At 71.6% G+C, this 57,671-nt stretch carries 39 protein-coding genes (1 of these 39 cut by a window edge); 25 read left to right on the forward strand and 14 right to left on the reverse strand.

Annotated features, from left to right (window positions below; genetic code table 11):
• Window positions 1-154: 154 nt before the first annotated feature.
• A complete protein-coding gene (locus ACPXBU_RS16440; RefSeq protein WP_425758687.1) occupies window positions 155-1,021 on the reverse strand; it encodes an alpha/beta fold hydrolase in 867 nt (288 codons plus the stop codon).
• A gap of 473 nt (window positions 1,022-1,494) precedes the next feature.
• On the opposite strand from ACPXBU_RS16440, the gene ACPXBU_RS16445 reads away from it, so the two are divergent.
• Window positions 1,495-2,475: an AraC family transcriptional regulator gene (locus tag ACPXBU_RS16445; protein ID WP_425758688.1), complete on the forward strand. Its 981-nt coding sequence runs from the start codon at window positions 1,495-1,497 to the stop codon at window positions 2,473-2,475.
• A 119-nt stretch (window positions 2,476-2,594) separates the two neighbouring features.
• Here ACPXBU_RS16445 and ACPXBU_RS16450 read toward each other — a convergent pair whose 3' ends face one another.
• The 4 genes from ACPXBU_RS16450 to ACPXBU_RS16465 form a co-directional block, all read right to left on the reverse strand.
• Window positions 2,595-3,098: an LURP-one-related/scramblase family protein gene (locus tag ACPXBU_RS16450; RefSeq protein WP_425758689.1), complete on the reverse strand. Its 504-nt coding sequence runs from the start codon at window positions 3,096-3,098 to the stop codon at window positions 2,595-2,597.
• 97 nt (window positions 3,099-3,195) lie between these two features.
• Window positions 3,196-4,131 carry a fatty acid desaturase family protein gene (locus ACPXBU_RS16455; protein ID WP_425758690.1) on the reverse strand — a complete coding sequence of 312 codons (936 nt, stop codon included), beginning with the start codon at window positions 4,129-4,131 and terminating at the stop codon, window positions 3,196-3,198.
• A 31-nt stretch (window positions 4,132-4,162) separates the two neighbouring features.
• Entirely contained in the window at window positions 4,163-5,074 is a 912-nt protein-coding gene (locus ACPXBU_RS16460) for a pyridoxal-phosphate dependent enzyme (protein ID WP_393362030.1), read from the reverse strand.
• Between the two features lie 26 nt (window positions 5,075-5,100).
• Window positions 5,101-12,036, reverse strand: coding sequence for an amino acid adenylation domain-containing protein (locus tag ACPXBU_RS16465; RefSeq protein ID WP_425758691.1), 6,936 nt, complete (start codon window positions 12,034-12,036; stop codon window positions 5,101-5,103).
• A 409-nt stretch (window positions 12,037-12,445) separates the two neighbouring features.
• On the opposite strand from ACPXBU_RS16465, the gene ACPXBU_RS16470 reads away from it, so the two are divergent.
• From ACPXBU_RS16470 to ACPXBU_RS16480, 3 genes are all read left to right on the forward strand, one after another.
• A complete protein-coding gene (locus tag ACPXBU_RS16470; RefSeq protein WP_425758775.1) occupies window positions 12,446-16,354 on the forward strand; it encodes a Pls/PosA family non-ribosomal peptide synthetase in 3,909 nt (1,302 codons plus the stop codon).
• Window positions 16,351-17,694: a M1 family metallopeptidase gene (locus tag ACPXBU_RS16475; protein ID WP_425758692.1), complete on the forward strand. Its 1,344-nt coding sequence runs from the start codon at window positions 16,351-16,353 to the stop codon at window positions 17,692-17,694. The genes ACPXBU_RS16470 and ACPXBU_RS16475 overlap by 4 nt, the downstream gene beginning before the upstream one ends.
• A gap of 131 nt (window positions 17,695-17,825) precedes the next feature.
• The gene (locus ACPXBU_RS16480) at window positions 17,826-19,031 is read left to right on the forward strand and encodes an esterase-like activity of phytase family protein (protein WP_425758693.1); all 1,206 of its coding nucleotides are present in this window, start codon (window positions 17,826-17,828) and stop codon (window positions 19,029-19,031) included.
• A gap of 74 nt (window positions 19,032-19,105) precedes the next feature.
• Here ACPXBU_RS16480 and ACPXBU_RS16485 read toward each other — a convergent pair whose 3' ends face one another.
• On the reverse strand, window positions 19,106-19,828 hold the full coding sequence (locus ACPXBU_RS16485) for an alpha/beta fold hydrolase (protein ID WP_425758694.1): 723 nt from the start codon (window positions 19,826-19,828) through the stop codon (window positions 19,106-19,108).
• A gap of 248 nt (window positions 19,829-20,076) precedes the next feature.
• Here ACPXBU_RS16485 and ACPXBU_RS16490 point away from each other — a divergent pair, with 248 nt between their 5' ends.
• Window positions 20,077-23,289 carry an ATP-binding protein gene (locus tag ACPXBU_RS16490; protein WP_425758695.1) on the forward strand — a complete coding sequence of 1,071 codons (3,213 nt, stop codon included), beginning with the start codon at window positions 20,077-20,079 and terminating at the stop codon, window positions 23,287-23,289.
• A 204-nt stretch (window positions 23,290-23,493) separates the two neighbouring features.
• The gene (locus ACPXBU_RS16495; RefSeq protein ID WP_393362052.1) at window positions 23,494-24,822 is read left to right on the forward strand and encodes an amino acid permease; all 1,329 of its coding nucleotides are present in this window, start codon (window positions 23,494-23,496) and stop codon (window positions 24,820-24,822) included.
• A gap of 41 nt (window positions 24,823-24,863) precedes the next feature.
• On the opposite strand, the gene ACPXBU_RS16500 is transcribed toward ACPXBU_RS16495, so the two are convergent.
• Window positions 24,864-26,336, reverse strand: coding sequence for a DHA2 family efflux MFS transporter permease subunit (locus ACPXBU_RS16500; RefSeq protein WP_425758696.1), 1,473 nt, complete (start codon window positions 26,334-26,336; stop codon window positions 24,864-24,866).
• Between the two features lie 180 nt (window positions 26,337-26,516).
• On the opposite strand from ACPXBU_RS16500, the gene ACPXBU_RS16505 reads away from it, so the two are divergent.
• Entirely contained in the window at window positions 26,517-26,975 is a 459-nt protein-coding gene (locus tag ACPXBU_RS16505) for a MarR family winged helix-turn-helix transcriptional regulator (RefSeq protein WP_393362059.1), read from the forward strand.
• Between the two features lie 72 nt (window positions 26,976-27,047).
• Here the strand turns inward: ACPXBU_RS16505 and ACPXBU_RS16510 are convergent, their stop codons facing one another.
• The 3 genes from ACPXBU_RS16510 to ACPXBU_RS16520 all read right to left on the reverse strand — a co-directional run bounded on the left by ACPXBU_RS16510 (window position 27,048) and on the right by ACPXBU_RS16520 (window position 29,295).
• Entirely contained in the window at window positions 27,048-27,881 is an 834-nt protein-coding gene (locus tag ACPXBU_RS16510) for an alpha/beta fold hydrolase (protein ID WP_425758697.1), read from the reverse strand.
• Window positions 27,882-27,900: 19 nt separating this feature from the next.
• Complete coding sequence (locus tag ACPXBU_RS16515) at window positions 27,901-28,470, reverse strand: DJ-1/PfpI family protein (RefSeq protein ID WP_393362064.1); 570 nt, start codon at window positions 28,468-28,470, stop codon at window positions 27,901-27,903.
• 81 nt (window positions 28,471-28,551) lie between these two features.
• Complete coding sequence (locus tag ACPXBU_RS16520; RefSeq protein ID WP_393362067.1) at window positions 28,552-29,295, reverse strand: GntR family transcriptional regulator; 744 nt, start codon at window positions 29,293-29,295, stop codon at window positions 28,552-28,554.
• Between the two features lie 361 nt (window positions 29,296-29,656).
• Here ACPXBU_RS16520 and ACPXBU_RS16525 point away from each other — a divergent pair, with 361 nt between their 5' ends.
• The 9 genes from ACPXBU_RS16525 (at window position 29,657) to ACPXBU_RS16565 (ending at window position 38,861) form a co-directional block, all read left to right on the forward strand.
• Window positions 29,657-31,012 (forward strand): extracellular solute-binding protein, encoded by a 1,356-nt coding sequence (locus ACPXBU_RS16525; protein ID WP_393362070.1) that lies wholly within the window; start codon window positions 29,657-29,659, stop codon window positions 31,010-31,012.
• Window positions 31,013-31,113: 101 nt separating this feature from the next.
• Window positions 31,114-31,959, forward strand: a complete 846-nt coding sequence (locus ACPXBU_RS16530) for a carbohydrate ABC transporter permease (protein WP_425758698.1) — start codon at window positions 31,114-31,116, stop codon at window positions 31,957-31,959.
• Window positions 31,959-32,870 carry a carbohydrate ABC transporter permease gene (locus tag ACPXBU_RS16535; protein ID WP_393362076.1) on the forward strand — a complete coding sequence of 304 codons (912 nt, stop codon included), beginning with the start codon at window positions 31,959-31,961 and terminating at the stop codon, window positions 32,868-32,870. The genes ACPXBU_RS16530 and ACPXBU_RS16535 overlap by 1 nt, the downstream gene beginning before the upstream one ends.
• Entirely contained in the window at window positions 32,870-33,937 is a 1,068-nt protein-coding gene (locus ACPXBU_RS16540) for an ABC transporter ATP-binding protein (RefSeq protein ID WP_393362078.1), read from the forward strand. The genes ACPXBU_RS16535 and ACPXBU_RS16540 overlap by 1 nt, the downstream gene beginning before the upstream one ends.
• Window positions 33,937-35,013 carry an ABC transporter ATP-binding protein gene (locus ACPXBU_RS16545; protein ID WP_393362081.1) on the forward strand — a complete coding sequence of 359 codons (1,077 nt, stop codon included), beginning with the start codon at window positions 33,937-33,939 and terminating at the stop codon, window positions 35,011-35,013. Before ACPXBU_RS16540 ends, ACPXBU_RS16545 begins: the two co-directional genes overlap by 1 nt.
• A gap of 57 nt (window positions 35,014-35,070) precedes the next feature.
• The gene (locus ACPXBU_RS16550; protein WP_393362083.1) at window positions 35,071-36,531 is read left to right on the forward strand and encodes an NAD-dependent succinate-semialdehyde dehydrogenase; all 1,461 of its coding nucleotides are present in this window, start codon (window positions 35,071-35,073) and stop codon (window positions 36,529-36,531) included.
• Complete coding sequence (locus tag ACPXBU_RS16555) at window positions 36,528-36,680, forward strand: hypothetical protein (protein WP_393362085.1); 153 nt, start codon at window positions 36,528-36,530, stop codon at window positions 36,678-36,680. Before ACPXBU_RS16550 ends, ACPXBU_RS16555 begins: the two co-directional genes overlap by 4 nt.
• Window positions 36,673-37,908 (forward strand): iron-containing alcohol dehydrogenase, encoded by a 1,236-nt coding sequence (locus ACPXBU_RS16560; RefSeq protein WP_393362088.1) that lies wholly within the window; start codon window positions 36,673-36,675, stop codon window positions 37,906-37,908. The genes ACPXBU_RS16555 and ACPXBU_RS16560 overlap by 8 nt, the downstream gene beginning before the upstream one ends.
• 314 nt (window positions 37,909-38,222) lie before the next feature.
• The gene (locus ACPXBU_RS16565) at window positions 38,223-38,861 is read left to right on the forward strand and encodes a flavin reductase family protein (protein WP_393362094.1); all 639 of its coding nucleotides are present in this window, start codon (window positions 38,223-38,225) and stop codon (window positions 38,859-38,861) included.
• A gap of 305 nt (window positions 38,862-39,166) precedes the next feature.
• Here the strand turns inward: ACPXBU_RS16565 and ACPXBU_RS16570 are convergent, their stop codons facing one another.
• The 3 genes from ACPXBU_RS16570 to ACPXBU_RS16580 all read right to left on the reverse strand — a co-directional run bounded on the left by ACPXBU_RS16570 (window position 39,167) and on the right by ACPXBU_RS16580 (window position 42,346).
• Window positions 39,167-40,336 (reverse strand): acyltransferase family protein, encoded by a 1,170-nt coding sequence (locus ACPXBU_RS16570; protein WP_425758699.1) that lies wholly within the window; start codon window positions 40,334-40,336, stop codon window positions 39,167-39,169.
• A 162-nt stretch (window positions 40,337-40,498) separates the two neighbouring features.
• Window positions 40,499-41,200: an HAD family hydrolase gene (locus ACPXBU_RS16575; protein ID WP_425758700.1), complete on the reverse strand. Its 702-nt coding sequence runs from the start codon at window positions 41,198-41,200 to the stop codon at window positions 40,499-40,501.
• Between the two features lie 3 nt (window positions 41,201-41,203).
• A complete protein-coding gene (locus ACPXBU_RS16580; RefSeq protein ID WP_425758701.1) occupies window positions 41,204-42,346 on the reverse strand; it encodes a hypothetical protein in 1,143 nt (380 codons plus the stop codon).
• A gap of 258 nt (window positions 42,347-42,604) precedes the next feature.
• On the opposite strand from ACPXBU_RS16580, the gene ACPXBU_RS16585 reads away from it, so the two are divergent.
• The 6 genes from ACPXBU_RS16585 to ACPXBU_RS16610 are packed head-to-tail and all read left to right on the forward strand — an operon-like array spanning window position 42,605 to window position 51,625.
• Complete coding sequence (locus tag ACPXBU_RS16585) at window positions 42,605-44,209, forward strand: condensation domain-containing protein (protein WP_425758702.1); 1,605 nt, start codon at window positions 42,605-42,607, stop codon at window positions 44,207-44,209.
• On the forward strand, window positions 44,209-46,032 hold the full coding sequence (locus tag ACPXBU_RS16590; protein ID WP_425758703.1) for an amino acid adenylation domain-containing protein: 1,824 nt from the start codon (window positions 44,209-44,211) through the stop codon (window positions 46,030-46,032). The genes ACPXBU_RS16585 and ACPXBU_RS16590 overlap by 1 nt, the downstream gene beginning before the upstream one ends.
• On the forward strand, window positions 46,029-47,255 hold the full coding sequence (locus tag ACPXBU_RS16595; protein ID WP_393362116.1) for an MFS transporter: 1,227 nt from the start codon (window positions 46,029-46,031) through the stop codon (window positions 47,253-47,255). The genes ACPXBU_RS16590 and ACPXBU_RS16595 overlap by 4 nt, the downstream gene beginning before the upstream one ends.
• Window positions 47,252-49,561 (forward strand): non-ribosomal peptide synthetase, encoded by a 2,310-nt coding sequence (locus ACPXBU_RS16600; RefSeq protein ID WP_425758704.1) that lies wholly within the window; start codon window positions 47,252-47,254, stop codon window positions 49,559-49,561. The genes ACPXBU_RS16595 and ACPXBU_RS16600 overlap by 4 nt, the downstream gene beginning before the upstream one ends.
• Window positions 49,554-50,840: an ATP-grasp domain-containing protein gene (locus ACPXBU_RS16605; RefSeq protein WP_425758705.1), complete on the forward strand. Its 1,287-nt coding sequence runs from the start codon at window positions 49,554-49,556 to the stop codon at window positions 50,838-50,840. The genes ACPXBU_RS16600 and ACPXBU_RS16605 overlap by 8 nt, the downstream gene beginning before the upstream one ends.
• Entirely contained in the window at window positions 50,822-51,625 is an 804-nt protein-coding gene (locus ACPXBU_RS16610) for a thioesterase II family protein (RefSeq protein ID WP_425758706.1), read from the forward strand. Before ACPXBU_RS16605 ends, ACPXBU_RS16610 begins: the two co-directional genes overlap by 19 nt.
• A 10-nt stretch (window positions 51,626-51,635) precedes the next feature.
• Here ACPXBU_RS16610 and ACPXBU_RS16615 read toward each other — a convergent pair whose 3' ends face one another.
• Window positions 51,636-51,824 (reverse strand): MbtH family protein, encoded by a 189-nt coding sequence (locus tag ACPXBU_RS16615; protein ID WP_425758707.1) that lies wholly within the window; start codon window positions 51,822-51,824, stop codon window positions 51,636-51,638.
• 94 nt (window positions 51,825-51,918) lie between these two features.
• Between ACPXBU_RS16615 and ACPXBU_RS16620 the strand changes: the two genes are divergently transcribed.
• The 3 genes in view from ACPXBU_RS16620 to ACPXBU_RS16630 are tightly spaced (each overlapping or abutting the next) and all read left to right on the forward strand, a layout consistent with a single transcriptional unit that may run on beyond the window.
• The gene (locus ACPXBU_RS16620; RefSeq protein WP_425758708.1) at window positions 51,919-56,316 is read left to right on the forward strand and encodes an SDR family NAD(P)-dependent oxidoreductase; all 4,398 of its coding nucleotides are present in this window, start codon (window positions 51,919-51,921) and stop codon (window positions 56,314-56,316) included.
• Complete coding sequence (locus ACPXBU_RS16625; protein WP_393362133.1) at window positions 56,309-57,547, forward strand: MupA/Atu3671 family FMN-dependent luciferase-like monooxygenase; 1,239 nt, start codon at window positions 56,309-56,311, stop codon at window positions 57,545-57,547. Before ACPXBU_RS16620 ends, ACPXBU_RS16625 begins: the two co-directional genes overlap by 8 nt.
• A protein-coding gene (locus tag ACPXBU_RS16630) for an amino acid adenylation domain-containing protein (protein ID WP_425758709.1) crosses the window boundary here: on the forward strand, window positions 57,544-57,671 show its 5' end (the start). Its footprint extends 3,934 nt past the window's final position; 128 of the gene's 4,062 nt are visible here — the first part of the coding sequence; the start codon lies at window positions 57,544-57,546; its stop codon lies beyond the right edge, outside the window. The genes ACPXBU_RS16625 and ACPXBU_RS16630 overlap by 4 nt, the downstream gene beginning before the upstream one ends.

The raw sequence follows: 57,671 nt of genomic DNA on the forward strand, positions 1-57,671 counted from the left end.
CCCACCCAACCCGCCCCCCCCGCACCCCCCCCCGCTCCCCCAACCCCCCCCCCCCCCCCGGCGGGGCCCTCCCCCCCGGCCCCCCCACGGCCGGCCTTTTCGCAGGCGCGTCTCTGTCTTTCCGGCAATGTGCCGCCGATGTCCTCAGGTCCCGTCAGGCGGTCGTCCGGGCCGCCTCCAGGATGACCTCGGTAACCTCACCGGGATGCGAGATCAGGCCCAGGTGGCCGGCGTCGATCCGAGTGATGTCGGCCCCCGCCCGCTTCATCATCTCCTCCTGGCGGGCCGGCGGGATGACCCGGTCCTCGGTCCCGACAACCGCCCACACCGGGATCGTCTTCCACGCCGGCTCGGTGGCCGGCTCGGCCAGGGCGTTCGTGGCCAGGGCTGTCTGGCTCACGGCGAGCACCTCCGCCTGCCGCCGAGGCAGACCGTTGGCGAAGCCGGGAACGAACACCTTCGGCAGGACGTACGCGTCGACGGCCCCTTCCGGGGCACCGGGGAACGGCACGAGCTTGAACACGCTCGTGGGGTCGGTCAGGGCCGGCTCCAGCACCGAGCCGGAGCCGGCGGTGAGTTCCTCCACGGTCTCCCCCTTGTCCGGGGCGAACGCGTCGACGAACACGAGGGCCTTGACGTTGTTGTTGCCGGTCGCGGCGTCGCTCGCCACGAAACCGCCGTACGAGTGGGCCGCGAGCACGATGGGACCCTCGATAGTGGACAGGAAGTCCTTCAGGTAGCCGCTGTCGATCGACGGCCCCCGGCTGGGTTGCGGCGCGACCTGGACCTCGAAACCGCGGGCCTGGAGTCTGCGGACCTCCCCACTCCAGCTCGATCCGTCGGCCCAGGCGCCGTGCACCAGGACGACTGTCGGTCTGTCGCCGTGCCCCGGGTCCGGGGTGGGATGCACACCGCCGTCCGCGTACACGTGTGGGGCGGCTGAGCCGAGCACCGTCACAAGCGTCGCGGCGGCGAGCGTCGCGGCGATGGTCTTCGGCCGACGTAGCGAGATACCGAGCATCTCTTCCCCCTCGTTGGTAAGTGGTTTCCGAACGCGGGCAGAGGTGCGTGGCACCAACGCGACCCCGCCGAAGCCGCAGGCGGTTGCGAGCGCAGCCGAGCGGCGCGCAGCGTTGGCGGCTGGGCGCCGGTGCCGCGATGACCTGCTCGATGGCCCGACACTCACCGTACTGACGGTCAGCGGAGATCCCGCGCAGAAGGGGAAAATGGCTCAGGTTTCACCTTGTTGGAGGACACACCCCCAAACGGGCCAGCGTCACCCGATCGGTAGGACACGGGTGCCCCTGCCCGACTGCTTGACCAAGGGCACCCGCGGAATCGCCTCGGCAAGAGCCGGAGAGACGATCCACCTGCTGCATATCCGCACAGGAGCGGTACCGCCAGACATCGCGCGGCGACCTACGCCTGCCGCGAAGGTGATGCGTATCGTGGCTGGGAACGGTCGCCCAGAGCACGAGCGGGAGAGGCGTGGACATGACAGACGGCACGGTCTACTCCGGCTCACACTGGCAGCGCTACGCCACCAACGACACCGACCAGGCCCACAACTTCGTTCGGCAGGCATTCCTCGACATCAAGGTCCGCTCCTACGCCAAGGGCCGCGACGGAGTCGGCCTGCGCACCGCCACCACCGCCCTCGCCGACATCGGCGTGACCCGCCTGCACTACTCGGCCCGCACCCAGGCCCAGACCGCGCCCGACGGCGACCTGAACATCACCCACCTGATGGGCGGCCGCTTCACCATCGCCGAGAACAAGGACGAATACCGATTACGGCCCGGCGACGTGATGCTGATCCTGCCGGACCAGTCCGCCGACCTCGCCTACGACAACGTCGACACGTTCGTCGCCCGCCTCCCCCGTGCCCTGCTCGAAGAGGTCGCCCACACCCAAACCGGCATCAGCGGCGCGGACCTGCGCTTCGACGGCCCCCGGCCGATCTCGCCGACACTCGGCCGACACTGGCCCCAGACGCTCTCCCACCTCACCCGCGGCGTGCTGTCCGACCCCGCTCTGCTGACCAACCCTCTGGTCGCCGGGAACACCCGCCACCTGCTCGCGGCGACGGCGCTTGCCGTGTTTCCCAACACCGCCCACGCCGCAACCCCACGGGCCGCCGGCGAGGTCACTCCGAAGGCGTTACGCCGAGCCGTGACCTACATCGACGAGCACGCGGACCAGCCGATCACCGTCGACCAGGTCGCCGCCGCGGCCGGTGTGGGTCCTCGGGCTCTGCAACTCGCGTTCCGCCGCCACCACGACACGACGCCGATGCGGTACGTCCGCCAGGTCCGCCTCCAACGCGCCCACCGCGACCTGCAGGCCGCCGACCCGACCACCGGTGCCACCGTCACCGTGATCGCCAAGCGTTGGGGCTTCACCAACCTCGGACGCTTCAGCACCGACTACCGCGCCGCCTACGCATCCAGCCCCAGCCACACCCTGCGCACCTGACGCCCACCTCGTCCCGAGGGAGTGCGTATCCACGGGCGCGTGGCCCCGAACCGGGACCGCCCCAGCGCAGGACGGGACTGCTGATCATGCGCGTACTGCGGCGCACCGCGAGGTGACGGTCAGTCCTCGTCCTCCTTCTTCTTCTTCTCGTCGCGGTCCAGGGCCAGGTCGAGCGCGAGGACGCTGCCGATGATGAGCAGCGGGTCGATGCCGGCCGTGACCCGCACGGCGTAGGTGTCCCGGATCGTCAGCCACCGCTTGGAGACCGCGGCCACCTCGGTGCCGTCGCGTTCGATGACGTACTCGTGGTCGAGCAGGTCACCCTTCATCTCCAGGTCGTTGGGCCCCGGCACGTCGATGGTGAACTTGTCGCGGAACGGCGTGAGCAGCTTCTTGCGGACCTCTGCTGCCTTCTCGCCGCCGATGCGGATCTCGTACGTCGGACGCAGCGCCACCAGGTGCCGGTGCAGCGTGGCGACCTCCTGGCCGGACGCGTCCTCGATGACGACCTTGTTGCGGACGCTGAGCACCTTGCCGTCGACGTGGAAGACCTTGGCGCCGTGCTCGTCGAGCACGTCGAAGTCGTCGCCGATCGAGAAGAACCGCTCCCTGATGACAAACATGACTCGATTCTCCCCCACCAGCGGCCGGATCGCCGGGGGCGCAGGGGCTGCGGATCCCGGACCTGTCGAGTGCGCTCTCAGCGGTGCGAGCCGGGTGCTACCTCGGGGGGCGCAGCGCCTGCCACAGCTTGCGGTAGAAGTCGGCGTACGTCCGCTCGACGTGCCTGGCGAACCGCCTCGTCTCGTCGTGCCGGGCGGGGAGCTGGTTGATGGGTACGCTCATCGCGGCATGGTGCTCGATGTGCAGGTTGTTGCCGTTTGTGTACCAGGTACTCAACCAGCTACCCCGGATCGAACGGGTGTTGTGGAGCACGTCGGGGGTCTCGGTGTCGCAGAGGATGTGCTCGGGCAGCTCGACGAGAAAGTGCATCGGCACGGCGGCGACGACCGGCAGAACCCAGAGCAGCACCACATATTCCCCGAGACCGGCGAGGGCCAGACCGGTGGCGGTGAGAACCGCGGCGCCCTGGACCAGGTGCTCCTGCACGACGTGCCGCCGCATCTTCGGGCTGATGTCACCGAACTCGTAGGTCCACCGGCCGGCCGCGCTGCGGACGACGTCCCGCAACACGACCAGGACGCGGTGGTAGTCGAACGCACCGCGCAGCAGCGTGGCGAGCGTCAGCGATTGGCGCGTGTCGAACCCGAAGAACTCGGTGTCGTGCGGGGTGCCCAGAAAGCGGTGGTGCTGCAGGTGCCGTACCCGGTAGTGGCTGTAGACCACGAATAGTGGGAGGCCGAGTGGCACCCCGACCAGGCGGTGGGGCCAGGCCCTGCGGAACGCGGAGTGGTGCAGCGCCTGGTGTTGGAGCTCGACCGCGTGGGTGTACATGGCGGCCAGCAACAGGACGCCCGCGACGACCGCACCCGGCTCCGGACGCAGAGCGAGGGTGGCCCCGGCCGCGGTGAGCAGGGCGAGGACACCGAGCTTGCCGAGGAAGACGCGCTCGTCGGCGCCTGTGGTGCGGGCGCGGGCGAACAACAGGGTCGGTGCGGGGGTGGGGGTGGACGCGGGCGCGGCGGTGAGCGTCATGGTTCTTCCTCGGAGGCGGGTGTGGGCGGGATCAGCGGCCGCTGAGCAGGACGACGTGGGTTCCGGTCACCGCGGTGCCGCGGGCGTGCGCGAGCAGCCCGGCCAGGGCGACCGAGCCGGCGGCGGTGGGCTGGGCGCCGTACTCGGCGAGCAGGTGCCGCGCGGTGAGCAGTTCGTCGTCGGTGGCCGCGTGCACGGCACCACCGCTGGCTCTGATCGCGTCGAGGGCCTCGGGACCCTGTAGCGCGTGCCAGTTGACGAGCGGCTGGTTGTGGTCGGTCGTGGCGACGCCGTCCGGATCGAGCATCCGGTACGGTCCCGGCCAGCTCGTCACAAGCGGGTTGTTGCCGGCCGAGCCGACGCCGTGCAGCGGCACGTTCCACCCGAGCTGGCCCAACGCCCGGTGTACGGCGATGACCGTGGTGCCGTTGCCGACCGGGATCCACAGCGCCGCCGGGGGTTCGTCCAGCTCGGCGTGCAGAGCGTGCGCGACGGTGCCGTGGCCGGTGAACACCGCCTCGACGTAGGGTCCGTCGACGTTGCCGTCGATCGCGCCGTCGAGGGTGGCCAGTCGCCGGGACTCGTCGACCGCGTCCTCGTAGCTGCCGTCGATCAGGTGCACGTCCGCGCCTGCCGAGCGCATGAAGGCGCCGCCGTCGCTCCAGCCGGTGGGCAGCACGACGGTGCAGGGCATGCCGATGGCGCCGCAGGCCATGGCCATCGCGCGTCCGTAGTTACCGCAGGTGGCGATGACGATGCGCCGTCGACCTTCGGCGATCGCCCGGGCGACGACCTGGCGTGCGGCCGGTTCCTTGTGGCTTCCGGACGCGTACCGGGTCTCGTCCTTGACGAGGATCCGGACGCCGGGTACGAGGTCCCGCGCGTCGATCAGGGGCGTCCCGTACGCGTCGATGGGGTGCTCGATGTGGGTGTCGACAGACACGTGGCGGCCTTTCGCGAGGGAGGATGTCAGCGGGTGGTGGGCAGGGCGGCGTCGGCCGCGCGCTGCAGGTCGTCGCGGGAGCCGATCTCGGCGGGTGGGAGGGCGTCGGGCAGGTCGTCCTCGAGCAGGCGCAGCCGGCGGTCGAGCCAGCCCCGCGCGGCCCACGCGAGTTGCAGCAGGCCACTGACTGTCACCAGCAGCGCGAGTCCGCGGCCGGGGCCGGTGCCGAGCACCTCACCGACGCTGCCGGCGAGGGCGCCGCCGGGTTCGAGCAGCGGCTGGACGTAGCGTTCGGCGAGAGGGCCGACCACCAGGTAGCCGATCGGCATCGTGAGCATCATCAGCGAGATGAAGATCGACAGGATGCGGCCCTGCAACTCGAAACCGACCTTCGTCTGCACGACGGCGATCCAGTGCCCCTCGGCGAGCGACTCACCGAAGGTCAGCAGGAACATGCCCACGATCACCCACACCGGGCCGGCGCCGAGCCCGACGACCGTCATCGCGATGCTCGCCAGGCCCATGAAGAGGATGAGACCGTGGGCGCGGCGGACGGTTCCGCCCCAGACGCCCATGACGACACTCCCGGCGAGCCCTCCGATGCCCCCGGCGCCCAGGGCCAGACCGAGCACCGCGGGGCTCTGCTCGATGAGCAGCATCGGGGTGATGACGGCGAAGCCGAGCGTGTAGAAGGCATGGTCGACGACGAAGAACCGCAACGCGGCCCGCAGGCCGGGGCGGCGGAGGATGTAACGCCAGCCGTTGGCGATCTCGGTGCGGAACGTCTCCTCCCGCCGACGGAACATCAGGTTCGGGATCCGCACGAGCAGCAGGGACAGCACCCCGGCCGCGAAGGTGGCGGTGTCGATGAGGAGCACGCCGGAGACACCGACGGTGGCGATCAGGCCGGCGCCGAGCAGCGGGGCGAACACGGTGCCGACCGAGACACCGAGCTGGTTGATCCCGGTGGCGTGCCCGAGGAACCGCTTGGGCACCAGTTGCGTGACGGCCGCGAGGTAGGCGGGCCGTTGGAACGCGCCGGCCATCGAGGTGACCGACACCGCCAGGTAGATCTGCCAGAGCTGCAGGCCACCACCGACGAACACCACCAGGGCCAGCGCCACCATGGACAGTCCCGCGACGGTGTCGCTGGCGAGCATCACCCGTCGCCGGTCCCAGCGGTCGGCGACCGCGCCGGCGACCGGCCCGACGAGAATGCCGGGCAGCAGGCCGATCGCGTTGACGACGGCGAAGTCGGTGAGGGATCCGGTGCGTTGGAAGACCCAGATACTGAGCACGAGAGCGCTGAGCCCACTGCCGATCATCGACAGGAACTGACCGGCGGCGACCGTCGCGAAGCGCGCGAGACTTGGCGCCGGCCCCGCCTGGTGGTTCTGACGAACGGGTTCGGTCGTCGCGCCGCCCGCGAACGCCACGAGCTCGGCGGCCAGCGGCTGCGCGTGTGACCTGACGAAGAAGTGCCCGGCCTTGGGCAGGACCGCGAGGCGCACACCGCCCTCGCCGAAGTGCTCCCACTCGTGGAAGCGCTCCTCGTAGTGCTCGGTCACCCGGTCGCGCGAGCCCACGACGGCCAGCACGGGAGCCTTCAGTCTTGCGGTCTGTTCCCCATAGGCGGCGGTGAAGAACTCCTCGGCGTCGCGGGCGTCGTGCCGGACGTTGCGCAGGACGAACGCCTGCTGCTGCGGGTCGTCCACGTCGGTGAAGCCGCCACGGCCCCGCAGGTAGGCCAGGTACTCGCGGTCGGAGGTGAACGCGTCGGTCGGCACGAACCGGTAGAACCAGTCGAAGATCCGTCCCGGCAGTCGGGCCGTCGGGAAGCCCGCGCCGAGCGCCACACCCGCGAGCTCGACGCCCGCCTCCTCCGCGCGCCGCGCGATCTGCATGGTGACGGCGACGCCGAGGCAGTGGCCGTACAGCAGCACCGGTCCGCTGACCTCCCGCAGCTCGACGAGCACCCGCTCGGCCACCTCGGCCGAGGGCAGCAGCGGCTCGTCGGGGCGCGCGTAGTCGTGCCCGGGCAGCTCGACGGCAAGCAGTGCCCAGGTGGAGGGCAGCGCGTCGGCCAGCGGCTGGTAGGCGACCGCGCTGCCGCCCGAGTACGGGACGCCGACGACTGTCACGCCACCCGCGGCGACGTCCGCGTCGCGCGGGCTGAGCCGGTGCAGCATCCGCCGCTCGGCGGGAGGGCTCTCCACGCGGCTGTCCAGCAGTGCCGCGAGTCGGCGTACGGTCGGCTGCTGGTAGAGGTCGAGCAGCGTGGGCGCGGGCGTGATCTGCCGGACCACCTTCAACGCCGCGAACGAGTCCCCGCCGAGGGCGAAGAAGCTGTCGTCAAGACCGATGTCGGCGACACCGAGCACGGCGGACCACGCCTCGGCGATCGCCTTCTCCCGTGGTGTCCCCGGCGTGGGGCCGGTCACGGTGGCGCCGGTCAACGGCGGCGCGGGCAGGCGGCGCCTGTCGAGTTTGCCGTTGGGTGTCAACGGCAACGCGCTCAGGGTCAGCACGCGGGCGGGGACCATGTGCACGGGCAGGGTACGACCCAGCGAGTCACGGAGCGCGGCCTCGTCGGCCTCCTCGCCGGTCGCCGTGACCACGTATCCGATCAGCCGGGCGATGCCCGAGGTCGGGGTGTGCACGGCGACCGCGCACGACGCGACGCCCGGCAGGGCGCCCAGCGCGGCCTCCACCTCACCCAGTTCGATCCGGTAACCGTTGACCTTGACCTGGTCGTCGAGGCGGCCGAGGAAGTCGACTGTGCCGTCGGCGTGGAAGCGGGCGGCGTCGCCGGTGCGGTACATGCGGGCCCCGGGTGCGGGGGCGTACGGGTCGTCGACGAAACGTTGCGCGGTCAGCTCGGGCCGCCCGTGGTATCCGGGGGCGACACCGGCGCCGCCCAGGTACAGCTCCCCGACGACACCTGCGGGTACGGGCTCGCCGTGGGCGTCCAGCACGTACACGCGGTTGCGGGGAAACGGGCGCCCGATCGGCAGCGGCGCCTCGGCGGGCAGGTGCGCCGCGGAGCCGTCGAACCACACGTTGTCGACTGTCACCTCGGTCACGCCGTACGCGTTCACCACCCGGCCGTGCGGCCCGACCAGTCGGCGGGCCAGCTCGTACTCGTGCACGTGCCACTTCTCGCCGCCGCCGATGAGCATCCGCAGCCAGGTGAGGCCCGCGCCGGTGCGGTCGGCGTGTGCGAGCAGCCCACGCAGCACGGCAGGGACCAGTTCGGTGCACTCGACCCGTTCGGCGCGCATCAGCTCGTACAGGTCGGCCGGGTCGAGCAGCGTCTCCCGGGGCACGACGACCAGCCGCCCGCCGGTGGTGTGGGCCCGCAGCGTCTCCCCGACGAACATGTCGAAGGAGAAGCTGGCCGCCTGCTGGTACGTCCATTCCGGGCGAAGGTCGTAGGCGCGCTGCCACATGTCGGCGGCGTGCACCAGGTTGCGGTGTGTCACGACGACGCCCTTGGCCTTGCCGGTGGAGCCGGAGGTGTAGATGACGTACGCCGGGTCGTCCGCCGCGGCGGCCGGCGGCAGGTCGCTGCCGTCCTCCGGCAGCGGGTCCCGCAGGTACGCGGCGTCGATCAGCACGGCGGCGCCGCTGTCGGCGAGCATGTAGTCGAGCCGTTCGCGCGGGTAGGCGGGGTCGAGTGGCACGTAGGCCGCGCCCGCCTTGAGCACGCCCCACATCGCGACGAACAGGTCGAGGCCCCGATCCAGGCAGATCGCCACGCGGTCGCCGGGTTGGACATCCGCGGCCCGCAGCCGCCGGGCGATGCGGTTGGCCCTCGTGTTCACGTCGCCGTAGCTCATCGTGACGCCGCGGAACGTCAGCGCCGGCGCGTCGGGTGTGGCCGCGGCGTGCCGCTCGAACAGCTCGTGGACCGTCGTCGCATCCGGAACGGGCGCCGCGACGTCGTTCCAGTCGTGCAGGATCCGGTGCCGCTCCTCGGCGGTCAGCAGCGGCAGGCGTAGCACCTCGGTGCACGGGTCGCTCGCGGCGGCGGCCAGCAGGGTGAGCAGATGGTCGGCCAGCGCCGCCACCCGTGGCTCGTCGAACATTTCGGTGGCGTAGTCGATGGTCAGCAGCGGTCCGTCGGCCGGGAAGTCCAGGCCGACGGCGAGGTCCACCATGGTGGCGGCGGGCGCGAGTTCCCCGGCGTACCGGACGGTCGTGTCGCGCGGCGTCGGCGTGTTGTGCACGGTGAGCATCACCGGGCTGACCCGGTTCCGGTTGCCGCTGCCGGGCCGCGCCAACGCGTCGACAAGGTCGGGCAGGGCGAGCGTCTGGTGGTCGAGGTCGGCCAGGACGGCGTCGCGGACCCGCGCAACCAACTCGGCGAACGTCGGCGCGCCGGCCACGTCACCGCGCATCGGCAGGATGTTGAGCAGCGGCCCGACCAGGGCGGCCTCGCCCGGTCCGGTGCGCCCGGCGACCGGAGTCAGCACGGTCACGTCGGTGCGGCCGGTGTAGCGGGCGAGGACCGTCTGCAGCCCGGCCAGCACCACCATGAACAGGCTCGCGCGCTCGCCTCGCCCGTAGGCGCGCAGCCGCTCCAGCAGCGCCGGGTCGACGCAACGGGTGAGCCGCGCGGCGGCGAAGGACCGGGCCACCGGGCGCGGCCGGTCGACGGGCAGTTCCAGGTCGAGGTCCGCGTCGACGAACCGCTGCCGCCAGTACTCCCGCAGGGCGGCGTCGGAGCGGGCGGCCGTGTTCCGCGCCGCCAGATCGGGCAGCGCGACGGCAGGGGCCAGGTCGGGCTCCGCACCGGTGTGGGCAGCGCGGTACAGCGCGGCCAACTCCTCCCCGACGACCGTGGCGGACCAGCCGTCGAACACCAGATGGTGGACGGCCAGAACCAGGTGCCTACCGTCGGCGCCCAGGTACGCCCGCGCGAGCGGGCCGGCGGCGAGGTCGAACGTCGCCGTGACCGGCTCCCCCTGCACCAGCTCGAGCAGGGCGTCGGAACCGATCACCATCCGCGGCTCGGCGCCGTCGTCGGGAAACCGGGCGCGCAGCAGTGGGTGTCGACGAGCCAGCGCGGTCAGGGCTCGGGCCAACGCGGCGGGGTCGACCGGCTCGGCGAAGCGGTAGCGGATGCCCAGGGTGTGCGCGGGCAGGTCGGCGCAGACCTGCTCGGCGATCCAGAAGTCCCGCTGCAGGGCGCTCAGCGCCACCGGGACGCCCTCGGCCACGGCGACCGTCTCGGCTACCCCGCCGGTGTCGGCGCTCCGGACGAGGGTGGCCACCTCCGCCAGGGTGGGCGCCGCGTAGAGCCGGCTCAGCGTCAGCTCCACGCCGTGCTCGTGCCGCAGGGCGCTGATCATCCGTACGGCGTCGAGTGAGTCGCCGCCGAGCGCGAGAAAGTCGTCGTCCTGGCGTACCTGCGGGATGCCGAGCACCGCCGTCCAGATCCGGGCGACCGCGCGCTGCGCGGGGGTGAGGCCGGCGTCCACGACCGGGCCGTCCGGGACGACCGCGGCCAGGGACCGCCGATCGACCTTGCCCTGCACGGTGAGCGGCAGGCGGTCGTGGCGCACCAGAGCTGCCGGGACCAGGTACGCGGGAAGCACCTCGGCCAGGGCGGCGCGAACGGCGGTCAGGTCGATCCCGCGCGCGCCCACCACGTGTCCGGTCAGCCGCGCCTGGCCGCCCCGCTCACCGAGCACCACAACCGCGTCCTCGATGCCCGTCACGGTCCGCAGCGCCGCCTCGATCTCCCCCGGCTCCACCCGGAAACCACGGATCTTCATCTGCTCGTCGAGGCGTCCCAGGAACTCCAGCGACCCGTCCGCGGCACGGCGTACCCGGTCGCCGGTGCGGTACTCGCGACCGGTGGGCTCGGGCCGGAACCGCTCGGCGGTCAGGTCCGGCCGGCGCAGGTACCCAGCCGCGACCTGGGCTCCGCCGATCGCCAGCTCCCCGGGTTCACCGTCTGGGGTCTCCGCGCCGTCCGGGGCCAGTACGCGACAGGTGACGCCGGGCAGTGGGTGCCCGATCGGCACGACGTCGCCGGCCCAGCCGGTCAGGTCGGCGGCGGTGGCGACGACTGTGGTCTCGGTCGGCCCGTAGGTGTTGAGCAGCCGTACCCGGGGGCCGGCGGCACGCTGCCACCGGCGCACCGCGTCGGGCCGCGCGGCCTCGCCCCCGATGATCGTCAACCGGATCGTGGCGGGCAGGGTCGCCTCGCCGCGGTCCAGGGCGGCGACCAGGTCGTGCCAGTACGCGGTCGGCAGGTCCAGCACGGTGATGCCGAGTCCCGCGCAGCCGTCCAGGAACAGGTCGGGGCGACTGATCATGTCATCGTCGCGCAGCACGACGGCTGCCCCACAGGTCAACGCCGGGAAGATCTCCTCGACGCTGGCGTCGAAGCTCAACGACGCGAACTGCAGGACGCGGTCGGCGGCGGACAGCGCGTAGCGCTCCCGGGCGGCGGCGCAGAACGCGGCGAGCGCGGACATCGGCACGACCACGCCCTTGGGCCGCCCCGTCGACCCGGACGTGTACACGACGTACGCCGCGCCGGCCACTCCGTGCGCTTCCGTGCCGACCGGGGTGTCCGTCGCGGCGACGCCATCCGGGGTGATGACCGCGCGGGGCCTCGCGTCAGCGAGGATGAGCTCCTGACGGGCCGCCGGATAGGCCGGGTCGATGGGCACGTAGCCCGCGCCCACCCGCAGGACCGCAAGCATCGCCACGATCGCGTCCCGGCCGCGCGGCATGCGCAACACCACCAGGTCGCCGCCCGACACCCCGGCCACCGTCAACTCCGCCGCCCGCTCCTCGACGCGGGCGACGAGCTCCGCGTAGGTCAGGGCGCCCGCGCCGTCGACCACGGCCGCAGCCGCGGGCCGGCGCCGGGCCTGCGCGACGATCGCCTGCCACAGTGGACCCTCCCCCACCGGCGGGGTGCGGATGTCGATGGCCTGACTCATGAAGGGCTCCCGGGCGTCGCGGACAGCGAAAGGCGTGCCGGCGCAAGACCCTAGGGACCAACTGAGGGCCGCGGATGAACTCCGGCCGACGCTCGGAAGGATCTTGGTAACGGGCGCGTTCACCTGGTGAACGCGACGGCCCACCGGCCAACGCCGCCGCTGCCTGCGGGAACACCGTTGACGCACACCGGTTGCGGTGAACTAGGAGTGAAATCGACGACGCAGAAGTGGGGTCCGCCGGTCGGTGTTCGTGCAAGGGGTCGCTGTGGTGGTGGACACGAAGCCGTTACTTCGCCGTCTCTTCCGGCCGGACGCGACGTAGCGTTGAGGGCTGCCCAGGGCGGGTCCGCATGCCGCACCCCTGGTTGACGCTGATCCGTGAGACGAAGATGGTGAACGCCGGGTGCCCGTGACAAGTCAACCCCAGGTGGCTTCGCTGCCGCCGACCGTTGCCGCACCGGCGGTCCCCGCGGTGTTCCGATCCTCCCCGGCGGCGGCCCGCCGCACGCTCGTCGACATTCTCGACGACTCCGTGCGCGCGCACGCCGACGCGGCCGCGCTCGACAGCGGCGCCACGGCGCTGACGTACCGCGACCTGGCCGACGAGGTCGAGGCCGTCCGCAGGTCGCTGGCCGGGCACGGCATCGGTGTCGGCGACCGCGTGGGTGTCCGGATCTCCTCCGGTACGGCCGAGCTGTACCTGGCGATCCTCGGCGTTCTCGCGGCGGGCGCGGCCTACGTGCCGGTGGACGCGGACGATCCGGAGGAGCGCGCCGAGCTCGTCTTCACCGAGGCGGGAGTCGCGGCGGTCCTCGGCGACGGGTTGGCGGTGACGCTGCGTCGTACCCCCGGAGGTCGGAACGGCCGGCCCGGCCCGGACGACGACGCCTGGATCATCTTCACCTCGGGCTCGACGGGCACCCCGAAGGGGGTGGCGGTCAGCCACGGCGCGGCGGCGGCTTTCGTGGACGCCGAGGCACTGTTGTTCCTCGCCGACGAGGCCAGCGAGGCGATCGGTCCGCAGGACCGGGTCCTGGCCGGCCTGTCGGTGGCGTTCGACGCGTCCTGCGAGGAGATGTGGCTGGCGTGGCGGCACGGCGCCTGCCTGGTGCCTGCCGCGCGGGCGCTCGTCCGCAGCGGCGTCGACCTCGGTCCGTGGCTGGCCGAGCAGCGCATCTCGGTGGTGTCGACGGTCCCGACGCTCGCCGCGCTGTGGCCCGTCGAGGCGCTGGAGGAGGTCCGGCTGCTGATCTTCGGTGGCGAGGCCTGCCCGCCGGAGCTGGCGCAGCGCCTCGCCGTGGAGGGCCGCGAGGTCTGGAACACCTACGGACCGACCGAGGCGACGGTGGTGGCCTGCGCCGCGCGGATGACCGGCGAGGGGCCGGTACGCATCGGGCTGCCGCTGGCCGGCTGGGACCTCGCGGTGGTCGACGCCTCCGGCGCTCCGGTGGCGATGGGCGAGACCGGCGAGTTGGTGATCGGCGGGGTGGGACTCGCCCGCTACCTGGACGCCGGCAGGGACGCCGAGAAGTTCGCGGCGCTGCCCGCGCTCGGCTGGCAGCGGGCGTACCGCAGCGGCGACATCGTCCGGGCGGAGCCCGAGGGACTCCTGTTCGTCGGCCGCGGTGACGAACAGGTGAAGCTCGGCGGACGCCGGATCGAGCTGGGTGAGATCGACGCCGCGCTCCAGGCGCTGCCCGACGTCGCCGGCGCCGCCGCGGCCGTGCAACGCACCGCCGCCGGCAACCAACTGCTTGTGGGGTACGTGGTCCCGCACGACGGTGTCACGTTCGACGCCGCGTCGGCGGCGCTGCGGATCCGTGAGCAACTGCCGGCCGCGCTCGTGCCGCTGCTGGCCGTGGTGGACGAGTTGCCGACCCGTACGTCCGGCAAGGTGGATCGGGCCGCGCTGCCCTGGCCGCTGGCCACGCCGCAGGACACCGCGGGCGAGCTGACCGCGACGGAGGAATGGCTCGCCGGCGGTTGGGCCGAGATCCTGGGCGTACGCCCCACCGAGGCCGACGCGGACTTCTTCAGTCACGGCGGCGGGAGCCTGAACGCGGCGCAACTGGTGGCGTGGATCCGCCGCCGGCACCCCCGCGTCTCGGTGGCGGACATCTATCTTCGCCCGAAACTGTCGCGGCTCGCGGCGATGGTCGACGCGCTCGACACCACGGCGGCGGTCCGTCGGGAGGTCCGGCCGACGCCGAGGCGGGCCGGGCTGATCCAGGCCGCGCTGATGACGCCGATGCTCGCGCTCGTCGGGCTGCGTTGGCTGACCGTCCTGGCCGCCCTCGGCATCGTGCTCACCCTGCTCGTGCCGACACCGTGGGCGCCTGACGTGTCGTGGTGGTGGGTGGCGCTGGGCTGGCTTCTGCTGTTCAGTCCGCTCGGCCGGATCGCCCTGGCCGCCGCGGGAGCGCGACTGCTGCTACGCGGGGTACGCCCCGGCAGCTACCCGCGCGGTGGCGGCGTACACCTGCGGCTGTGGGCCGCCGAACGCCTCGCGGAGCTGACCGGCGCCACAAGTGTCGCCGGGGCATCCTGGATGACCACGTACGCCAGGGCGCTCGGCGCGTCCATCGCTCCCGACGTGGACCTGCACTCCGCGCCGCCGGTCACCGGACTGCTGAAGCTCGGTCGCGGCGCGGCGATCGAGCCGGAGGTCGATCTGTCCGGCCACTGGGTCGACGGCGATGTCGTCCATGTCGGCAGGGTCCGCGTCGGCGCGGGCGCCCGGGTCGGTTCCCGCAGCACCCTGATGCCCGGCGCCCGCGTCGGCAAGGGCGCGCGCATCGCCGCCGGCTCGACAGTGACCGGCGCCGTACCGGCGAATCAGCGCTGGGCCGGCTCGCCTGCCGCGCCCGCTGCCAAGGATCCCGCCGAGTGGCCCGGTCAGCGGCCCCCGCGAACGCGACTGCGGTCGCGCGGCTGGCCGATCGCGTACGCGCTGACCGCCCAACTGCTGGGGCTGGTGCCGGTCGTGGCCGCCCTGCCGGCGATCGCCCTGCTGGGTTGGACGCTCGCCGCCCGGCCAACGGTCGGCGCGGTGCTGGCCGCCGTCGCGGTGGCGAGCGTCGCCTACGTGCTGGGCTACGCGCTGCTGATCCTCGGGGCTGTCCGGGCGCTCAGCATCGGCCTGCGCACCGGGTACCACCAGGTGCGGGGGCGGGTGGCGTGGCAGGTGTGGACGACCGAGCGGCTGATGGGGTTGGCGCGGGTCGGGCTGTTCCCGCTCTACGCCAGTCTCTTCACGCCCGTGTGGTTGCGGCTGCTGGGCGCCAAGGTGGGGCGCGGGGTGGAGGCTTCCACGGTGCTCGCGGTGCCGGCGATGACAACTGTCGCCGACGGGGCCTTCCTGGCCGACGACACGATGGTCGCGACCTACGAGCTGAGCCACGGGTGGCTGCGCGTCGCCCCGGCCCGCATCGGCAAGCAGGCGTTCCTCGGCAACTCCGGGATGGCGGCGCCCGGGCGTTCGGTGCCCAAGCGTGGGCTTGTCGGCGTGTTGTCGTCGGCGCCGTTCAAGGCGAAGAAGGGCTCGTCGTGGCTCGGCGCGCCGCCGATGCCGTTGCGCCGGACCGTGGAGGCGGCCGACACCAGCCGCACCTTCGACCCGCCACTGCGGCTGAAGCTCGCCCGGGCCGCGATCGAACTGTGCCGGATCGTTCCGGTGATGTGCGCCGGCGCCCTGGCGGTCGGCGTGCTGGCCGTCCTCGCGCTCGTGTGGCGAACCGGCGGGTGGTGGGCGGCCGCGCTCACCGCCGGGCCGGTGCTGCTCGGCGCGGCGATCATCGCCGCCGCCCTCGCGACGGCCGCGAAATGGCTGCTGGTCGGGCGCTTCCGGGTCACCGAGCGCGCGCTGTGGACCTCCTTCGTCTGGCGGAACGAACTCGCCGACACGTTCGTCGAGGTCCTCGCCGCGCCGTGGTTGGTCCGCTTCGCGACCGGCACGCCACTGCTGGCGGCGTGGCTGCGCACGCTCGGCGCGACGATCGGCCGGGGCGTCTGGCTGGAAACGTACTGGCTGCCCGAGTACGACCTGGTGCGCCTCGGCGACGGCGCGACGGTGAACCGCGGTTGTGTGGTGCAGACCCACCTGTTCCATGATCGTGTGATGAGCATGGACGAGGTGACACTGGGCGCGGGCGCCGCGCTGGGCCCGCACGGCATCGTCCTGCCGGGCGCGAGCATCGGGGCGCGGACCACCGTCGGGCCCGGTTCGCTTGTGACCCGGGGCGACGCCGTGCCGTGCGACAGCCGGTGGTTGGGTAACCCGATCACCACCTGGCCGGCGCCAGCGGCACGGTCGGCGTGAGTCCGACGGCGGCGTCGACGTCGAGCGGCGCGACGCCCGGCGCCGACCGCTCCGGCGACTCCTACCTGCCCGAGCACGGCAACGGCGGCTACCGGGTGCGGCACTACGACCTCGAACTCGACTACCGGGTCGCGACGAACCGCCTCGGTGGCCGGGCGGACCTCACCGCGGTGGCCGGGCAGTCGCTGTCGCGGTTCACCCTCGATCTCGGTCGGCTCCGCGTCCAGGACGTCCGGGTGGACGGGCGCCCGGCGAAGTACCTGCACCGCCCGGACAAGCTACAGATCAAACCCGAGCGGCCGATCGGCGCCGGAGACACCTTCCGGGTGGAGATCCGGTACGCGGGAAAGCCCGTGCCCATCTCCGGCCGCTGGGGCAACCTCGGGTGGGAGGAGCTCACCGACGGGGTGCTCGTGGCCAGCCAGCCGAACGGATCGCCGTCGTGGTTCCCGTGCGACGACCAGCCCGGCGCCAAGGCCACCTTCCGGGTGGCGGTCACGACCCCCTCCCCGTACACGGTCCTGGTGACCGGCGATCCCGTGCGACAGCGCCGTGGCGCGGGCACCACGACGTGGGTGTACGAGCGGCGCGAGCCCACCTCGCCGTACCTGATGAGCGTCCAGATCGGCCGCTACGAGATGGTGGACCTGGCTGTCGGTGAGGTGGCGCAGCGCGCCGCGGTGCCGCCCGCGCTGCGCCGCACCGTCGCCCACGACTTCGGCCGGCACGGCGAGATCATGGCGGCGCTACAGCGGCTCTTCGGGCCGTACCCCTTCACGCAGTATGTCGTCGTGGTCGCCGACGACGACCTCGACGACCCGGTCGAGGCGCAGGGCATGGCGGTCTTCGGCCGCAACCACGTCGACGGCCGGCGCACGCACGAACGGCTGATCGTGCATGAGCTGGCCCACCAGTGGTTCGGCAACAGCCTCACCGTGGCGGACTGGCGGCACATCTGGCTCAACGAGGGCTTCGCCACGTACGCCGAGTGGCTGTGGTCCGGCGTGTGCGGCGACCTGCCGACAGACGCCCTGGCCGCCCGGTGGTACGCGTGGGTCGCGGATCGCCCGCGCACCGTCGTCGTCGCGGATCCCGGCGTCAACCGGATGTTCGACCCGCTCGTCTACAAGCGTGGCGCGCTCACGGTGCACGCCCTCCGCCGGCGGGTTGGCGACGATTCGTTCTTCGCGCTCCTGCGGGCGTGGGTCGCCGAGCACCAGCACGCGACAGTCACGACCGAGCAGTTCCGGCTGCACGCCCAGCGCTTCGCCCGCGAGCCCCTGGACGATCTGTTCGCCGCCTGGCTCGACAGCCCGACGCTGCCCCCGTTGCCCCGCTGACCACCGACACGCGTTGAAGGGTCACCGCACGGTCCGGGCGCGGATTCCCTGTGGCCAGTCCGAGTTCACCGCGTCTCTCTACCTTGCCATCGGATCACCATGGTCCTTCGTTCTCCACGAAATGAGGATTGATGGCAGTACGCAAGCGGGTGGGCGTGGGCGCTGCGGTGGCCGCGCTGATCCTGACGCTGCCGGGCGCCGCGTCCGCGGCCGAGCAGAGCACGCGGCACCGAGCCGAGTTGATCAAGTTCGCCATGCTGCCGGCGGCGACATTCGTTCCCGGTAGCGAACCGTCCGGCGCGGCACTCGGCACTGCCCCGATCAACGGGATCACCCCGCCGTTCCTCGACCAACCGGTCCAGGGGTTCAGCGGCGTCCTTCGCAACACCGACGGCACCTTCGACGTGTTGTCCGACAACGGTTTCGGCAACAAGGCCAACAGCGCCGACTTCCTGCTGCGGGTCCAGCGGGTCGCGCCCGGCTTCGCGGGCGGCGCCGTCGACGTGGTCGGCGGCATCAACCTGACCGACCCGTACGGCAAGGTTCCGTTCGCTCTCACCCGTGCCGACCGCGTGCTCACCGGCGCCGATTTCGACGTCGAGTCGATCACCCGGACGGCCGACGGCACGTACTGGATCGGTGACGAGTTCGGTCCGTACCTGCTGCACTTCGACCGCGCGGGTCGTCTCCTGCAGGCGCCCGTGCCACTGCCCGGCGTGTTCGCTCCGGAGAACCCGACCCGAGGTACGACCCCGGCCAACATCTCCAGCAGCAAGGGCTTCGAGGGCATGGCCCAGTCACCGGACGGCGGCACGCTCTATCCGCTGCTCGAGGGCACGGTCGCGGGCGACCCGACGGGCACCCTTCGGCTCAACGAGTTCGACGTCCGGACCAACGCCTACACCGGTCGGCACTGGACCTACGCGCTCGACGCCGCCGACCACGCGATCGGTGACGCGATCATGGTCGACCGGGACCGTTTCCTGATCATCGAACGGGACAACGGCCAGGGTGAGACGGCGAAGGTGAAGAGGATCTACCTGGCCGACAAGCGCGACCGGAACCGGGACGGGCGCCTCGACAAGACACTTGTCGCCGACCTGATGAACATCGCCAACCCGCGGCACGTCGGCGGGTTCGGCAGCACCTTCACGTTCCCGTTCCAGACCATCGAGGACGTGGTGATCCTCGACGACCGTACGATCGCAGTCCTCAACGACAACAACTTCCCGTCGTCCTCGGGCCGCGCCGCCGGCCAGGCGGACAACAACGAGTTCATCGTGCTCAAGCTGGACCGCGACCTGGATGCCGACAAGCGCGTCCTGCGTCGCTACTGACCCTTCTCCACCGCAGGCCTGGGACAGCTCGTCGAGTGGCTGTCCCAGGCCTGCGCCCCGGCGGAGCGAACCCGTCAGCTCGCGGTCTCGCGGGCCGCCTGGTCGATGAGGGCCACGGTGGTGTCCGGGTGCGAGACGAAGACCAGGTGCGAAGCGCCGTCGGCCACCCGGACGGTGGCCCCGGCCCGCACCGCCATGAACTCCTGCGTCTCCGGCGGGATGATCAGGTCGGCACCGCTGACGAGCGTGTAGGACGGGATCGTGTGCCACGCCTGCGGCCCGGCCGCCGGCTCGCCCAACGCCGCCGCAGCGGCCGGCCGCTGCGCGATCGCGTACACGGCCGCGTCCTCGGCGGGGACGTCGGCCGCGAACCGGTCGTGGTAGACCGCCGGGTCGATGTACAGGTCGACGTGTCCGTCGGTCAGCGGCACCACCTTCAGCGACTCGTTCACCGTGCTGCCCGGGAACTTGGCGACCAACTCCTCGACCGCCTCACCGGTGTCCGGTACGAACGCCGCCAGGTAGACAAGCGCCCGCACGTGCGCGCTGCCGGCCGCGGCCGTGGAGATGACAGCACCTCCGTAGGAGCGGCCGACAAGCACGATCGGCCCCTCGATGCGGTCCAGCAGCGCCCGGACCCCGGCCGCGTCGGAGGCGACGCCGCGCAGCGGATTCGGCGCCGCGACCACCGGGTACCCGCCGGCCAGCAGCCGCCGGACGACCGGATCGAAGCCGCTGCTGTCCGCGAACGCGCCGTGGACGAGCACGATCGTCGGTCGGCTGTCTCCACTCACCATGGCGTACCTCTTCCCTGATCCTCGGGTGCGGTCGGGATCGACGCTAGGCGCGGGGTGTGGACAGCGACTGAACGCGCCGATCGCGGGCCATCAACTGGCCGTCAAGTCGGAGACGCCGCCGACCGTCGCACCTCGACGTAACAAGGCCGACTTGCCGAACCGGTAGAATCGACTGGTCCACGTACGCCGTGCAGGTGGGCGAAAGCGACGATCGCTGTCATGTCGGTTCGGGGTCGATAAGCGTGGCCGTGCCAGTCCCTCCCGACCCACCCGGCGACGAAGATCCGCCGGTTGGTCGGTCCTCGCTGTCCCTACAGATCCTCGGCCCGCTCCGAATCTGGCGCGACGGCGTCGAGCTGGACGCCGGCCCCCCGCAACAGGCATACCTCCTCGCGCTGCTCCTGGCCCGCGTCGGCAGGCCGGTCAGCACGAGCGAGCTGATCGATCTGATCTGGGGCGACGACGCCCCCGCCAGCGCCCTCAACGTGATCCAGAAGTACGTCGGCGCGCTACGACGGATCCTCGAACCGGACCTTCCCGCCCGCAGCGCTGGCTCGTTCCTGCACCGTCGCGGCAACTCCTACCTGTTCGTCGCCGCCCCCGGCACGCTGGACCTCGTCACCTTCCGAAGACTCGTCGGCGCGGCCACGGCCGCCTCGGCACAGCACCACGAAGCGGCGCTCGACCACTATGTCGGTGCGCTCGGCCTGTGGCACGGCCCGGCAGGTGGCGGGATCGCCGACGGGACGAGCGCGGCGGCCGCCTTCACCGTGCTCGACGACGAGTTCTACGACACCTGCTCGGCCGCCGCCGAGCGGGCGGTGTCCCTGGGCCGACCGGAGCGGGTGCTTCGCGCCCTGCGACTTGCCGCATCGATGGCGCCCTTCCACGAACCCGTGCACGCCGGCCTGGTCGGTGCCCTCGGTGCCGCAGGCCGCCAGGCGGAGGCACTCGCGGTCTTCCGTGCGGTCCGCGACCGCCTCGCCGACGAGTTGGGCGTCGACCCGGGTCCGGCACTTGCGGAGGCACATCTGCGGGTTCTGGCCCAGCCGTCGGTGTCGCCGTCGTCAGTGGACACGGCGGGCGAGGTCCGGGTGACCACCGGGGTCGGTCTGGTCGGCCGGACCGAGGAACTCGCCGTGCTGCGACGCACCGTGCAGAGTGCCGTCGCCGGGGGCACGGCCATCGGCATCCTCGAGGGCGAACCAGGGGTCGGCAAGACCCGCCTGCTGGAAGAGGCCGCGACGATGGCGGACCAGCACGGCGCCCTGGTGATCTGGGGCCGCTGTCTGGAGGGCGACGGAACACCGTCGATGTGGCCGTGGGAGCAGGCGCTGAGCGCGGTCGTCGACAGTCTGCCCGCGCTGGAGCGGGAGAAGTGGCTCGCCAGCGAGCTCGGCATCCTGCTCGGGCCGGGCAGCGACGCCGTCCGGGCGGTCCCCGACGGTAGCGCCCGGTTCCGGCTCTTCGAGCAGGTGGTCGCCCTCGTCAGAAGCGCCTCGGCACAACGACCGACACTCCTGATCCTCGACGACCTGCAATGGGCCGATGATGCCTCCCGGCGGTTGTTCAGTCACCTGGCCGGCCGGCTGCCCGACGGCACCGCCATCCTCGGCGCGCTTCGCGACCGGGCGCCGGTGCTCGATTCGGCCCTCTCCCAGGTGCTTGCCACGGCCAGCCGGCTGCCCGGCCACCGTAGGCTCCGACTCGGCCCGCTCGGGCTGACCGACGTCACCGCACTCATCCGCCACGAGGCCGGCCACGATCCCGACGACGCCGTCGCCCGCGCCATCCACGCCCGTACCGCCGGCAACCCGTTCTTCGTCCGGGAACTGTCCCGGTTGCTCAGCGAGGACGGCGCGCTCAGCGAGGACGGCGCATCCGCGCCGGCGGGGGTTCCGTCCACAGTGCGCGACGTCGTCCGCGACCGGATGGCCGGCCTCGACGACCACGCCCGCGAACTGCTGCACGTCGCCGCGCTCATCGGCCGTGACATCGACCTGCGGCTGCTCTCGCGCGCCGCCGGCGTGGACGTCGCGGACTGCCTCGAAAGCCTCGAACCGCTGCACGCCCTCGGCCTGCTCGAACCCGGGCCGGACAATCCGTCCTCGATACGCTTCGCGCACGACCTGGTGCGCGAGTCGGTCTCCGAGACCACGACGAAACAGCAGATCGTCCGGCTACACCTGCGCGTCGCGGATGCCCTCGAAGGGACCCACGCCCACGACGAGGCCGCCGCCGAACGTCTCGCCTTCCACCTGTGGGCAGCCGGCGCCCTGGCCGAGCCTGATCGCACCGGCGAGGCGCTGATCCGCGCCGGACGCTACGCGGCGTCCAAGCTCGCGTTCGAGTCCGCCAATCGGCACCTGCGTGCCGCCGTGCAGATCACCCGGGCAGCGGGTCTCATGGAGCTGGAGCTGTCGGCCCTCACGCTGCTCGCCATCGTGGTCAGACGGCAGTCCGGCTACGACGCCTCGACCTTCGATCTATTGGAGCGGGCCGAATATCTGGCCCGCGGTCTCGCCCGGGAGGCGGAGGCCGCCGACTTCGCCTTCATCCGCCTGATGGGCGCGTACACCTGCCTGGAGAGGAATCGTGGGCGGTTCGCCCGCCGGATGCACGAGTACGGTCAGACGTCCTCCGATCCGGGTGCCCGACGATACGGGCGACAGGCCTGGGGCCTGTACCACTGGGACCTCGGCAACATCGGCGAGGCGTACCGCTGTTTCGCCGGAGAGGACGGCGACCCCTCCGTGCCGGACGAGGAAACCCCGCTGCGGCGCGACGGCAGCATTCCGGGGGAAGGACCCGGATGGCGGGCCGTGATGACCGCGCTGCACGGTGACGTCGAGTCGGCGCTGGCCTTCGTCGATACCTGGGACACCCCGGGTGATCCGTACGCGGCCGCGGTCTGGGTCTACTACACCACGATGATCGCGTCCATGGCCGGTGACGCGGAGCTGGCCAGACGTGCCGGCGAGCGCTGGGTCTCCGCCGGGCTGGCCCGCCTCCAATCCCAGATCGACCATTACATCAGGCAGAGCTGGTGCTGGGCACGGGCTCTCACCGGCGACGACCCGGCCGGTGTCGCCGCCGAGGCCGAGGCACTGCTGGCCGCCAATTTGTTGGACCCGCCACAGTGGGGAATCGCCTACCATCATGCTCTGATCGCGGAGATGTGGCTGGCGGCCGGCCTCCCGGACCGGGCCGGAGCCGCCCTCGACCGGGCCGACCAGGCCGTCTGGGAGCACGGCCAGCGCTACGGCGAAGGGCTGCTCCTGCTGCTGCGGGCGCGCCTGTCGCAGGCACGGGGGGAGCCCCTCGCGGTGGTCCGGGCCGCAGCCGAACGCGCCGGGGCCCACTCCACCGCCTGCGGGGCCCTGCTCTTCGCCCGGCGCGCCGAACGGCTCCTCGGCGAACTCGCCGAGCCGTCGATCGACCACACGACGATCCCCGGATAGGTCCGCGCCGCCGGACGCCGAGGACCACCTCCGAAGATCTGGTGGAGGTCCGGCTTCTACCGACGGCACCGATCCTGCCTGACGTTCTGCGTATTCTCCTTCGTTGTCCGGCCCCGACCAGCTTGTTTGCATGGTGACATGGTCATGTCACCTCCTGTTACCAGGTCATCGCTCCACCGTGGCCTCACGTCGGGCCAGATCGGGATGCTCACGATCGGCGGGGTCATCGGCACCGGGCTGTTCCTCGGCTCCGGACTCGCCGTCTCCATGGCCGGCCCGGCCGTGCTTGTCACCTTCGTCGTCGGCGGGCTCCTCGCGATCGCCCTCACCTACGCCGCCACCGAGATGGCGGTCGCCCATCCCGACCTGCACGGGTTCGGCGCGCTCGCCCACCGCTACCTCGGCCCCCTCGCCGGGTTCACCCAACGCTGGCTGTACTGGGGTGTGGTCGCGATCGGCGCCGGCACCGAGACCGTCGCCGTGGGAATCTACGTCCGGTACTGGTGGCCGCAGGTGCCGCTGTGGATCCCGGTCACCCTCGCCGCCGCGGCGATCATCACGGTCAACGTGTTTCCGGTGCGAGCCTTCGGCACCGTCGAATACTGGTTCTCGTCCATCAAGGTCGCCGCGATCGTGGTGTTCCTCGTCCTCGGCGCCGTGCTCGTCACCGTCGGGCTGCCCGACCGGCCGGCGACCGGCCTGTCGGCGATCACCGACGCGCCGTCCTACCTGCCACACGGACTCACCGGCCTCGTGGTCGCGCTGATCGTGGCGACATTCAGCTTCGGTGGCACCGAGGCGCTCGTGCTGACCGCGGCCGAGTCGGCCGACCCCGGACGCGACCTACCACGCGCCGCGCGGGGGACGATTCTGCGCGTATGCCTGTACTACCTGCTCAGCATGGTGGTCATCGTCTCGGTGTCGCAGGCCGTCGGCCGGGCGCCGGACGGCGCGCTCACCACCAGCCCGTTCGTGTTGGTCTTCGAATGGACCGGGCTGCCGGCCGCCGCCGCGGTGATGAACTTCGTGGTGCTCACCGCCGCGCTGTCGGCCCTCAACACGGTCTTCTACGTGTCGACCCGCACGCTGCACTCGCTCGCGGTCGACGGCCAGGCGCCCGCCTGGGCGAGGCGGGTCAACCGCCACGGCGTGCCGGTGAACGCGGTCGCCGCGTCGGCCATCGGGCTCCCCCTGGCGGTGGCGGTGTCGCTCGTCTCGCCCGACGACGCGTTCGCGAAACTGCTGGGCATCGCGTTGTTCGGCGTCGCCACGACCTGGGTGCTCATCTTCGCGACCCACGTGGCCTTCCGCCGCCGGCGCACCGCCGACGAGACGCGCCGGTCGCCGCTGGCACTGCCCGGCGGTTGGCGCACGAGCGCGGCGGCGGCGGTCGCGATGGCGGCGGTGGTCGTGAGCATGCTGTTCGTCGAGACGTTCCGGGTCGCGTGGACGGTCGGCGCGCCGACCGTGGTGGCGATCATGGTGACGTACGCGCTGACCCGAACGGTACGGCGCACACGCCCACGGCGGTGACCCGCACCGACGTCGCCCTCTCCGGTCAGCAGCCGCGCCGCTCACCGAAGAGGGCGATGTCGTTGCTGCTGCGGGGTCCGCCACGGCCCGGGTAGGAGGGCTGCGGCGAGCCCCGCCACCACGGCGAAGCCCGCCACCAGCCAGTACGTTCGGCCGTACGCTTGCGAGGGAAAGCCCGAGGTGTCACTGAGCCGCTGTTGCAATGCGACCGCGACCACCGCGATGCCCAACGACCCGCCGATCTGGTTGAGGATGAACAGGGCGCTGGTGGCCCGGGGAGCGTCGTCGGGGCCGACCGCGAGGTACATGAACCCCATCAGGCCGGGCACGGTGAAGCCGATGCCGAAGCCACCGACGCCGAAGGCGATCGCGGTCAGGGCCGTCGAGGTGTGGTCACCGACGCCGGACAGCACCAGCGCGGCGATCGTGGCGAGCAGCATCCCGATCGGAGCGGTCACGCGGGCGGTGAGCCGGGCGCCGGCCTTGCCGACGGAGATCGCCCCCGCGGCGCCGAGGATGCCCGAGGGCACCATGAGCAGGCCCGCGTGCAGGGCTCCGAACGCGCGTGACTGCTGGTAGTACAGCGGTGTCAGGAACAGCAGCGTGTTGGCGACCGCCCCGACGAGCAGCATGGTGACCACCGACATCGCGAAACCGCGCCGGGTGAACAGCCGTACGTCGATCAGGGGCTCGGTCACGCGGCGGGCGTGCAGCACGTACGCCAGCAGCAGTGCCGCGCCGACGGCGAAGGCGGTGACCGCCGCCGGATCGCCGAGGTCGCCACGGTGGGCCGCGGTGGTGAGCCCGTAGATGAGCACCGCGAAGCCGGGTGAGAGCAGGGCCAGGCCGATGACGTCGAGGCGTGGCCGCGGCGCTGCGGGGTCCGGCGCGTCGGCCGGCAGCGTCCGGAGCGCGAGCAGCAGAGCGATGACACCGACCGGCAGGTTGATGAGGAACATCCAACGCCAGCTGATGTCGTCGACGAAGAAGCCGCCGAGAATCGGACCCAACACCGGCCCGACGGTCAGCGGGATCGAGATCAGGCCCATCGCCTTGGTGACCCTGGCCGGGCCCGCCGCGCGGGCGATGGCGGCCTGCACGACCGGGAAGATCATTCCGCCGCCGAGCCCCTGGAGCAGGCGGAATGCGATCAGGCTGCCGGCCGACCAGGCCAGTCCGGACAGCAGCGAACCGATGGTGAACAGGACGACCGAGAACACCCAGACCTGACGGACGCCGAACCGGTCCACGCCCCAGCCGGAGATCGGGGTCGCGACCGCGACGGCGAGCAGGTATCCGGCGGTGACCCACTGGATGGTCGGCAGCGTGGTCCCGAAGACCGTGCCGAGGCGGTCCACCCCGACGTTGACGATGGTCTCGTCCAGCAGGGCCATGAGCAGTGCCAGCAGCAGGACTCCGGCCATCTTGAGGAACGCGGGATCGAGGCGGTCGGCATCCGGAACAGCGGGCCTGTCGCCGGGAGCGCGTTGGGGCGCGCTGGTGTCGCTGGCCATGGTCGTTACCTCCGAGCGGGTGCGCGGTCCGGATTGACGCGCACAGAATACATGTAGGTGCAGACATTTTTAAGCGTTCCACGCCCTAGCCGGCCGCGTCCTGGGCTCCGGCATTACGAAGAATAAATGCGTGTACATGGACGTGTAAGATGTACGGCGACGACTTGGAGGGCGGTCGGGATGGCGGAACGACGCGGCGGGCAGCCGGACGTGCTCGACCTGTGGCGGCAACTGACGGTCCTCACCGGCCGCCTGGGCCAGACCCTCGACAAGCGCCTCGTGCGGGAGTTCGACCTCACCCTCACCGAGTTGCTGGTGCTCGACGAGCTGACCCGCGGCAACCCACGCGGCATGCGCATCCAGGACCTCAGCGACGCGGTGGCCCTCGACCAGTCCTCGATGAGCCGCCTGGTCAGTCGCCTCACCGCCAAGCAACTCGCCGCCCGGGTCAGCTGCGACCACGACCGCCGCGGCGTCTACTGCCAGATCACCGACCTGGGCACCGAGCGGCACGCCGCGGCCACCCGGGTCAGCCGCACCGAACTCGGTGCCGCACTGGACGCCGCCGCCTTCGACGACCGGCTGGCATCCGTGGTGGCGCGGCTGACCCGCCCGGTCGCCGCGCCCGCCGACACCTGAGACCGGGACGAGGCAGCCACCCGCGTGGTTGCCGTGCGGAAGACCGCCGCCTTCGCGGCGAACCGGCGATTTCTACCCGGGTACGGGCCCGCGCGCCGGGCGGCGGAGGAAGCACGACAGCAGTTCCCTGAACTCCTGCGGGTGCTCGATCGCCGGCACGTGCCCGCATCGACCGAACACGTGCAGACGGACATCGGCCAGGTGTTCGAGCAGGGGCCGGGCGGCCGTCCCGAGCGGGGTGACGCGGTCTTCGGCGCCGTGCACGAGCAGCACTGGCGCGCGCACCGCTGCCAGCGTCTGCGCCGAGAGGGTGAGATCGTCGACCCATCGTGCCCTGGGTGGAGGGAACAACGACGCGAACGCGGCCTCCCCCGCCCGCATCGCGGTCGCACGGGCTTCGACTGCCGAATCGGTCACGAGCGCCTGGTCGAAGAGGAGGCGGCTCAGCATGTCTCGTGCCCCGAGCGGGCCGGCGGGGGCGGCCCAGAGCGCGTCGAGGTCGGCGGACAGCGGCGCCCCGGGGGTGCCCATCGTCGAGACCGCCACGACACCTGTGACCTGCTGGGGGCGGGCGGCGGCCAACGCCAACGCCACGGCACCGCCCATGGAGTGACCCACCACGGCGTAGTGCTCGATACCGAGAGCATCCATCAGGGCGGCGGCCTGCTCCGTCCACAGTCGAAGCCCGCCCCGGAGGCCCGTCGGGACAGGTGTACGGCCGAACCCCGCCTGGTCGGGAGCCACCACGCGCCAGGACGCGCCCAACGCCTGCGCCGTCGGTGCCCAGGCGCCGGACCCGGTCGTGCCGGGTCCGGAGCCGTGCAGCATCAGCACCGCGGGACCGGTGCCGCCCTCCAGGACGTGGACGGGAGAGCCGTCGACAGTGACAGTCCGAAGTGCCGTCACCGGGGCAGGCCAGTCGTGCTCATGCCGATGCGGAGTCGACCGACTTCGAGAAGAGCTCCATCATCGCCCTGCCGAACTGCGGCATGTCGGGCCATCCCCGGCAGGAGACGAGGTTGCCGTCCACGACGTCGGGAGCGTCGATGACCGTCGCGCCCGCGTTCTCCATGTCACCGGTGATGGGCGGGAAGCACGCCGTCTTACGACCCTTGAGCAGCCCGTACACCGCTGGCACCTGCGCACCGTGGCACACGAGCGCGATGGGGAGGTTGCGAGCGAAGAAGTGCTCGGTGATGCGCCGGACGTCGGCGTCGACCCGAATCCACTCGGGGGCACGCCCCCCGGGGATGATGAGGGCGTCGTAGCGCTCGACGTCGACCTCGGCCCAGGGCACGTCGACCGGCAGCTTCCGGCCGTTCTTCTCCACGTAGGCGTCGGAGTTGGGGTCGAACTCGTGGATGACCAGTTGCACGTCACGCAACGTCCGGGACGAGACCTCGACGTCCCAACCGCCCTCCTGCACGCGATAGTAGGGATACATGGTGTCGAGCTCCTCGGCGGCGTCGCCGGTCAGGAGCAGCGCTCTGGGCACCTGCTTCTCCTCGCGTCTGGGGGTGGGGTGGATCCAATCCGATCCGATCGATTGATAGCATTCCTCGGCCCAGCCCGCCCGTCAAGCCTCTACCGCCATTCCCTCCGCGTCCCTGACCTCGTCGAACAATCGTCGAAAACGTTCGCCCGATCGCAGGATGTGCCGACGCATCGCGTAGGCGGCGGCGTCCGGGTCACGCGCGGCGATCGCGGCCACCACCTCCTCGTGCTCGGCCATGGCCAGGTGGGTGACCTGGGTGTCGTGGTGAAGCCGGAAGAGGTGCACGTGACTGTGCAGGCGAGCGAGCGCCTCACGGATGACCTGGTTCTCCGCGCTCAGGGCGACGAGGTCGTGGAAAGCGGCGTCGCGTAGCCCGAAGGCGCCGTAGGCCGCGTGCCCGCTGCCTCCCTCCAGCTCCGCCATCTCCTCCAGCATCCGTTGTAGACCGGCCACCTGCGCCGAGGATGCGCGTTCGGCGGATCTGCGTGCCGCCGCCGGCTCGAGGAGCAGGCGAACCTCGAGCATGTCCTCGAATCGGTGACGGGTGATCTGGGGCGGAATACGGTAGCCGGCATGGGGCACACGCACGACCAGCCCCTCGGCCTCCATGCGGTTCAGAGCGTCTCGGATCGGTGTCTGCGAGACCCCCAGCTCGCGCGCCAGGACGTCGATCGTGACGCGGGATCCGGGCTCGATCCGTAGCGACATCAGCTGTCCGAGCAGCGTGTCGTACACCTCGTCGGCAAGCCGGCCGCCGGATCTGCCCGGCGGCGTTCCACCCGTTACGGCCCTACGGCCCGGAGCGATCATCGCTTCCTCGTCCATCGTGACCTGAGGTCCTTTCTTGCGCCTTCGGGAACCTGTTGACATCAGTCACAACGCTGCGGGATGCTGACGCCCCCACTGGATCGTATAGGAAAAGTGCCGGATGCTCGCCATCCTGCACCATCGCGGCTCCACCCGCCATCGCTCCACATCGATCCCGTGACGACGGTTCGCGGGTCGGCCCCGCGACAGCCCGGTAACACGCTTGAACGACCCAGCAACTGCTCGGCGAAGCGCATAGCGAGGCTTAGAAGTCCCCCACCACCAGAAAGCAGGCAAGAGAATGCGGCATCCACACCGAACAGGACGAACATCCGTTCCCGGCCGAAAGGTGCGGCTGGCGACGGCGGCCCTGTTGCTGATGGCCACGACCGTGGCGGCCTGCGGCGACAGCAAGGACGACGACGCGAAGGCGAGCGCCCCGAAGGCGCCGGCGACCGTCCCGGAGCTCACCAAGGACCCGCTGACCCTCAGCTTCATCTGGTTCGACTGGCCCCCCGCCCAGGCGCTGGAGACCTTCGCGAACACGGAGTACAAGAAGGAACGGCCGAACGCGACCATCAAGGTCAACACCGTGCCGAACGCGAACTGGCACGACGCGATGTTCACCCAGTTCGCCGCGCACAAGACGGACTTCGACATCGCGATCCTGGACTCGCAGCACATCGGCGAGGCCGTGACGAACGGCAACATCCTCGACCTCACCGACTTCGTCAAGCAGAACATCGACGTCACTGCCTACAACCCGTACCTCCTGGCCGCCTACGGCCAGTATCCCCAGGCGGAGACCGGCAAGCGCGACGAGAACGCCAGCCTGTACGGGCTGCCGCTGCTCGGTGACACCTGGACGATGATCTACCGCAAGGACCTGATCGGCGACAAGCCACCGCAGACCTGGGACCAGATGATCGCAGCCGCCGAGAAGTGCCAGGCGGAGAACCCCGGCGTCAGCGGGCTGGCCTTCCACCAGGCGAACGGCTCCGACGCCGCGGCCGTCACCTACAACACGGTCAACGGCGTCTACGGCGGCAACCTCTGGGACTCCAAGACTCGCAAGATCGACGGCGTCCTCAACGACGCCGCGGGCCAGGAGGCGATGGACGTCCTGGTCAACAAGATGAAGCCGCTGACCGCCAAGGGCTCCGGCAACTGGTTCATCGACGAGGTGAACGCGGCCGTCGCCCAGGGCAAGGCCTGCATCGCGTTCAACTGGATCGCCGCCAGCGGCGGCCTGCTCGATCCGAAGCAGTCGACGCTCGGCACCACGCGGGCGCAGATCCTCGACAAGCTGGGTTTCGCCACCCTGCCGACCCAGAAGACGAACCTGGTCCCGCTCGGCGGCATGGGGATGCACGTCTCGGCGTACTCCTCGAAGGCCAACCAGGCCGAGGCCCTGAACTTCATGAAGTGGTTCGAGCAGGCTGATGTCCAGAAGAAGTGGGCCGCGGCCGGTGGCGTGCCATCGCGTACGGACGCCCTGGAGTCGCCCGAGTTCCTCAACGCCGGGCCGTTCAACCAGGTGTACACCGACTCGGTCGCGCGGATGCGGGACATGTGGAACGTGCCCGAGTACGCGCGCCTGGTCAACATCGAGAACACAAACGTGAACGCGGCTCTCAACGGTGCGAAGAAGCCGAAGGACGCGCTCGACGACATCGCAAAGGAGCAGCAGGGCGTGCTCGACTCCAGCAGCCGCAAGGGCGGCGGCGGACTGTGAGTGACTCTGTCCCTCTGACGACCGAACACCCCGGGCAGGTGGCGTCCGCGACGCCACCTGCACCGGGTCGGTCCCGCCGGCTGAGCGATCGCGGGCTCGCCGTGGCCTTCATCTCCCCCGCGCTGCTGCTGTTGCTCGCGATGTCGGTGTTCCCGCTGCTGTGGGCGTTGTACCTGTCGTTCACCGACTACTCGGCCACCCGCGGGGGGCCCGCCAACTTCGTCGGCTTCGGTAACTACACCGCCATCCTGACGTCGGCGCAGGTCCACCAGCGGGCCCTGACGACGTTGATCTACGTGATCGGCGCGGTCGGCCTGCAGACCGTGCTCGGTTTCACCATCGCCTACCTGATCTCCCGGCGTACGCGCGGGCGGGGAGTGCTGACCACTCTGTTCCTGGTGCCGATGATGCTGTCGCCGGTCGTGGTCGGGCTGTTCTGGCGATTCATGCTCGACGCGCAGTTCGGCGTGATCAACAGCATGCTCGGCTCGCTCGGCCTGGGGCAGGTGGAGTGGCTCACGAAGCAGCGGACGGCACTTGTCTCCCTGATCGTCGTCGACACCTGGCAGTGGACGCCGTTCATCATGCTCATCGCGCTCGCGGGCCTCACCGCGGTTCCCAAGTACCTGTACGAGGCCGCCTCGATCGATCGGGCGTCCGAGTGGTTCCGGTTCCGCACCATCACCCTTCCGCTGGTGTGGCCGCTGCTCCTCATCGCCGTGTTGTTCCGGGCCATCGAGGCCTTCCGGCTGTTCGACCTCGTCTACATCCTCACCAGCGGCGGTCCGGGTGTCTCCACCGAGACCTTGTCGTTCCACGTCTACAAGGTCGCGTTCCTGGGCTTCAACACCGGGACCGCCTCGGCGTACGGCATCCTCATGGTCCTCGTCGTCATCGTCCTCACGCAGCTCTACCTGCGTTATCTGAACAAGCTCAAGGAGGGCTGATGGCCGTCTCCGTCGACGAGGCCGTGGCCACAGGTCCGGCCGCGGATCACACGCCCCCCGCGCGCCGCCTTGGCAGCCGGGGCCGCTCCGGGCTGGAGGTCGCGCTGCTGATCGTGCTGGCCGTCGTGATGCTCTTTCCGGTGCTGTGGATGATCGAGACGTCCATCAAGGAGAACCGGGACGTCTACGCCATCCCGGCCAAGTTCTTCGGCTTCAGCGTCACCATGGAGCATTTCAAGGACGTGTTCGTGGCGCCCGGCGGCGGCCGGTCGGCCGTGTCCGTCGCGTTCCTCAACTCCGTCGTGGTCGCCGGGGTCTCCACGGTGCTGGCCACCGTGCTGGGGGTGCCGGCGGCCTGGGCCTACTCACGCTTCACCCTGAAGGCCAAGAAGGACCAACTGTTCTTCATCCTGTCCACCCGCTTCATGCCGCCCGTGGTGGTCGTGGTCCCGATCTTCCTCATGTACCGCCAGGTCGGGCTCATCGACAGCAAGCTCGGCCTGATCCTCATCTACGCCGCGTTCAACGTCCCGTTCACCATCTGGATGATGAAGGGGTTCGTCGACGAGGTGCCGGCCGAGTACGAGGACGCCGCGATGCTCGACGGCTACACGCGGTTGCAGGCGTTCTGGCGATACACCCTGCCGCTGCTCGTGCCCGGGATCGCCGCGACGGCGGTCTTCGCGCTCATCTTCTCCTGGAACGAGTTCGTGTTCGCCATCTTCCTCACCTCCAGCGACAACGTGCGGACGGCTCCACCCGCCATCGCCGGCCTGATCGGTGGCACCACCACGGACTGGGGTCTCGTGGCCGCCGCGTCCGTGGTGTTCGCCCTACCGGTGCTCGTCTTCGCCTACCTGGTGCGCAAGCACCTCATCGCCGGCGTCACGCTCGGGGCGGTGCGTCGCTGATGGCGGGCATCGAGGTGACCGCGCTGCACAAGCGCTACCCGGACGGGACGGTCGCGGTCGAGCACGTGGACCTGTCCATCGGCGACGGCGAGCTGTTCGTGATGCTCGGCCCCTCGGGTTGCGGCAAGACGACCACGCTGCGGGCCATCGCCGGCCTGGAGAGGCAGACGACCGGCGACATCCGCATCGGCGACACGCTCGTCAACGACCTGCCGCCCGCCGAGCGCGACATCGCCATGGTGTTCCAGTTCTACGCTCTCTACCCGCACCTGAAGACCCGCGACAACCTGGCGTTCCCACTGCGTGCCGAGGGACTGCCCAAGGCCGAGGTGCACAAGCGGGTCGACGAGGCCGCCCGGCTGATGCGGCTCGGTCCGCTCCTGGACCGGCGACCGCGTCAGCTGTCCGGCGGGGAGCAGCAGCGCGTCGCGCTCGCTCGCGCCCTGGTACGACGACCGCGCGCATTCCTCATGGACGAGCCGCTCACCAATCTGGACGCCGAGCTGAGAGCGGACATGCGCACGGAGATCAAGCACCTGCAGGGGGAACTGGGGGCGACGATGGTCTACGTCACCCACGACCAGGTCGAGGCGATGTCGCTCGGTCACCGGATCGCCATTCTCAACAAGGGCCGCGTCGAGCAGATCGGCACACCCCTGGAGGTCTACGACCGTCCGGCGAGTCTGTTCTGCGCCGCATTCATCGGCTCCCCGCCGATGAACCTCATCGAGGTCGAGGTGGCCGACGGTGAGCTACGCGGCCAGGGCGGACTGGTCCTCACGCCACCGCCGGGCCTGTCGCGCGACCGTCGCCTGGTCGCGGGCGTCCGACCGGAGGCGCTGGAAGTCACCGCACCAGGGGCGGAACGGTCGGTCCCGGCCCGCGTGGTCTCGGCGGAGTGGCTGGGCGACGAGATCATCTACGTGGTCGACCACAGCGGTCAGCGCGACGTCCGGGTTCGGATGCCACCGACTGTCCGTTTCGCCGCTGACGCGAAGGTCGGGCTACGGCACACCGGTGGTACCCCGGCGGTCTACGACGTGAGCACGGAAGAGCTGGTGGCCTGATGGGAACCGTTGCAGTGCAAGGGCTGCGCAAGTCCTTCGGCAAAGTCCAGGCCCTGGACGGGGTGACGCTGGACGTGCCGGACGGCGCGTTCTTCGTCGTGCTCGGACCCTCCGGGGCGGGCAAGACGACGACCCTGCGAGCGATCGCCGGCCTGGACAAGCTCGACGCCGGATCGGTGCACCTGGACGGGAGGGACGCGACAGGTGACACCCCGGCCGCGCGCGACCTGGCCATGGTCTTCCAGAGCTACGCCCTCTACCCGCGACACACGGTGTACGAGAACATCGCCTCGCCGCTGCGAGCGCGGCGCTGTTCGTCGAGCGAGATCGCCGCTGCCGTCGAGCAGATGTCGAACCTGCTGCACATCGAACGTCTGCTGCGGCGTCGACCCGCACAGTTGTCGGGCGGTGAGATGCAGCGTGTCGCCCTGGCCCGGGCGCTGGTCCGTAGCCCACGCGCGTTCCTCATGGACGAGCCGCTGACGAACCTCGACCTCAAACTCCGCGTCGAGATGCGCACCGAGCTCACCCGCATCCACCGCAGCCTCGGCGCGACATTCGTCTACGTGACGAACGACCAGGTCGAGGCCCTGTCCATGGCCGACCAGGTCGCGGTCCTCAAGGAGGGAACTGTGCAACAGGTCGGAACACCGACCGAGGTGTACGAACGTCCCGCCAACAAGTGGGTCGCCGGATTCGTCGGGAGCCCACCGATCAGCCTGCTCGCCTGCCGTGCCGAGGGAGACCGTCTGGTCGGTGCCGAGGGCTGGACGCTGCCGCGGCCCCGTTGGACCACGGCCGAGGACGGTCGTGCCCTGCTGCTGGGCCTGCGCGCGGAGGACCTGTCCGTCGAGCAGCGCGGGGACGCGTCGTTGGCGGGGGAACTCTACGGGCTTGAGCCGCTCGGTGACCGCACGGTGGTCGACGTCCGAGTGGGGACCGAGATGGTCAAGGTCAAGGCACGACCCACAGTCACCGGTACGCCGGGCGAGCGGCTGCAGGTCACCGTCGACCTGGACCGTGCGCACCTGTTCGACGCGGACACCGGGCTGTCGCTGTCCGAGGCTGGACGCTAGGGCGTGTGTCGACATGCGCCCGCACCTGGCACCACGAAGATCACCGGAGGCGACGCAGTGAGTGACCCGATGAACGTCCTGGCCCCCGAGCACCGGCGGCTCCGGATCGGCGACGCCTGGCGCGACGCCGCGAGCGGAGCCACCTTTGCCGTCGAGGACCCCGCCACCGGCAAGACCATCGCCGAGGTGGCGGACGCCGACGTCGTCGACGGGCTCGCCGCTCTGGACGCGGCGAGCAGGGCGATGGCGGAGTGGGCGGCGACCCCGCCACGGAGACGGTCGGAGTTGTTGACCGCGACGTACCGGGCACTGACCGAGCGATCCGAGGAGGTCGCCCGGCTGATAACGCTCGAGATGGGCAAGCCGCTCGCCGAGGCCCGGGGAGAGGTGGCCTACGGCGCCGAGTTCTTCCGCTGGTTCGCCGAGGAGGCGGTACGCGTCGAGGGGCGCTACAGCACCGCTCCCGGAGGTGGCTATCGCATCCTCACCGTGCCGAAGCCGGTCGGACCGTGCGTCTTCGTCACGCCCTGGAACTTCCCGTTGGCCATGGGTGCCCGCAAGATCGCTCCTGCGCTGGCCGCGGGCTGCACGACGATCACCAAGCCGGCGGGGCAGACGCCACTCACCATGCTGCTCCTGGCCCGCATCATGGAGGAGGTCGGCGTTCCCCCGGGCGTCGTCAACGTGGTGACCACCAAGCGTTCCGGCACGGTGGTCTCCGCACTGCTGGCCGACAGTCGGACCCGCAAGCTCTCGTTCACCGGGTCGACCGAGGTCGGGCGCGTGCTGCTCCGACAGGCGGCGGACAACGTGCTGCGTACCTCGATGGAACTGGGCGGCAACGCGGCGCTGATCGTGTGTGCCGACGCTGACCTGGACGTCGCGGTCGACGGTGCCATGGTTGCCAAGATGCGCAACATCGGGGAGTCCTGCATCGCGGCCAACCGGATCTACGTCGAGGAGCCGGTGCGCGAGGAGTTCACGGCGCGCTTCACCGAGCGGATGGGCGCGCTGTCGATGGGCCACGGACTCGACGACGGCGTGGACGTCGGGGCGTTGATCGACGAGGCCTCGGTCTCCAAGATCGACGAGCTCGTCGCCGACGCGGTCGAGCGCGGCGCGCGGGTCCTGGTGGGCGGTGAGCGTCCGGACGGGCCCGGCTACTTCTACCCGCCCACCGTCCTCGTCGACGTGCCCGAGGGCGCGCGGATGCTGGAGGCGGAGATCTTCGGCCCGGTGGCGCCGATCGTCTCGTTCACGTCCGACGACGAGGTGCTGGCGAAGGCCAACGACACCGAGTACGGCCTGGTCGGCTACATCTTCACCCGTGACCTTCAGCGGGCGCTGCGGTTCGCCGAGGGCCTGGATACGGGGATGCTCGGCATCAACCGTGGTCTGATCTCGGACCCGTCCGCTCCGTTCGGAGGCGTGAAGCAGTCCGGGATCGGCAGGGAGGGGTCGCACGAGGGCATCCTCGAGTACCTCGACCTCACCTACGCGGCGATCGACCTACCGTGACCGGACCCCACCCGGCGGACGCGACCCGGGCCACGGCCGGCACGAACCCGCTGGCCGACCCTGCCGACGCCCTCGGGGTCGCGCAGGTGACCTGGACGTCCGCCCCGCACATCGCCGCCGACGTTCCGGAGAGGCACCGACATGCTTGAGACCGTCCGCGGACCACGCCAGCTGATCGTGGGCGAAGGGGTCGCGCAGAACATCCCACGAGTGGTGGCCGAGAGTGGCTCGCGCGTCCTCATCGTGACCGACCAGGTTCTCCTGGGGCAGCCGGGCGTGGCCGAGATCGTGGCCGCCGTGCGGGAGAAGGTCGGAGTCGTCGAGGTGTTTTCCGACGCGACCTCGGACGTGCCGCTCGCCGACGTCGCCCTGGCCGTCTCGGCCGCCGCCGAGGTGGACGCGGACGTGATCCTCGCCATCGGGGGTGGCACGGTGATCGACCTCGCCAAAATCGTCGGCGTCATCCGACGCCACGGTGGGTCGCCGCGCGACTTCTACGGCGAGTCGAAGGTGCCGGGGCCGACGATTCCTCTCGTCGCGGTCCCGACGACGTCAGGCACCGGCTCCGAGCTCACGCCCGTCTCGGTGTTGACCGACCCGGACCGTGAGCTGAAGGTGGGGGTTTCCAGCGTCCACATCGTGCCCGACTTCGCCATCGTCGACCCCGAGCTCACCTACACCTGCCCGGCGACGGTCACCGCCCACTCCGGCATCGACGCGTTCTGTCACGCGGTGGAGAGCTACACCGCGCGACCCCGGGCCCACGGACCGCGCGACCCGGTGGAGCAGGTGTTCCTCGGCCGCAACTCGATCACCGACCACTACGCGCTCCTGGCCGCGGAGCGGATCGCCCGCAGCCTGCGTCGTGCGGTCCGGGACGGAGGCGACACGGACGCGCGCGCGGACATGTCCTACGGGTCGATGCTCGCCGGGCTCGCCTTCTCCCACGCGGGCAACGCGGCCCCGCACGCTCTCCAGTACCCCATCGGCGCGGCCACGCACACGCCGCACGGCCTGGGCGTCGGGCTGCTCCTGCCCTACGCGCTGGACGCGGCCAGGGATGCCATCAGCGACCGGTTGGCCATCCTCGCCGGGGTGTGCGGGCTCGACGTGGCCGACGCCTCGGATGCCGAGGCCGCGGATACGTTCCTCACCTGGCTCGACGGGCTCCTTGCCGACATCGGCATCCCTCCCACCCTGGCGGACATCGGCGTGGCACGCGCCGACCTCCCGCGCTTCGCGGAGATGGCCAGTGGCGTCACCCGCCTGATCCAGAACCATCCGGGCCCGAGCGACACCGCCAGCCTGACCGCGATCCTCGAAGCGGCCTGGGCCGGGGACCGGACCCGCCGTCCCGACGCCGTGCAGAGACAGTGACCGGCCCTTTCACCCGACGACCGGCCTCCTGCCCCACCGCCGACGTGCGGCCCTCCTCGGGTCACCGCGCCCCGATGCTCTCGCCGAACACGTCGAGAACCGCCTGCCACGCCCGCGCGGCGTGGGTAGCGTGGTAGCCGACGCCGGGCACGGTGGGGCTGAGGTGGTCGGTGCCTCCGGTAGGCGACCCGTCCGGCCCGAAACGCGGGGTCCGATTGCCGCCAGCGCCTTTCGCGTGGTTCACGGATAGTCGAACACGGCTCGCGCTGCGCACGGCGAGTCGGTTCCGCTCACGTCCTGCGAAAGGCAATGACATGCATGTGGTCCCCGGGCTCAGGGTGCTGTACTTCGGAACCCCGGTGGTGCTGATCAGCACCCGCAACGAGGACGGCACCGCGAACCTCGCGCCGATGTCCTCGGCGTGGTGGCTGGGCCAGTCATGCATGTTGGGGCTGGGTAACCACGGCCAGACGACGGCGAACCTGCTGCGCGAGGGTGAATGCGTCCTGAACCTGCCGTCGTCGGCGATGGTCGAAGCAGTCGACCGGATCGCGATGACCACCGGGAGGCCTGTGGTGCCGGAAGGCAAGGCAGCGCAGGGCTACCGGTACGAGCCGGAGAAGTTCGTCACCGCCGGCTTGACCGAGCAGGCCTCAGATCTGGTCCTTCCGCCCCGGGCCGCGGAATGCCCGATCCAGATGGAGTGCAAGGTCGTGTCGGCGACCCCTTTCGGCGGCGCCCCCTCCTTCGCCACCGCCTTCCAGGTCGAGATCCTCCGGACCCACGTCGAGGAGGAGCTGATCATCCCGGGGACGCACTACGTTGACCCGCTGAAGTGGGACCCGCTCATCATGAAGTTCACCGAGTTCTTCGGCGGCGGACAGAACGTGCATCCGTCCAGGCTCGCCGAGGGCTGGAACATGCCGCATCAGCTGCAGCCGGCGACCGTCTGAGGCGGTGACCAAGACGTTCCGGATGGTCGCCCCCGACCAGATGCTGTTGCTGCCACCGTCGGCAGAAGCGGTGCCAACGCCGGTCCGGCAACTCCTGGCGCCGAGCAGCCAAGGACGGCGCTGCTCGCACGGGGGGACGAGCAGCGCCGTCCCGTTGACGGTACTCCACGTCGCGTTTCGCCGCCGCCCCGCTGCGGCACCGACCTGGCGACGGCTCTTTCCCGCCTCCTGGACGGGTCGGACCTGTCCGGCCGAAATGACAGAGGGCCCCGGGGCTACCCCCGGGGCCCTCTGGTCGATCCACGTCAGGATCTCGGTCGGCCCTGGGCCCGCATCTGGGCGAAGCTCGACCGCAGATTTCGACCTATCCAGCGGGCCGCCGGCCGTTCCCACAGCCGGTAGACCAGGTAAGCGAGTAACAGGGGCCCACCGAGGGTCACCGCCAACATCTGGTACGGCCCGAGGACAAATAACGTCTCGCGGGCTATCGTCGCGCCGATCACGTCGTGCAGCAGGTAGAGCGGGTACGTCAGTGCGCCGACGAGGACCAGGCCGCGCCAGCGGATCCAGTCGAACCAGCCGCATGCCACACCGATCATCACGACGTAGAACGCGACCAGGGCGAGGGTCGCGTTCGTACTGTTGATCTGGTCGCCGCGTTGGCTGCGGGCATCGGTCTCCTCGATCACCGACTGGGCCGCGAGAGCAAACGTCACCGCCAGCGTCATCCAGAGCATCAGGTTCCGGCCGAACCGGTGCATGAGGTAGAGCACGATCCCCGCGACGAAGAACGGGGCGTAGGTCGGCACGAGGACCGTGGACAGCAGCGCGCTGTGCGAGGCCTGGGCGTAGAACGAGGCAACCGTCCACACCAGGCAGAACGCGACTACGCGCTTGTAGGTGAGGCCGGCCACGACGAGACCGAGGAAGAGGACGTAGAACGTCACCTCGATCACCAGGGTCCAGTACACCGGGTCGATGTGTTCCTGGCCCAGGTGGAATTGGTACATCGTGAGGTTGGCCAGGAGTCGGCGCATGGTGACGGGGTGCGCGTTGGGGCCCGGGTCGGGCCAGAGTGTCAGCACGGCGGCGGTGATCAGCACGGCCAGGACGTACGCGGGCATGAGGCGGGTCACCCGCGACGTGAAGAACTGGGTCGGGCCGCGCCCCCACGAGGACATGCAGATGACGAAGCCGCTGATGAGGAAGAACAGTTGCACGCCGAGCCAGCCGTACGCCGACAGCTTGGCCAACGGATGTCCGACGAGGTCCTCGACGGATACGAAGGAGCGCAAGGCGACGACCGGCAAGGTGTGATAGAGGACGACTGCCATTGCGGCACCGAATCGCAGCAGGTCCAGGGCGTAGAGCCGGGGCGGGGCGACGCTGGTCGGTGGCGGAGCGGGCTCGTTCCGCGGTCCCGGTTCGGGTTCCAGTGCCGGTGCCGGCGTGTTGGTGGGGAGGGTCGCGGTCACGGCCTTCGCTTTCATCGTCGTGAAGGACGGCAGTCTAACCAGCGATGCGCTGGCACCGGATCTCACCGTCTGCGGCGATGACCGGCGAGGAAGAGGTTGCCGCGACGACACGCAGACCAACGGACGCGAACCGGACTCGATTCGCCTACTGCCGTCGCCGTACTATGCGCGATCCGGAATTGGTTTTTTGGCCTGCGGGGCGAAATGCCACAGGTCTCCGCTCTCAGTCGCCGCCGCGGTGGCGAGGCCGAACATGTCCGGGAGTCTGCGGACGCCGGGGATGTCAGGATCGGCCGGATCAGGTCGCGGGCGGTACCACAGGACCCGCATTCCCGCCGTCGCGGCGGCGACCACCCCTACCATGCTGTCCTCGATCACCAATGCGTCAGCGGGCTCGACCGCCACCGACTCGGCGGCAATGCGATAGAGCCCCGGATCGGGTTTCCACACCCCGAGTTCGTACGCCGAGAAATGCGCCTCGGGGAAGTAACCGTCGAGTCCCGTCATCCGGAGCCGGTCGCCGATCATCTCCAGCGGCGAATTCGACACGACGTACTTCGGCACGGTGATGGCGCGCAGCGCCGACTCGACCCCCGGCACCGCCTGCATCCGACCGGCGACCAATTCCTCACACCGAGCCCGCACGACACCGACCGGGTCCGCCGGCATCGGCCGCGTCGCGTACTCGGTCAGATAGTCGACACTTTCCGCGATGCGGCGCCCGGTGAACATCAGTTCGGCGTCCGCCGCCGTGATGGGTGCGCCGACCAGGTCGGCGAGATACAGCAGGGCGTCGTTCTCGGCCCCCTGGCTGTCGACGAGAACCCCGTCCAGATCGAAGAGGACGACCTTCGGCCCGGCCATCGTTCACCGCACCCGGTCGGCGAAGGCGTCGTACTTGACCGCCAGCTCACGGGCGAGCGGCAGGCTGTCCTCGACGACCATCTCGGGGCAGTAGTAGCCGAACAGCTGCTGCATGATCGACATGTTCTCCTTGGCGAAGACGATCCGGCCGCCGGGGTGGATGCTGTCGATGCCGTCGATGCGCTGGCACTCCTCGTTGACGGCGACGGCCGCGGCCTCGGTCATCCCGGCCGGCAGGTCGAGCCGGATGCCGTGGGCCGAGACCAGGACCGGATAGCCGCCGGTGCGACCCTGTGGCCCCGGCGCGTGCAGGCGTTGCTCCTCGGCGCCGGACAGGGCCCGGATCACCTGCAGCGCCGAAGCCGCGGTGAGCTGCTGACCGTGTGTCCCGCCCTGGCGTTTCAGCTCCCCGGTCAGGCGGGCGAACATCCGCTCCGGCTCGGGCGCCAGCACCTCGCCGGTGTCCCGGTCGGACACCTCGATCGCGAACGGGACACCCTGCGCCTCGCCGAAGCGGTGCACGTGGTGGCTGAAGTAGTGGTGGGCGATCAGGCGTACGGTCAGCCCGGCCGGGTCGCGGCCCAGCTCACCGGCGGCCGCGAAGGTGAGCGCCGGGACGATGTTGCCCACGTTGCCGATGCCGATGTGCGGCGCCATCCCGATCGACGCCAGTGCGGGACCGACCGCGTCCGGGTAGGCGGTGTTGACCGTGGCCGCGGCCGAGTCGGCCCGGCTGCGCGCGAGCATCAGGTGGTGGTTGAGCGCCAGGTGCATGGGCAGCCACGGTCCGAGCTGTGCCTCGTCGACCTCGCGGAAGACCTCCGCCGGCAGGTCGAGGATGGCCCGGGCGGCCTGCAGGGAGGCGGCGTTGACGATGACGTCGGGCCCGATCCGGTCGATCTGCTCGGCGGTGCGGTCGATGTCCTCCAGGTCGATCGCGGCCGAGCCGACCGAGGTGAACACGCCCAGGTTCGCCGCTGTGTACCGGGCCAGGTTGGCGTGCCGCAGCGCGGTCTCGGCCGAGCGCGCGGCCACCACCACCTCGTACGGCGAGCCGGGCTCGGCGATCAGCATGTGCAGCAGTCGCCGGCCCAGGTCACCCAGGCCGATGATCAGGACTCGGGTCTTTCCAACGTCGCGATTCATCGTCGAGGAATCCTCCGGGTGGGGTGGCCTGCGGAATCGTGGGAATGGACCGGTAACGCGGGCCTAGATTAACCGCCCCGGGCAATCCGCGTTGCTCCCCCGCCGCCACGACGATCAGTCACGGAGGGCGACGATGATCAATGGACGAATAGTCATCCAGAGATCCTTGCCGAATTATTTTTCATCCTCTATATGTGGCTTGACCGCCGGTTTGAGCTGTGCAAGTGTCCACATCGTCCGGGCCACGGGGGGAGCGATATGGACGACACGCTGCCGCCTGTCTCCAGGTACCTGCTGGAGGAGGTCGGCGCCATCTGGGACGCGTCGCCGACGGCGGCCGGCCCCGACGGCGCGGCCCGACTCGCCGCCCGGATCAACTCCCTCTTCACGATCGATCTCACGGCGGACGACCTGCTCGGCAAGCGCTCGGTCGCCGAGGTCTGCGCCGTCGTCCAGGCCGCCCTGGTCGGTCCCCCGCCCGCGTCCGGTGAGCCGGCGGCGACCGCCGCCGCCGACCATCCCCTGTCGTCGGCCCAGCAGCGGATCTGGTTCGTGCAGCAGCTCGCCGACGACGCGGTGCCCTACAACGTGCCGGTCCGGCTCGAACTCGCCGGCCCGGTCGACGAGGACGCCCTGCGGGGGGCGCTCGCCGACGTCTGGGCAGCGTACGAGATCCTGCGCACGACCTATCCCGTGACGGCCGGGATTCCGCTGGCCAGGGTCGGTGCACCGGATGCGCCGCCGCCGCTGCCGTCGATCGACCTGTCCGCCGAGGCGGATCCCGCCGCGGCCCTCGACAGCCTCGCGACCCAGCAGGCGGCGATCCCCTTCCGGCTGGAGCAGGAGCCACCCGTACGGCTCGTGCTGGCGCGCCGCGGCCGGTCCCGTCTCGTCCTGGTCGCGACGTTCCACCACATCGCCGTCGACTGGGTGACGGTGAACAAGCTGGTCCGCGACCTGGGCGACAGGTATTCGGCCCGGGTGCGCGGCGATGTCGCGGCTTCCGGCGGCGCCCCCCGGGCGTACGGCGACGTGGCCCGGTGGGAATCGTCACCGGACGGGTCCGCGGCGATGGACCGTGCTGTCGCGGCCCGGGCCGCCGCGCTCGCCGGTGTCCCCCCGGTGCGGTTGCCGACGGATCGGCCACGCCCCCGCCTGGCGCGGTTCGTCGGCGCGGCCGTCCACGACCGCCTGGAGCCCGCCGCGGTCGGTGCGGTGCGGCGGCTCGCCGGGCGGTGCCGGGTCACCCCGTTCGCGATCCTGATGGCGGCGTTCGTCGTCGTGCTCGGCCGGGCCGGCCGGCAGCCGGAGTTCACGGTCGCCACACCGGCGTCCGGCCGGGTCCACGCACGGTGGCAGGAGACCGTCGGTTGTTTCGTGAACGTGGTGCCGGTCGTCGTCCGGCCCGCCGCCGCGGCGACGGGCACCGCGCTTGTCGCCCAGGTCAGCGAGGCGACGTGGGAGGCCCTGGACGCGCAGGACGCACCGTTCGACCGGCTGGTGCGGGCGTCCGGGCAGGTGGCCCCGGTCCTCTTCTCGTACCAACCGAACTCGCCGCTCGTCGCCTTCCACGGCCTGGCCGACACCGCACCCGAGTTCTCCAGCCCGCCCGGGTCGGCCAAGTACGACCTGAGCCTGTATGCGATCGGCCGAGGTCCCGGAATGCGGCTTGAGCTGGAGTACGACACCGACGTCTACGAGCGGGAGACCGCGGCGGCGGTGCTGGACGCCTACACGGAAGCCCTGCACGCGCTCGTGCGCGATCCGGACGCGCTCGTCGACCTGTCTGCGCCGAGCGGCTTCGAGGGTGCCATCCGGCGAACCCGGCAACGCGCCGGCGGCCTCGACCAGGCGGCGTCCTGATGACCGCGTTGACGCCGGGGCTGCGGGCCTGCCTGCACGATCTGTTCGCGGAGCGGGCCGCCGCCCACCCGGACGCCGTCGCGGTGACGCACGCCGGTCGCCACCTCACCTATCGAGAGCTCGACAGACGGGCGAACGCGCTGGCCCACCGGCTGCGCGTGGAGGGCGTCGGCCCGGGCGTCCTGGTCGCCGTCCGAGTGCGCCGGACGCCGGACGCGGTGGTCGCGCTGCTGGGGGTGGTCAAGGCCGGTGGCGCGTACGTTCCACTCGACCCCGCCCACCCGGCTGACCGGCACGCCTTCGTCTGCGCCGACTCGGGTGCCCGGCTGCTGGTCACGGACCAGCCGGCGGAGCATCCGTCCGGCCTGCCGGTCCTCGACATCGCCGCGGTCGGCCCGGGCGTCGACACGGCGCCGGAGGCGACGGGCGCCGAGGCCGACGACCTGGCGTACCTGATCTACACGAGCGGCTCGACCGGCCGGCCCAAGGGCGTCCAGGTGGAGCACGCGAACGTCGTCGCCCTGCTCGGCAGCACCAGCGCCCGGTTCGGGTTCACACGCGACGACGTGTGGACATTGTTCGCCTCGCTGGCGTTCGACGTGTCGGTGTGGGAGATGTGGGGCGCCCTCCTGCACGGCGCACGGCTCGTGATCGTCGACGAGGACGACCGCCGCTCACCGGCAGCGCTGCACGACCTGCTGCGCCGGGAGAACGTCACGGTCCTGAATCTCACGCCCGCCGCCTTCCGTCAGTTGTCGCGCCACGAGGAGGACACCGACGCGGCCACGCTGCCCGCCCTGCGCCGGGTGATCTTCGCCGGTGAGTCGCTGACGCCGGCGATGCTGCGGCCCTGGCTGCACCGGCACGGGGACGAGCAGCCACTGCTCGTCAACATGTACGGCATCACCGAGACCACTGTGCACTCGACGTGGCGGCGGATGACCACGGCCGACCTGGCCGAGCCCGACGCCAGCCTGATCGGTCTGCCGCTGGCGGGCTGGACGGCCGTGGTCCTGGACGAGGCCGGCCAGCCGGCGCCCACCGGTACGCCCGGCGAGCTTCACGTCGGCGGGGCCGGGGTGGCCCGCGGCTACGCCGGGCGGCCCGATCTCACCCGGGCCCGGTTCGTGACCGGGCCACCGGAGTGGGGTGGCCGGCTGTATCGCTCGGGTGACAGCTGTCTCGTCCGCCCGGACGGCGAGTTGCAGTATCTGGGCCGCCTCGACCACCAGGTGAAACTCCGTGGGCACCGGATCGAGCTCGGCGAGATCGACGCGGCCCTCGGCGACCATCCCGCCGTACACGAAGCGGTGACAGTCCTCGACGAGCGCGCCGAGCAGGACGCGCGGCTTGTCGCGTACGTCGTCCTCGGCGCCGCCGCGGCGCCGGACGAGCTGCGCGCCCACCTGGCCCGGTCGCTGCCGGACTACATGCTGCCCGCCGTCTTCGTGACGATGGATCGGCTGCCGCTGACCGGGAACGGCAAGGTGGACCGGGCTGCCCTGCCGGAGCCGGGCACCGAACGGCCGGCCCTGTCGGCCCCGCTGGTCCAGCCGCGGACCCCGGTGCAGCAGCAGCTCGCCGAGATCTGGGCCGAGGTGCTCGGCGTCGCCGAGGTCGGTCTCGACGACGACTTCTTCGACCTGGGCGGGCACTCGATGCTCGCCACCCGTGCCGTCGCGCTGGCCCGGGAGCGCTACGGGCTCGCCGTGTCGCTGCGCGCGCTGTTCGACGCGCCGACCGTGGGCCTGCTCGCCGGGCTGCTCGACGAAGACCCCGTACCGGACCTGTCCCCGAGTGCTCCCGTGGAGTCGAGAACGTGAGAGAACTGCTGCGCGACAAGGTCTACCTCCGCTACTGGCTGGCCGTGGTCGTCTCCTATCTGGGTGACGGCATCGTGAAGGTCACCGTGGTCTACGTGGCCGCCACCCTGACCGACGCCCCGGCGCTGTTCATCGCCGCGGTGGTGATCGCCCAGCTGGTGCCCTCCGGGATCCTCGGCACCTTCATCGGGCCGCTGGTGGACCGGATGTCGCCGCGTAGCCTGCTCGTCGGGGCCGACCTGGCCCGGGTCGCGATCGTGCTGGCGATGATCCCGGCGTCACACCACGCGGCCCTGCTACTCGTCCTGATCTTCCTGGAGGGCCTGGGCAAGGCGGTCTTCGAGACGGCCCGGATGGCGGCCATCCCGAAGGTCGTCGGCAACCACAGCCTCCCGGCGGCGATCGGGCTGTTCCAGAGCACGGTGCAGACGCTCAACCTGGTCGGCCCGCTGGTCGGCGGCGTGCTCATCGCGACGACAGGCGTACGGTGGTCGTTCATCATCGACGCCGCCACGTTCGTCGTCAGCGCGCTCCTGCTCGGCAACCTGGCCGTGCTGCGGAACGCGTCGGTGGTGGCCACCCCGGCCGGGCAGTACTGGCAGTCGCTGCGCGACGGCATCCGCCGCGCGCTCGGCATTCCGACGCTGCGGATCGTGGCCTGGATGATGGTGCCGGCGATGATCGCGTTCGGGGTGTTCACCACGAACGTGAACACCCAGCTGCTCGTCGCGTTCGGGCTGGGCGCCTTCGACTTCGGCCTGGCCACGGCGATGCTCGGGGCGGGCGCGATCCTCGGCGCCTTCTTCGGGCCGGTGCTCGTCAAACGCGTACCGCTGGCCGACCTGCTCGCCGCCGCGGTGGCCCTGTTCGCCGTGTCGCTGGTGCTGCTCTGGCCGATCGACCACTTCCGGTTCGGCGGCCTGGCCGTGATCTGCGCCTGGTGCGCACTCGCCGGGATGGGCATGAGCCTGGTCCAGGTGCCGGTCGCGAACATCCTGCTGCGCGACCTGCCCGACGATCTGCGCGGGCGCGGGATCGCGCTGCTCAACGCCCTGATGGTCAACTTCACGATCATCGGTGTGCTGCTCGGCGGCGCGGCCGCCAACTTTCTCGGCATCGCCGCGTCGATCATCGTCACCGGGGTGATCCTGATCGTGCCCGCGATCGCGTTGACACGCACCACCCGCAGGATCGACCGGCAGCCCGCCCGGGCAGCGTCATGAGCGCCGCCGCCGGAGTGCCGGTGACGGTCGACGCCCCGACCGTGGTGGCCGCCTGGGCGACAGTCCTCGGTGCGCTGCGCCGCAGCGGCACGGTGCGGACGGCCGTGACCGTCGACGGGACGCACCGGGTGATCGAGGCCGACCTGGACGCCCTCGGGACCGGAGCCGATCTCGTCGCGGCGTGTGCGGCGGGTGGCACGGACGCGGTCGACGCGGCCGACGACGTCGCTCTGGTCATCGAACAGGGACGGGTCGGGCTGAGCGCCGGGTCGGTCGGCCCGGTCCAGGCCGCGTTGCTGGCGGGCCTTGTCGCCCGTACGGCGGAGCGCATCGCCGCCGGCCCGTCGGTGCCGTTGACGCGGCTCCGGGCGTTCAGCGGGGAGGACACCGGCCCGCCCGAGGTGTGGCGCAGGGCCGCCGGGCAGGCGGCGGACACGCCGAGCCCGCGGCACGAGATCGTTCGGGGATGGGCACGTCGGGAGCCCGACCGGCTCGCGGCGGTCCACGGTTCGCACCGGCTCACCTACGGCGACCTCGACAAGCGGGCCGACACGCTTGCCGACCGGCTGGTCGCGTACGGCGTGGGGCCGGACGTCGCGGTCGCGGTGTGCCTGCCGCCGGGCTTCGACCTCGTCGTCGCCCAACTGGCCGTGCTCAGGGCGGGCGGGTGTTACCTGCCGGTCGATCCGGGCTATCCCACGGCGCGGATCGCCTTCCTGCTCGACGACGCCGACGCGCGCGTGGTGCTGGCCACCCCGGACGCCACGGTTCCCGCCGACCGCCCGGTGATCCGCCTCGGCCCGGAGCCGATCGCGGCCGGTCCCGCCGACCGTGCGGTGACCCACCCCGGCCCGGACGCGAGCGCGGGCGGCTCGGCCCTCGCCCCGGAGCGGGCGGTGGCCGAGGCGCGGCTCGGATACCTGCTCTACACCTCGGGCTCCGTCGGCGAGCCGAAGTGTGTGGCCGTGCCGGAGGCGGCCGTCGGCCGGCTGCTGGACGCCGTCGGTCGGCTGGTGCGGGTGCGGCCCGGGGACGCCGTCCTGGTCAGCTCGTCCGCCGCCTTCGACATCTCCACCGTGGAGATCTATCTACCGCTGCTCAACGGCGGCCACCTGGTGATCGCCGACCGCGATCAGGTCCGCGCGCCGGACGAGCTGGCGCGGCTGATCGACAGGCACCGGGTACGGCTGGTGCAGGCCACCCCGTCGGCCTGGTGGGCTCTGGCCGAGGCGCTGGCGCCGGGCGGCCGCCGGGAGTGGCTGCAGGTCGTCGCGGCGGGCGAACCGCTGACGCCCGCGCTGGCCGGCCGGCTGCTGGCCGTCGCGGGCAGGGTCTTCAACGGGTACGGCCCCACCGAGACCACCATCTACTCGACCGTTGCGGAGATCACCACGGCCGACGAGGTCACCGTCGGCGAGCCGGTCGACGGCACGGTCCTGCACGTCGTCGACGAGCACGACCGGCCCCTACCGGCCGGTGTGCCGGGTGAGCTGCTGATCGGCGGGACGAACGTGGCACGCGGCTATCTGCGCCGGCCGGAGTTGACCGCCGATCGGTTCGTACCGGACCGCTGGGGACACGAGGCGACGCCGTCCACCGTGTACCGCACCGGCGATCTGGCCTGGTGGGCGCCGGACGGTCGGCTGCGCCTGCTGGGCCGGATCGACGCTCAGGTGAAGGTTCGCGGCTACCGGATCGAGCCGGGCGAGGTGGAGGCCCGGTTGAACGAGCACCCGGACATCGTGGCGTCGGTGGTCCGGGCCCGCGAGTTCGGCCCCGGCGACACCCGGCTGGTCGCCTTCGTCGTCACCGCCGGGGACAAGCCGATGCCCCTCGGCGAGCTGCGGGAGTGGTGTGCGGTCACGCTGCCCGGCCATCTCGTGCCGACGGTCTGCCTGCGACTGCCCGCGCTTCCGCTGACCGGCAGCGGCAAGATCGACGACCGGTCGCTGCCCGGCCCGGCGGAGATCCTCGCCTGGCCGCCGGACGACGCCGCGTCGGCGACCTCCGACCTGACCCGACCCCGGACGGCTGCCGAGCGGGCCGTGGCCCGGATCTGGCAGAAGGCGCTGTGGGCCGACGACCTCGACGTGCACGACGACTTCTTCGCGATGGGCGGCGACTCGCTGCTGGCCACCCAGGTCACCCGGGAGCTGCAGAGCGAGTTTCTGCTCACGGTGCCGATCCAGGCGATCTTCCGGTTCCCGACCGTCGCGCGGTTGGCCGCCGCCATCGTCGACGGCCGGGCGGCCGGCGAGGTCGATGTCAGCGTGCGGGCCGAGCCGTCGGAGGCGCGTCGTGGCTGACCGTTCGACACTCGTGGTCGTCTACGACCGCGGCAGCCTGTCACCGACCCGGCTGGCCGAGGTGGCCGCGTGCAACGAGGCCGAGTTGCTGTTCGTGGTGGGCGCCGAGGCGGCGACCGGAACGCCGATCCCCGCGGCCGCGGCACACGCCGAGGAGATGATGCCGGCGCTGCGCATGTGCGGTGAGGTCGTGACCGGCGTGCCGGGCCGGCTGGACGAGCTGCTCACCGCGATCGACGCGCACCAACCGGCCGGCATCGTCACCTTCAGCGAGTTCCAGCTGGCGCCGACGGCCCGGCTGGCCGCCCGGCTCGGTCTGCCGCACCACGCGCTCGACGACATCCCGGCCATCACCCTCAAGGACGCGCAGCGGCAACGGTTCGCCGAACGCGGCGTCGACGCGCTGCGCGCCGAGGTGGTCACGGCGCCCGGCCAGCTGGAGGCGGCTCTGGAGAAGGTCGGCCTTCCCGCCGTGGTCAAGCCGGTGTGGGGCGCGTCCAGCCGGAACACCCGCGCCGTGCACACGGCGGCCGAGGCGCACGCCTTCGTCGCCGGGCTCCTCGCCGGCACCGGCCCCGGGGTTCCGGAGAGCGCGCTGATCATCGAGGAGCTGCTCGTCGGCCGGCCCACGCCGGCGCCGTGGGGCGACTACATGGCCGTCGACTGCGCCGTCCGGCAGGGCCGCGCCGAGGCGCTGTTCACCTCCAGCAAGTTCACGCTTGCCGAGCCGTTCCGGGAGCGCGGCGCGTACGGCACCCGGTCCGTGGTGGAGCCGGCACTCGTCGCCGAGGTCGAGGCGCTCGCCTGCCGGGCGGTCGAGGCGCTCGGTGTCACCACCGGCATCGCCGACGTCGAGATCAAGCTGACCCCGGACGGGCCGCGGGTGATCGAGGTGAACGGCCGGCTCGGCGCCTGGGTCGACGACCTCGCCGTACGGTCCGAGTCGGCGGTCCCGGCCGAGGTGGCCGTACGCGCCGCGCTCGGTCTGCCGTTCGACGGACGCCGCGAGGCCGTGCCGGACAACCCGATCGCCTTCCACTACTTGCTCGTCCCGCCCGTCGGGGTGACGGAGGTGCGGGCCATCCACGGCGTGCCGGCCCTGCGCCGGGTCCCCAACGCCGACCGGGTGACGGTGCTGACCAGCCCGGGCAGCCCGGCCGGCTGGGAGCTCGGCGCCACCGTCAACGCGGCCGCCGTATCCGGCACGGTGGCGACCCACGACGAGCTCGCCGAAACGGTCGCGGCCCTGGAGGAGGTGCCGTGGATAACGTACGGGTGACAGCGCAGTCCCTGTCGGACTCGCCGTGGCTGCGGCCGATCGTCCGGCCGGTGACGACGGGTCAGCTGATCATGCTGCCGCACGCGGGTGGCAGCGCCTACGCGTACCGGGACTGGGCGTCGATTCTCCCGGCCGAGTTCGCGCTGTCGGCGGTCGAGTACCCCGGCTACGGCTCCCGGATCAGCGAAGAGCCGATCGACGACCCGGCCGTCATGATCACCGAGCTGGCCGGGCTGCTGGCCGAGGTGCGGGCACAGTTGGACGGCAGGCTTCTGATCCTCGGCGGGCACAGCCTCGGCGCGATGCTGGCCTACGAGGTGGCCCTGGTGCTACAGGCCGCCGGCCGGCCGGTCGACGCGCTGCTGCTGTCCGGCTCGGTGCCGGCCCACCAGGGCCACCTCGTGCCCGACCTCAGCGTGCTGAGCGACGCCGCCCTCGCTGCCGCGCTGGGCGCCGACGGCGACATTCCCGCCGCCGTCCTCGACGACGCCGACGCGCGCTCCTTCTACCTCCCGCTGGTTCGGCGGGGGCTGGCCTTCGCCCGGCGGACGTCCGCGGTCGCGGCTGCGAGTTCGGCCGGCCGGGAGCGGGTGCACGCGCCGGTGGTCGTGCTCGGCGGTACGGCGGACCTGCGCTGCCCGGCGTCCGCGCTCGGGTCGTGGGCCGACGTCGTGGACGGCCCGCTGGAGATCGCCCTGCTGCCCGGCGGCCACTTCTTCCACCGTGGACAGTTGGGCGAGGTCGGCCGGTTGCTCACCGGCCTGATCACGCGGGTGGGGGGCTGACCGTGGTCGTTCAGCCGGCCGCCCGGCGCACACTCGCCGGTCGCATGTCCGTCCACACCTGGTCGACGTGCGCCAGGCACTCGTCCCGGCGGCCTTCGAAGCCGGTCGCCGACCAGCCCGGCGGCAGGTCGCTGTCGGTCGGCCAGACCGAGTACTGCTCCTCGTCGTTCCGAACCACGCGGAAGATCACTTCGTTCATCGTTCCCCCACAAACGCCGCAGTGGTCTCCAAGGTCGCACAACCATTTCGAAATGTGAATACAGCGGGACGAATCAGATCCCGGGGAGGACGGCATGGCTGACAACGGTGACGACGGGCTCGGCATTGCGATCGTCGGGATGGCCGGTCGCCTGCCGGGTGCCGAGACCCTCGACGCGTTCTGGGCCGCCCTGGTGGCCGGCGAGGAGGGGCTCACCCGGTGGACCCCGGACCAGCTCGCCGACGCCGGTGTGCCGGCCGAGACCCGTGACGATCCGGCGTACGTGCCGGTGGTCGGCGCCCTGCGACGGCCCGCCCGGTTCGACGCCGAGTTCTTCGGTTACACCCCGGCCGAGGCGGAGCTGACCGACCCGCAACAGCGGATGCTGCTGGAAACCGCGTGGCACGCGCTGGAAGACGCCGGGTACGCCCCGCAGCAGCTCACCGGCCGGGTCGGGGTCTTCGCCAGCGGCAGCACGAGCGGGTACCGGTCGCAGCGCATCGACGCCGACCCGGAACGCCGTCGCACCACACTTCCGGTGCAGGCAGCCGTCAGCACCGACCTCGACATGCTCGCGCTGCGCGTGGCGTACAAACTCGACCTGCGCGGCCCGGCCGTGACCGTGCAGACCGCCTGTTCCTCGTCGTTGGTGGCGGTGCACCTGGCAGCGCAGAGCCTGCTGCTGCGCGAGTGCGACGTCGCGCTGGCCGGCGGCGCCGCCGTGCGGCTGCTCGACGCCCAGGGCTACCACTACGACGAGGGTGGCATCCTGTCGCCGGACGGGCACTGCCGGCCGTTCGACGCGGCCGCCGCGGGCACTGTCGTCGGCGACGGGACCGCGGTGGTCGCCCTGAAGCGGCTCGACGACGCCCAGCGCGACGGCGACCACGTGTACGCCGTGATCCGCGGCTCGGCGGTCAACAACGACGGCGCCGAGAAGGCCGGGTTCACCGCGCCGTCGCCGCGCGGCCAGGCCGAGGTGATCGCGGAGGCGCTGGCGGTGGCCGGGGTCGACCCGGCGACCGTGCGGTACGTCGAGGCGCACGGCACCGGAACCCCGCTCGGTGACCCGATCGAGGTGCGGGCGCTGACCGAGGTGTTCGGGCCGGTGGCCGCGCCGGGGAGCTGCCTGCTCGGCTCGGTGAAGGGCAACGTCGGCCACCTCGACACGGCAGCCGGGGTGGTCGGCCTGATCAAGGCGGCCCTGGCCATCGCGCACCGGTACCTCCCGCCGACGCTGCACTACCGGAGCGCCAATCCGGCGACCGGCCTGGACGGCAGCCCGTTCCGGGTCAGCGCGACAGGTGAGCCGTGGCCGCGAACGCCCGATCCCGCTCGGGCCGGGGTCAGCTCGTTCGGTATCGGCGGCACGAACGTCCACGTCGTCCTGGAGGCGCCGCCGGCGTCGGCCGCCCGTGGGCTGCCGGAGCAGACCGGCCAGGTCCTTCCGGTGTCGGCTCGGACGCCGGCCGCGCTCGACGCCGCCTGTGCCCGGCTCGCCGACCGGCTGGCCGCGGACGCCGGACTGCACCTCCCGGACGTCGCGTACACGTTGCAGAGCGGCCGTGTCGAATTCCCGTTCCGGCGGGCGGTGACCGGCACGGACGCCGCCGACGTGATCGCGGCCCTGCGCGCCACGCGCACCGCGACGCGATCCGAGCCGGCCGCCGCCGTCTTCCTCCTCCCCGGCCAGGGCAGCCAGTATCCGGGCGCGGGCGCGCGGCTCTACGACAGCGAGCCGGAGTTTCGGGCCGCCTTCGACGAGTGCGCCAAGGGGTTCGGCAGCCGGCTCGGGATCGACCTGCACGCGGTCGCCTTCGCCGACGACGACACGGCGGCCGAGCGGCTGCGGCAGACCGTGCACACCCAGCCGGTCCTGTTCAGCCTCGACTACGCGGTGGCGCGCACGCTGCTGGCCGCCGGGATCCGGCCCGCAGCCCTGCTCGGGCACAGCCTGGGCGAGTTGGTCGCCGCGTGCCTGGCCGGCGTGTTCACGCTGGACGACGCGATCACCGTGGTGGCCGCGCGGGCACGGTTGATGAACCAGGCCGCGCCGGGCCGGATGCTGACCGTGGCCGCGCCCGCCGAGACCGTCGAGAAGCTGCTCGACGGCGACGGAAACGCCGTGGTCGCCGCCGTCAACAGCCCGCGCTCCTGCGTGGTCGCGGGTACGCCGGACGAGATCGCCGAGGCCGAGCGGCGGCTCACCGAGCACGGTCTGCGGCCGAAGAGGCTGGCCACCTCGCACGCCTTCCACACCGCGCTCGTCGAGCCGGCCCTGCCGGAGTTCGGCGACGTCCTTCGGGGCATCCCGCTCGCCGCGCCGAGGATCCCGTTCGTGTCCAACGTGACCGGCACGTGGATCACCGACGAGCAGGCCACCGACCCGCACTACTGGGTCGGGCACGTCCGCCAACCGGTCCGGTTCTCCGACGGCGTACGCACGGTGTTGGGTCGCGGGGTGCTCGTGGAAGCCGGGCCGGGCAGCGCGCTGACCACCCTGGCCGGGGCGCACGGCAGCGACGACGCGCCGGTCGCCGCGGTGGCTCTGCTGCGGCACCGCCAGGGTTCACCCACCGACGAGGTCAAGTCGTTCCGCGACGGCGTCGCCGAGCTGTGGAGCCGCGGCGTGCCGGTGGACTGGGCGGCGTGGCACCGGACTGCCGGGCGTCGGGTCTCGCTGCCGGGCTATCCGTTCGAGGGCGACGACCACCTGCTGCCCCGCCCGGGTGAGCAGAGCCCGACGGGCCGTCTCGACCCGGCCCGCTGGACGAGCGTGCCGGTGTGGCGGCGGGCACCGCGGCCGGCACCCGCGCCGACCGGCCCGCGCAGCTGGTTGGTCCTGCCCGACCACGCCGGTCTGGCCGCGAGTCTCGTGCCGTTGCTGGAAGCCCGCGGCGACACCGTGCGGATCGCCGACGACGGCCTGCCCGCCGGCCGGTTCGACCACGTCGTGGACGCCCGTGGCATCGGCGGCGACCCGGGCCTGCCGGCACTGTTCGACGTTGCCCGCTCGCTCGGCGCCTCCGGAGACAGCCGGCCGGTCCGGATCGACGTGCTGACCGACGAGCTGCACGACGTGGACGGCACGGGCGCGCACGGGCCGCAACGGGCGACGGTGCTCGGCGCGGCCCGGGTGCTGGCCCAGGAGTTCGACGCCATCCGTACACGCTGCGTCGACGTCCGCCGGTCCGACACCGGGCTGGCCGAGCACCTGGTGGCCGAACTGAGCGCCGACAGCCCCGACGAGGTGGTCGCGCTGCGCGGCGGCCGGCGCTGGCTTCCGGCGTACGCGGGAATCGACCTCGGCCCGGCGCCGGCCGACCAGGTCTGGAACCGCGACGCCACCTATCTGGTCACCGGCGCCACGCACGAACCCGGGTTGTCCTTCGCCGAGGACATGATCGGCCAGGGCGCGCGGGTCATGCTGGCCGGGCCGCCCGGCTTCCCGGCGCTCGACGAGTGGGCCACGACCGAGCTGCCGGCGCAGACCCGGGACCGGCTCGTCCGGTTGGCCGAGTCCGGCCGAATCGGCTTCGTCGCGGCCGACCTGGCCAGTAGGGAAGACGTGCGGCGGGTGGTGGACGCGGCCCGCGACCACCTCGGCACCGTCGACGGGGTCGTGCACGCGGTGGACGTACGCGGTTCCGGGCTGATCGCCCTGAAGACCGCCGAGCAGATCGACACGGTGCTGAACGCCCGGGTGCGCTCGACCCTGCTGCTCGACGAACTGCTCCCTGGCGACCTGGACTTTTTCCTCACCGTTTCCAGCACGACCGGACTTGTCGGTGGGATCGGCCAGGCGGAGAACGCCGCGGTGGCCACGTTCCTCGACGCGTTCGCGGACGCGCGCGCCGCGAGTGGCCGGCCGGTGACCACTATCGCGTGGGCGCAGTGGGCCTTCGACGACTGGCACGAACAGCAGGCCGGCACTCCGGCGATGCGCGACGGTTTCGCCAGGCACCGGCGCGAGGCCGGCGTACGGGCGCAGGAGGGCGTGGCCGCCGCCCGGGCGGTACTGGCCGCCGGGCTTCCGCGCGCCGTGGTGTCCGCGGTGGATCTGCGGTCGGTGCTGGCCGGCGGGGCCGCCCTCGACGCGCACGCGGTCGCCGAGTCGTTGCGCGGCCTGGCCACCGCGGCTTCCTCCTGGGATCCGGCCGACACCTGGCCCGACGACGAGGTGGCACAGAGCGTCGCCCGGGTGTGGCACGACGTCCTCGGCCGCGACGGCTTCGCCGCGGACGACGACTTCTTCGAGCTCGGCGGAAACTCGCTGTTCGCCATCCAGATCATCGCCCGGCTCCGGGAACTGCACGGTGATCTGCCGATGAACGTCATCTTCGAGGCCGCGACGGTGCCCGGGGTGGCCGCCGCGATCCGGCAGCAGCAGGCCGCGGGCCTCGGCCTCGACGAGTTCGAGGCGCTGCTGCGCGAGGTGGAAGGGCTGTCCGCCGAGGAGACCGCCGACCGGCTGGGGGAAAATGATGTCTGACGTCGACACGACTCGGGCGCTGCGGGAGCGGGTGGCGTCGCTGTCCGAACCGCAGCGCCGGCTGCTGGAACGCAGGTTGCAGGAGCGGCGCAGCGCACTGCCGTGGTTCGCCCGGCCCGACGAGGGATCGCCGGGCACCCGGGCCGGCCGGGACCGCCGCACCCGGCGGCCGACCAGCCGGATGGACTTCAGCCTGTTCTTCTTCTCCAGCGACGGCTCGATCGAGGGCCCGGGCAAATACCGGATGCTGCTGGACTGCGCGCGGTACGCCGACCAGCACGGCTTCGCCGGCATCTGGGTGCCGGAGCGGCACTTCGTCGACTTCGGCGGCCTGTTCCCGAACCCGGCGCTGCTGGCGGCGGCGATCGCGACGGTGACCGAGCGGCTGTCGATCCGGGCGGGCAGCGTGGTCGTGCCGCTGCACCATCCGGTCCGGATCGCCGAGGACTGGTCGGTGGTGGACAACCTCTCCGGCGGCCGGGTGTCGATCTCCTGCGCCTCCGGCTGGCATCCGGACGACTTCGTGCTCGCCCCGGATCCGAGCCCGGACCGCTACCAGCAGCGCCGGACCGAGATGTTCGAGCGGATCACGCTTGTGCAGCGGCTGTGGCGCGGCGAATCCGTGCCGTTGCAGCGACCGGACGGCGAGACCATCCAGGTCCGGTCGATGCCGCGCCCGTTGCAGCCGGAGCTGCCGATCTGGATCTCCGCATCGGGCAACATCGACACGTTCGTCCAGGCCGGCCGGGCCGGCGCGAACGTGCTGACCGGGCTGGTCGCCCAGCAGCTGCCAGACCTGGGCCGCAAGATCGCCGCCTACCAGGAGGCCAGGCGGGACAACGGTCACGGTCCCGGGCGGGTCGGCGCGATGGCGCACACGTTCGTCGGCACGTCCGACGACGAGGTCCGCGAGCTGGTCCGCCGCCCGCTGATCGACTACCTCACCGACTTCCTGGCCCAACAGGACAGCTTCGGCAGCGTGTTCTCGCAGCTGAACACAGAGGAGCGGGAGGCCATGCTGAGCGCGATGTTCGATCGCTACTACGACACGATCGCGCTGCTGGGCACGCCCGACAAGTGCGAGACGCTGATCGAGGACCTGGTCGACATCGGGGTGCACGAGGTGGCCTGCCTCGTCGACTTCGGCGTCGAGCAGGCCCGGGTACTGGACAGCCTGCGGCACCTCACCGAGCTGAAGGACCGTTACCGCGGCGAGCAGGACGCGGCATGACCGACATCGCCGACCGGCTGGCAAAACTCACCCCGCAGCAGCGGGCGCTGCTCGACAGGCGGCTGCGGGAACGGGGCGGCGCCGCGCCGTCCGAGCAGCCGATCACCCCGCGCGGCCACGGCCG

Origin of the sequence: Micromonospora sp. DT231 (assembly GCF_049847025.1) — a bacterium.
Lineage (GTDB): Bacteria > Actinomycetota > Actinomycetes > Mycobacteriales > Micromonosporaceae > Micromonospora.

What these genes read in the sequence shown, in the direction of transcription:
- ACPXBU_RS16520 (WP_393362067.1), bottom strand. Translation starts at nt 29,295, where the DNA reads ATGGACGAGGAAGCGATGATCGCTCCGGGCCGTAGGGCCGTAACGGGT.
- ACPXBU_RS16485 (WP_425758694.1), bottom strand. Translation starts at nt 19,828, where the DNA reads ATGGTGAGTGGAGACAGCCGACCGACGATCGTGCTCGTCCACGGCGCG.
- ACPXBU_RS16455 (WP_425758690.1), bottom strand. Translation starts at nt 4,131, where the DNA reads ATGACGCTCACCGCCGCGCCCGCGTCCACCCCCACCCCCGCACCGACC.
- ACPXBU_RS16585 (WP_425758702.1), top strand. Translation starts at nt 42,605, where the DNA reads ATGGACGACACGCTGCCGCCTGTCTCCAGGTACCTGCTGGAGGAGGTC.
- ACPXBU_RS16535 (WP_393362076.1), top strand. Translation starts at nt 31,959, where the DNA reads ATGGCCGTCTCCGTCGACGAGGCCGTGGCCACAGGTCCGGCCGCGGAT.
- ACPXBU_RS16625 (WP_393362133.1), top strand. Translation starts at nt 56,309, where the DNA reads ATGTCTGACGTCGACACGACTCGGGCGCTGCGGGAGCGGGTGGCGTCG.
- ACPXBU_RS16480 (WP_425758693.1), top strand. Translation starts at nt 17,826, where the DNA reads ATGGCAGTACGCAAGCGGGTGGGCGTGGGCGCTGCGGTGGCCGCGCTG.
- ACPXBU_RS16545 (WP_393362081.1), top strand. Translation starts at nt 33,937, where the DNA reads ATGGGAACCGTTGCAGTGCAAGGGCTGCGCAAGTCCTTCGGCAAAGTC.
- ACPXBU_RS16445 (WP_425758688.1), top strand. Translation starts at nt 1,495, where the DNA reads ATGACAGACGGCACGGTCTACTCCGGCTCACACTGGCAGCGCTACGCC.
- ACPXBU_RS16620 (WP_425758708.1), top strand. Translation starts at nt 51,919, where the DNA reads ATGGCTGACAACGGTGACGACGGGCTCGGCATTGCGATCGTCGGGATG.
- ACPXBU_RS16580 (WP_425758701.1), bottom strand. Translation starts at nt 42,346, where the DNA reads ATGAATCGCGACGTTGGAAAGACCCGAGTCCTGATCATCGGCCTGGGT.
- ACPXBU_RS16540 (WP_393362078.1), top strand. Translation starts at nt 32,870, where the DNA reads ATGGCGGGCATCGAGGTGACCGCGCTGCACAAGCGCTACCCGGACGGG.
- ACPXBU_RS16575 (WP_425758700.1), bottom strand. Translation starts at nt 41,200, where the DNA reads ATGGCCGGGCCGAAGGTCGTCCTCTTCGATCTGGACGGGGTTCTCGTC.
- ACPXBU_RS16560 (WP_393362088.1), top strand. Translation starts at nt 36,673, where the DNA reads ATGCTTGAGACCGTCCGCGGACCACGCCAGCTGATCGTGGGCGAAGGG.
- ACPXBU_RS16465 (WP_425758691.1), bottom strand. Translation starts at nt 12,036, where the DNA reads ATGAGTCAGGCCATCGACATCCGCACCCCGCCGGTGGGGGAGGGTCCA.
- ACPXBU_RS16590 (WP_425758703.1), top strand. Translation starts at nt 44,209, where the DNA reads ATGACCGCGTTGACGCCGGGGCTGCGGGCCTGCCTGCACGATCTGTTC.
- ACPXBU_RS16500 (WP_425758696.1), bottom strand. Translation starts at nt 26,336, where the DNA reads ATGGCCAGCGACACCAGCGCGCCCCAACGCGCTCCCGGCGACAGGCCC.
- ACPXBU_RS16615 (WP_425758707.1), bottom strand. Translation starts at nt 51,824, where the DNA reads ATGAACGAAGTGATCTTCCGCGTGGTTCGGAACGACGAGGAGCAGTAC.
- ACPXBU_RS16600 (WP_425758704.1), top strand. Translation starts at nt 47,252, where the DNA reads ATGAGCGCCGCCGCCGGAGTGCCGGTGACGGTCGACGCCCCGACCGTG.
- ACPXBU_RS16565 (WP_393362094.1), top strand. Translation starts at nt 38,223, where the DNA reads ATGCATGTGGTCCCCGGGCTCAGGGTGCTGTACTTCGGAACCCCGGTG.
- ACPXBU_RS16525 (WP_393362070.1), top strand. Translation starts at nt 29,657, where the DNA reads ATGGCCACGACCGTGGCGGCCTGCGGCGACAGCAAGGACGACGACGCG.
- ACPXBU_RS16440 (WP_425758687.1), bottom strand. Translation starts at nt 1,021, where the DNA reads ATGCTCGGTATCTCGCTACGTCGGCCGAAGACCATCGCCGCGACGCTC.
- ACPXBU_RS16450 (WP_425758689.1), bottom strand. Translation starts at nt 3,098, where the DNA reads ATGTTTGTCATCAGGGAGCGGTTCTTCTCGATCGGCGACGACTTCGAC.
- ACPXBU_RS16495 (WP_393362052.1), top strand. Translation starts at nt 23,494, where the DNA reads ATGCTCACGATCGGCGGGGTCATCGGCACCGGGCTGTTCCTCGGCTCC.
- ACPXBU_RS16505 (WP_393362059.1), top strand. Translation starts at nt 26,517, where the DNA reads ATGGCGGAACGACGCGGCGGGCAGCCGGACGTGCTCGACCTGTGGCGG.